Source organism: Uliginosibacterium flavum, assembly GCF_040566545.1.
GTDB classification, from domain to species: Bacteria; Pseudomonadota; Gammaproteobacteria; order Burkholderiales; family Rhodocyclaceae; genus Uliginosibacterium; species Uliginosibacterium flavum.
The window spans coordinates 1-56539 of sequence record NZ_JBEWZI010000012.1 but is presented as its reverse complement, the minus strand read 5'-3'; the positions used below and the strand labels follow the sequence as shown (position 1 = coordinate 56539).

Annotated in this window: 55 protein-coding genes; 40 read left to right on the top strand and 15 right to left on the bottom strand. The window is 60.9% G+C overall.

Annotation, left to right across the window (positions count from 1 at the left end; translation table 11 throughout):
- Positions 1 to 94: 94 nt before the first annotated feature.
- Positions 95 to 289 carry an oxidoreductase-like domain-containing protein gene (locus tag ABXR19_RS12250; protein WP_354601427.1) on the bottom strand — a complete coding sequence of 65 codons (195 nt, stop codon included), beginning with the start codon at positions 287 to 289 and terminating at the stop codon, positions 95 to 97.
- Between the two features lie 77 nt (positions 290 to 366).
- On the opposite strand from ABXR19_RS12250, the gene ABXR19_RS12245 reads away from it, so the two are divergent.
- The 5 genes from ABXR19_RS12245 to purU all read left to right on the top strand — a co-directional run bounded on the left by ABXR19_RS12245 (position 367) and on the right by purU (position 3250).
- Positions 367 to 849, top strand: coding sequence for a hypothetical protein (locus tag ABXR19_RS12245; protein ID WP_354601426.1), 483 nt, complete (start codon positions 367 to 369; stop codon positions 847 to 849).
- A gap of 51 nt (positions 850 to 900) precedes the next feature.
- Positions 901 to 1521, top strand: coding sequence for a bifunctional phosphoserine phosphatase/homoserine phosphotransferase ThrH (thrH, locus tag ABXR19_RS12240; RefSeq protein WP_354601425.1), 621 nt, complete (start codon positions 901 to 903; stop codon positions 1519 to 1521).
- A gap of 84 nt (positions 1522 to 1605) precedes the next feature.
- Positions 1606 to 1968 carry a 5-carboxymethyl-2-hydroxymuconate Delta-isomerase gene (locus tag ABXR19_RS12235; protein ID WP_354601424.1) on the top strand — a complete coding sequence of 121 codons (363 nt, stop codon included), beginning with the start codon at positions 1606 to 1608 and terminating at the stop codon, positions 1966 to 1968.
- Positions 1969 to 2004: 36 nt separating this feature from the next.
- Entirely contained in the window at positions 2005 to 2370 is a 366-nt protein-coding gene (locus ABXR19_RS12230) for a 5-carboxymethyl-2-hydroxymuconate Delta-isomerase (RefSeq protein WP_354601423.1), read from the top strand.
- 19 nt (positions 2371 to 2389) lie between these two features.
- Positions 2390 to 3250 (top strand): formyltetrahydrofolate deformylase, encoded by an 861-nt coding sequence (gene purU, locus ABXR19_RS12225; protein WP_354601422.1) that lies wholly within the window; start codon positions 2390 to 2392, stop codon positions 3248 to 3250.
- Between the two features lie 375 nt (positions 3251 to 3625).
- Here the strand turns inward: purU and ABXR19_RS12220 are convergent, their stop codons facing one another.
- A complete protein-coding gene (locus tag ABXR19_RS12220) occupies positions 3626 to 3853 on the bottom strand; it encodes a hypothetical protein (RefSeq protein WP_354601421.1) in 228 nt (75 codons plus the stop codon).
- A 336-nt stretch (positions 3854 to 4189) separates the two neighbouring features.
- Between ABXR19_RS12220 and ABXR19_RS12215 the strand changes: the two genes are divergently transcribed.
- The 4 genes from ABXR19_RS12215 to ABXR19_RS12200 all read left to right on the top strand — a co-directional run bounded on the left by ABXR19_RS12215 (position 4190) and on the right by ABXR19_RS12200 (position 6372).
- Entirely contained in the window at positions 4190 to 4648 is a 459-nt protein-coding gene (locus ABXR19_RS12215; protein ID WP_354601420.1) for a PaaI family thioesterase, read from the top strand.
- A 181-nt stretch (positions 4649 to 4829) separates the two neighbouring features.
- The gene (locus tag ABXR19_RS12210; RefSeq protein ID WP_354601419.1) at positions 4830 to 5609 is read left to right on the top strand and encodes an HNH endonuclease; all 780 of its coding nucleotides are present in this window, start codon (positions 4830 to 4832) and stop codon (positions 5607 to 5609) included.
- The gene (locus tag ABXR19_RS12205; RefSeq protein WP_354601418.1) at positions 5606 to 5977 is read left to right on the top strand and encodes a hypothetical protein; all 372 of its coding nucleotides are present in this window, start codon (positions 5606 to 5608) and stop codon (positions 5975 to 5977) included. Before ABXR19_RS12210 ends, ABXR19_RS12205 begins: the two co-directional genes overlap by 4 nt.
- Positions 5941 to 6372, top strand: coding sequence for a hypothetical protein (locus tag ABXR19_RS12200; RefSeq protein WP_354601417.1), 432 nt, complete (start codon positions 5941 to 5943; stop codon positions 6370 to 6372). The genes ABXR19_RS12205 and ABXR19_RS12200 overlap by 37 nt, the downstream gene beginning before the upstream one ends.
- Here the strand turns inward: ABXR19_RS12200 and ABXR19_RS12195 are convergent.
- Positions 6347 to 7201, bottom strand: coding sequence for a protein NO VEIN domain-containing protein (locus ABXR19_RS12195; protein ID WP_354601416.1), 855 nt, complete (start codon positions 7199 to 7201; stop codon positions 6347 to 6349). The two genes, ABXR19_RS12200 and ABXR19_RS12195, sit on opposite strands and share 26 nt — an antisense overlap.
- 388 nt (positions 7202 to 7589) lie before the next feature.
- Positions 7590 to 8723 (bottom strand): Fic family protein, encoded by a 1134-nt coding sequence (locus ABXR19_RS12190; RefSeq protein WP_354601415.1) that lies wholly within the window; start codon positions 8721 to 8723, stop codon positions 7590 to 7592.
- Positions 8724 to 9453: 730 nt separating this feature from the next.
- Between ABXR19_RS12190 and ABXR19_RS12185 the strand changes: the two genes are divergently transcribed.
- Positions 9454 to 10506 carry a hypothetical protein gene (locus tag ABXR19_RS12185; RefSeq protein ID WP_354601414.1) on the top strand — a complete coding sequence of 351 codons (1053 nt, stop codon included), beginning with the start codon at positions 9454 to 9456 and terminating at the stop codon, positions 10504 to 10506.
- 215 nt (positions 10507 to 10721) lie between these two features.
- Here the strand turns inward: ABXR19_RS12185 and ABXR19_RS12180 are convergent, their stop codons facing one another.
- The 4 genes from ABXR19_RS12180 to ABXR19_RS12165 form a co-directional block, all read right to left on the bottom strand.
- On the bottom strand, positions 10722 to 12191 hold the full coding sequence (locus ABXR19_RS12180; RefSeq protein ID WP_354601413.1) for a surface-adhesin E family protein: 1470 nt from the start codon (positions 12189 to 12191) through the stop codon (positions 10722 to 10724).
- Between the two features lie 138 nt (positions 12192 to 12329).
- On the bottom strand, positions 12330 to 13022 hold the full coding sequence (locus tag ABXR19_RS12175; protein WP_354601412.1) for a YqhG/Tai3 family protein: 693 nt from the start codon (positions 13020 to 13022) through the stop codon (positions 12330 to 12332).
- A 294-nt stretch (positions 13023 to 13316) separates the two neighbouring features.
- Positions 13317 to 13478, bottom strand: a complete 162-nt coding sequence (locus tag ABXR19_RS12170) for a hypothetical protein (protein WP_354601411.1) — start codon at positions 13476 to 13478, stop codon at positions 13317 to 13319.
- 155 nt (positions 13479 to 13633) lie between these two features.
- Positions 13634 to 15634 carry a bacteriohemerythrin gene (locus ABXR19_RS12165; RefSeq protein WP_354601410.1) on the bottom strand — a complete coding sequence of 667 codons (2001 nt, stop codon included), beginning with the start codon at positions 15632 to 15634 and terminating at the stop codon, positions 13634 to 13636.
- A gap of 111 nt (positions 15635 to 15745) precedes the next feature.
- Between ABXR19_RS12165 and ABXR19_RS12160 the strand changes: the two genes are divergently transcribed.
- From ABXR19_RS12160 to arsC, 8 genes are all read left to right on the top strand, one after another.
- Entirely contained in the window at positions 15746 to 17089 is a 1344-nt protein-coding gene (locus tag ABXR19_RS12160) for a peptidase U32 family protein (protein WP_354601409.1), read from the top strand.
- Between the two features lie 71 nt (positions 17090 to 17160).
- Positions 17161 to 17556: a hypothetical protein gene (locus ABXR19_RS12155; RefSeq protein WP_354601408.1), complete on the top strand. Its 396-nt coding sequence runs from the start codon at positions 17161 to 17163 to the stop codon at positions 17554 to 17556.
- 220 nt (positions 17557 to 17776) lie between these two features.
- Entirely contained in the window at positions 17777 to 18352 is a 576-nt protein-coding gene (locus ABXR19_RS12150) for a PEP-CTERM sorting domain-containing protein (RefSeq protein ID WP_354601407.1), read from the top strand.
- A gap of 307 nt (positions 18353 to 18659) precedes the next feature.
- A complete protein-coding gene (locus ABXR19_RS12145; RefSeq protein ID WP_354601406.1) occupies positions 18660 to 18998 on the top strand; it encodes an ArsR/SmtB family transcription factor in 339 nt (112 codons plus the stop codon).
- Positions 18995 to 19477: an ArsI/CadI family heavy metal resistance metalloenzyme gene (locus ABXR19_RS12140; RefSeq protein WP_354601405.1), complete on the top strand. Its 483-nt coding sequence runs from the start codon at positions 18995 to 18997 to the stop codon at positions 19475 to 19477. Before ABXR19_RS12145 ends, ABXR19_RS12140 begins: the two co-directional genes overlap by 4 nt.
- Positions 19478 to 19497: 20 nt before the next feature.
- Positions 19498 to 19992, top strand: a complete 495-nt coding sequence (locus tag ABXR19_RS12135) for an arsenate reductase ArsC (protein ID WP_354601404.1) — start codon at positions 19498 to 19500, stop codon at positions 19990 to 19992.
- A gap of 79 nt (positions 19993 to 20071) precedes the next feature.
- The gene (gene arsB, locus ABXR19_RS12130) at positions 20072 to 21097 is read left to right on the top strand and encodes an ACR3 family arsenite efflux transporter (RefSeq protein WP_354601403.1); all 1026 of its coding nucleotides are present in this window, start codon (positions 20072 to 20074) and stop codon (positions 21095 to 21097) included.
- A gap of 88 nt (positions 21098 to 21185) precedes the next feature.
- Positions 21186 to 21605, top strand: coding sequence for an arsenate reductase (glutaredoxin) (gene arsC / locus ABXR19_RS12125; RefSeq protein ID WP_354601402.1), 420 nt, complete (start codon positions 21186 to 21188; stop codon positions 21603 to 21605).
- Positions 21606 to 21820: 215 nt separating this feature from the next.
- On the opposite strand, the gene ABXR19_RS12120 is transcribed toward arsC, so the two are convergent.
- From ABXR19_RS12120 to ABXR19_RS12105, 4 genes are all read right to left on the bottom strand, one after another.
- Positions 21821 to 22408 (bottom strand): LURP-one-related/scramblase family protein, encoded by a 588-nt coding sequence (locus tag ABXR19_RS12120; RefSeq protein WP_354601401.1) that lies wholly within the window; start codon positions 22406 to 22408, stop codon positions 21821 to 21823.
- Between the two features lie 89 nt (positions 22409 to 22497).
- Positions 22498 to 23340: an S-formylglutathione hydrolase gene (gene fghA / locus ABXR19_RS12115; protein ID WP_354601400.1), complete on the bottom strand. Its 843-nt coding sequence runs from the start codon at positions 23338 to 23340 to the stop codon at positions 22498 to 22500.
- 5 nt (positions 23341 to 23345) lie between these two features.
- The gene (locus ABXR19_RS12110) at positions 23346 to 24464 is read right to left on the bottom strand and encodes an S-(hydroxymethyl)glutathione dehydrogenase/class III alcohol dehydrogenase (RefSeq protein ID WP_354601399.1); all 1119 of its coding nucleotides are present in this window, start codon (positions 24462 to 24464) and stop codon (positions 23346 to 23348) included.
- Between the two features lie 165 nt (positions 24465 to 24629).
- Complete coding sequence (locus ABXR19_RS12105; RefSeq protein ID WP_354601398.1) at positions 24630 to 26519, bottom strand: hypothetical protein; 1890 nt, start codon at positions 26517 to 26519, stop codon at positions 24630 to 24632.
- Positions 26520 to 27172: 653 nt separating this feature from the next.
- On the opposite strand from ABXR19_RS12105, the gene ABXR19_RS12100 reads away from it, so the two are divergent.
- Positions 27173 to 28168, top strand: a complete 996-nt coding sequence (locus ABXR19_RS12100; protein ID WP_354601397.1) for a LacI family DNA-binding transcriptional regulator — start codon at positions 27173 to 27175, stop codon at positions 28166 to 28168.
- A 1000-nt stretch (positions 28169 to 29168) separates the two neighbouring features.
- Here the strand turns inward: ABXR19_RS12100 and ABXR19_RS12095 are convergent.
- Positions 29169 to 31094 (bottom strand): ABC transporter substrate-binding protein, encoded by a 1926-nt coding sequence (locus tag ABXR19_RS12095; RefSeq protein ID WP_354601396.1) that lies wholly within the window; start codon positions 31092 to 31094, stop codon positions 29169 to 29171.
- Positions 31095 to 31508: 414 nt separating this feature from the next.
- On the opposite strand from ABXR19_RS12095, the gene creB reads away from it, so the two are divergent.
- From creB to ABXR19_RS12050, 9 genes are all read left to right on the top strand, one after another.
- The gene (creB, locus tag ABXR19_RS12090) at positions 31509 to 32216 is read left to right on the top strand and encodes a two-component system response regulator CreB (RefSeq protein ID WP_354601395.1); all 708 of its coding nucleotides are present in this window, start codon (positions 31509 to 31511) and stop codon (positions 32214 to 32216) included.
- A 97-nt stretch (positions 32217 to 32313) separates the two neighbouring features.
- Positions 32314 to 33747 (top strand): two-component system sensor histidine kinase CreC, encoded by a 1434-nt coding sequence (gene creC / locus ABXR19_RS12085; RefSeq protein WP_354601394.1) that lies wholly within the window; start codon positions 32314 to 32316, stop codon positions 33745 to 33747.
- 264 nt (positions 33748 to 34011) lie between these two features.
- Positions 34012 to 35481, top strand: a complete 1470-nt coding sequence (locus tag ABXR19_RS12080) for a hypothetical protein (protein ID WP_354601393.1) — start codon at positions 34012 to 34014, stop codon at positions 35479 to 35481.
- Positions 35482 to 35668: 187 nt separating this feature from the next.
- Positions 35669 to 37702, top strand: a complete 2034-nt coding sequence (locus tag ABXR19_RS12075; RefSeq protein WP_354601392.1) for a VIT and vWA domain-containing protein — start codon at positions 35669 to 35671, stop codon at positions 37700 to 37702.
- Positions 37703 to 38152: 450 nt separating this feature from the next.
- Positions 38153 to 39550, top strand: coding sequence for an exosortase Q (gene xrtQ, locus ABXR19_RS12070; RefSeq protein WP_354601391.1), 1398 nt, complete (start codon positions 38153 to 38155; stop codon positions 39548 to 39550).
- The gene (locus ABXR19_RS12065; RefSeq protein WP_354601390.1) at positions 39547 to 41007 is read left to right on the top strand and encodes a biosynthetic peptidoglycan transglycosylase; all 1461 of its coding nucleotides are present in this window, start codon (positions 39547 to 39549) and stop codon (positions 41005 to 41007) included. Before xrtQ ends, ABXR19_RS12065 begins: the two co-directional genes overlap by 4 nt.
- Complete coding sequence (locus ABXR19_RS12060; protein ID WP_354601389.1) at positions 40907 to 41410, top strand: hypothetical protein; 504 nt, start codon at positions 40907 to 40909, stop codon at positions 41408 to 41410. Before ABXR19_RS12065 ends, ABXR19_RS12060 begins: the two co-directional genes overlap by 101 nt.
- Before the next feature lie 8 nt (positions 41411 to 41418).
- The gene (locus ABXR19_RS12055) at positions 41419 to 41889 is read left to right on the top strand and encodes a C40 family peptidase (RefSeq protein WP_354601388.1); all 471 of its coding nucleotides are present in this window, start codon (positions 41419 to 41421) and stop codon (positions 41887 to 41889) included.
- 435 nt (positions 41890 to 42324) lie between these two features.
- The gene (locus ABXR19_RS12050; RefSeq protein ID WP_354601387.1) at positions 42325 to 43947 is read left to right on the top strand and encodes a methyl-accepting chemotaxis protein; all 1623 of its coding nucleotides are present in this window, start codon (positions 42325 to 42327) and stop codon (positions 43945 to 43947) included.
- Between the two features lie 218 nt (positions 43948 to 44165).
- On the opposite strand, the gene ABXR19_RS12045 is transcribed toward ABXR19_RS12050, so the two are convergent.
- Positions 44166 to 45092 (bottom strand): trypsin-like serine protease, encoded by a 927-nt coding sequence (locus ABXR19_RS12045; protein WP_354601386.1) that lies wholly within the window; start codon positions 45090 to 45092, stop codon positions 44166 to 44168.
- 242 nt (positions 45093 to 45334) lie between these two features.
- A complete protein-coding gene (locus ABXR19_RS12040) occupies positions 45335 to 47119 on the bottom strand; it encodes an ATP-binding protein (protein WP_354601385.1) in 1785 nt (594 codons plus the stop codon).
- Between the two features lie 334 nt (positions 47120 to 47453).
- On the opposite strand from ABXR19_RS12040, the gene ABXR19_RS12035 reads away from it, so the two are divergent.
- The 12 genes from ABXR19_RS12035 (at position 47454) to ABXR19_RS11980 (ending at position 56176) form a co-directional block, all read left to right on the top strand.
- Positions 47454 to 48602 carry a PQQ-dependent sugar dehydrogenase gene (locus tag ABXR19_RS12035; RefSeq protein WP_354601384.1) on the top strand — a complete coding sequence of 383 codons (1149 nt, stop codon included), beginning with the start codon at positions 47454 to 47456 and terminating at the stop codon, positions 48600 to 48602.
- A gap of 172 nt (positions 48603 to 48774) precedes the next feature.
- The gene (locus ABXR19_RS12030; RefSeq protein ID WP_354601383.1) at positions 48775 to 49365 is read left to right on the top strand and encodes a TetR/AcrR family transcriptional regulator; all 591 of its coding nucleotides are present in this window, start codon (positions 48775 to 48777) and stop codon (positions 49363 to 49365) included.
- Positions 49366 to 49456: 91 nt separating this feature from the next.
- Positions 49457 to 50611 carry an iron-containing alcohol dehydrogenase gene (locus ABXR19_RS12025; RefSeq protein WP_354601382.1) on the top strand — a complete coding sequence of 385 codons (1155 nt, stop codon included), beginning with the start codon at positions 49457 to 49459 and terminating at the stop codon, positions 50609 to 50611.
- A 61-nt stretch (positions 50612 to 50672) separates the two neighbouring features.
- The gene (gene curA, locus ABXR19_RS12020) at positions 50673 to 51695 is read left to right on the top strand and encodes an NADPH-dependent curcumin/dihydrocurcumin reductase (protein WP_354601381.1); all 1023 of its coding nucleotides are present in this window, start codon (positions 50673 to 50675) and stop codon (positions 51693 to 51695) included.
- 29 nt (positions 51696 to 51724) lie between these two features.
- Positions 51725 to 52138 carry an organic hydroperoxide resistance protein gene (locus tag ABXR19_RS12015; RefSeq protein WP_354601380.1) on the top strand — a complete coding sequence of 138 codons (414 nt, stop codon included), beginning with the start codon at positions 51725 to 51727 and terminating at the stop codon, positions 52136 to 52138.
- 15 nt (positions 52139 to 52153) lie between these two features.
- Positions 52154 to 52831, top strand: coding sequence for a type 1 glutamine amidotransferase domain-containing protein (locus ABXR19_RS12010; RefSeq protein ID WP_354601379.1), 678 nt, complete (start codon positions 52154 to 52156; stop codon positions 52829 to 52831).
- A 51-nt stretch (positions 52832 to 52882) separates the two neighbouring features.
- Positions 52883 to 53521, top strand: a complete 639-nt coding sequence (locus ABXR19_RS12005) for an NAD(P)H-dependent oxidoreductase (RefSeq protein ID WP_354601378.1) — start codon at positions 52883 to 52885, stop codon at positions 53519 to 53521.
- Between the two features lie 170 nt (positions 53522 to 53691).
- Entirely contained in the window at positions 53692 to 53991 is a 300-nt protein-coding gene (locus ABXR19_RS12000) for a putative quinol monooxygenase (RefSeq protein WP_354601377.1), read from the top strand.
- 24 nt (positions 53992 to 54015) lie between these two features.
- Positions 54016 to 54375 carry a DUF1304 domain-containing protein gene (locus ABXR19_RS11995; protein WP_354601376.1) on the top strand — a complete coding sequence of 120 codons (360 nt, stop codon included), beginning with the start codon at positions 54016 to 54018 and terminating at the stop codon, positions 54373 to 54375.
- A 147-nt stretch (positions 54376 to 54522) separates the two neighbouring features.
- Positions 54523 to 54975, top strand: coding sequence for an Hsp20 family protein (locus ABXR19_RS11990; protein ID WP_354601375.1), 453 nt, complete (start codon positions 54523 to 54525; stop codon positions 54973 to 54975).
- A gap of 529 nt (positions 54976 to 55504) precedes the next feature.
- Entirely contained in the window at positions 55505 to 55654 is a 150-nt protein-coding gene (locus ABXR19_RS11985; protein WP_354601374.1) for a lmo0937 family membrane protein, read from the top strand.
- 312 nt (positions 55655 to 55966) lie between these two features.
- Positions 55967 to 56176, top strand: a complete 210-nt coding sequence (locus tag ABXR19_RS11980; protein WP_354601373.1) for a hypothetical protein — start codon at positions 55967 to 55969, stop codon at positions 56174 to 56176.
- Positions 56177 to 56539: the final 363 nt, after the last annotated feature.

Here is a 56539-nt window from a genome sequence, read left to right as displayed (position 1 = left end):
CATGCTCGCCCCGACTTGCGACTTGCGACTTGCGACTTGCGACTTGCGACTTGCGACTTGCGATAAGCGAACGCGCGGCTATCCGGGCTGGTCCTTATCCTTCCTGTTCCAGCTGACGCGTCTGCCAGGCCAGCAGATCCCGTTCGTAGCGCCGGCAGGCGTGCTGATAGATCGTCCACACGCAGGACTCGCCACACTCGTTGCCGCAGCAGGCGAACGCGTCGGGTTCGTCAGGCGCACGGGGCGCCGGATCACTCAGGTGCCGATCAGGACGATTGATTTCGCTCATATATCCGATTTTACCCGTCACGGCCCACATGCAAAACTGGTAGATTCCCAGCCTTCTTCGCCAAACACGACTCCATCATGTCCACCTTGCTCCGCCGTGCCTGCTGCCTGCTGGTCTTGCTCGCCCCGACACTGTTGCCGCTGCCCGCCAGCGCCGGCCCGCAAGACGTTCCGGAACTGTTGCCGCTGCAGGCGGTTGATTTTCCGCCGGAATGCGGCTGCATCTATGGCACGAAAAAGGGCGTTCCGCTGATCTTCTGGTCCTGGGAGAACGACAAACAAAACGCCGTGATCCGCGAAGCCAGTGGCGCCAAGAAGCTGACCCTGCGCAGCGAAAAATACTTCCCCGCCCAGCACGAGCCAGCCCGCGCGGGCGACCGCATGACCTTGCAACTCTCCAACTCCGACTGGAGCGTGCAGACGGTCAGCGAAGTCACCGCCAGCTGTTCGCCCAAGGCCAAAACCTGCAAGGGCACGACTTACCGCAGCCGCATGATCCTGCAATGGCAGGGGCGCCATCGGACCGAGCTGCAGGGCTGGGGCCATTGCGGCTGCAGCTGAGGCCGAAGCTGTACAATGCCGGCTTTTCGTCTTTAGCCCAGAAAGTTCATCGTGCAGATCGTTTGTCTCGACATGGAAGGCGTGCTGGTCCCGGAAATCTGGATCGCTTTCGCCGAACGCACCGGCATCCCGGAATTGCGCCGCACCACGCGCGATGAGCCCGATTACGACAAGCTGATGCAGTATCGGCTGAACATCCTGCGCGAACACAAGCTGGGCCTGCCGGACATTCAGGAAGTCATCGGCGCGATGGGCCCGATGGAAGGCTGCAAGGATTTCCTCGACGCCTTGCGTCTGGATTATCAGGTCGTGATCCTGTCGGACACCTTCTACGAATTTGCCAAGCCGCTGATGGCACAGATGGGCCAGCCCACCCTGTTCTGTCACAGCCTTGAGGCCGACGCATCCGGCATGTTGGTGAATTACCACCTGCGCATGCCCGATCAGAAGCGCCATGCCGTGGAAGCCTTCAAGGCCTTGAACTTCAAGGTCATCGCTGCGGGCGACAGCTACAACGACACGGCCATGCTCGGCGCGGCCCATGCCGGCATCCTGATGCACCCGCCGGAAAATGTCGTGCGCGAATTCCCGCAATATCCAGTAGTGCGTGATTACGCTGCCCTGCGCGGCGAGATCGACAAGGCTTCGGCGCGTATTGGCGAGGCGGCTTGATATTGGCTTTTCTCTCCCCCAGCCCCTCTCCCCTGAAGGGCGAGGGGAGCATACTGCGTCGCGCGGCGACGATTGATTGAAAATATGCCCCACCTCGTTCTGGAATACACCGCCAACCTGCTGCCCGATTTTGAACCGGCACAGGCCCTGCACCGCATGAATACCGTCCTGCTGGCCTCGGGCGAATTCGAGCCGGATCACATCAAGAGCCGTGCCGTGCGCCTGGATGATTTCCTCGTCGGCGATGCCGCGCCGGGCGGCTTCATGCATGCCCGCCTGCACCTGCTGGCGGGCCGTGACGCCAGCACCAAACAGGATCTGACTGAAGGCCTCGTCGCCGCCCTGCGTTCCTGCGTGATGAGCAGTCCGGTGCATCCGGTGCAGATCACTGCCGAGGCGCTGGACATGGATCGCAACGCCTATTCCAAGGCCATTATCCGTATCTGAAGCGGAGCGTATTGCCGACTTTCAGGGAGTTCTGCCATGCCGCATCTGACCATCGAATACACCGAAAATCTGCGTGATTATTTCGATCCAGCCGCCGCCGTACAGCATATCAACACGGCGGTATTGGCTGACGGCGAGTTTGAGCCGGAGCAGGTCAAAACGCGTGCGCTGAGTCTGCCCTTCTATCGCGTGGGCCATGCCGACAGCGGCGAAGCCTTTGTGCATGTGCGTATCCATGTGGTGCATGGACGCTCGCTCGAAGTCCGCCAGCAGCTGGGCAAACTGGCGCTCGCTGCCGTACAGAAAGCGCTGCTGCCTGCGCCCGGACTCACCGTCCAGCTGACGGCCGAGGTCAATGAAATGCAGGCCGAGACCTACCAGAAAATCGTTATTTCTTCATGATCAGATCCGAATCCTAGCCATGCACAGCCAACGCTTCTACACGCTCACTGCCTCCTGTCCCGACCGCGCCGGCATCGTCGCCAAAGTCACCGGGTTCATCGCCGAGCACGGCGGCTGGATTTTCGAATCCAACATGCACACCGAACACGAGGCACTGCGTTATTTCCTGCGTATCGAGATCCGTGCGGATTCCCTGCCCTACCAGCTCGACGATTTGCGCGCCCGCTTCGCGCCGATTGCGCAGGAGCTCAACATGGACTGGAAGATCAACGACAGCGCCGTGAAAAAACGCGTGGTGCTGATGGTCAGCAAGCAGGAACATTGCCTCTACGACTTGTTGGCGCGCTGGCAGTCGAAGGAACTCGACATCGAGATCCCCTGCGTCATCTCCAACCACGACACTTTCCGTGGCTTTGTCGAGTGGCACGGCATCCCCTTCCACCACGTACCCGTCACACCGGACAACAAAGCTGCAGCCTATGCCGAAGTGCAACGCATCTTCGACGAAGTGCGCGGCGACACCATGGTGTTGGCGCGCTACATGCAGATCATCCCGCCCGAGCTGTGTGCCGCCTACCCGGGCCGCATCATCAACATCCATCACAGCTTCCTGCCCAGCTTCGTTGGCGCCAAGCCCTACCATCAGGCTTACCAGCGCGGCGTCAAGCTGATCGGCGCCACCTGCCACTATGTCACCGCCGAACTCGACCAAGGCCCGATCATCGATCAGGACGTGATCCGCGTCGATCACTCGGATTCGGTCGAAGACATGGTGCGTTACGGCAAGGACATCGAGAAGGCTGTGCTCGCCCGCGGCCTGCGCTATCACCTCGAAGACCGGGTGCTCGTGCATGGCAACAAGACCGTCGTGTTCCGCTGAAACAAGGCATGGTAGGCGCAAGCTGTTGATTCGGCCTGATTCGGGCTGAGACGTAGGTGCGACTTCAGTCGCACGGCACGCCGCCTGGATTTGATGCCTGGCCGGCAGCGCATTGAAGCGCCGCACCCAGTGGTAATGCCGTTTATTCAGGCGTTTGCCATCAAAATCCCGTCGTTCCCGCGAAGGCGGGAACCTAGCGGCGTTCGCGAAGTCGCTGGATTCCCGCCTTCGCGGGAACGACGTGGGAGAGGTTAGTGATCCTTAAGTGAACTGGATTAGCTCCCAGCGGACATCTTCAGGCTCCCATCCTGCGCAGGCAATACCAGCAAGCTTTTACAGACACCCCGTCCGCACAGCCATGTCCTGCGCGGCTCTTCAGCCTATCGAAATATCCCCGTTACCTTTCGGGGGTGATTTCACCCGCGCAGCGCCATGCTCCACGCTGCCCGGCGGATGCTTCTTCTCGCCGTAACGCAGGCCTTCGGGATGGCTCTCCGTGGCAAACGCATCGTCCTGCCCCACATCGCCCAGCAAAGCCGGCGGCGTCGGCGCGAAGCGAGCCTCTTCGATCAGGTCTTCATTCTTGTCATCGGGCTTGTTCATCTTGCTTCTCCTCATAAGCACTCTGGAAGGCCTACTCCAACTCCAGATAGAAACGATACTTTGTTGACTTCGCCTTGCCGTGCAATAGCACTGTCTGCGGCTCGTCTTCGCGTCTCGTCTCTATCTGGAATTGGAGTTACTCTGCCTTGGCCGGGCGCGGCCGACCGTACGCCAGCACACGCCCCCAACCTACCTTTTTCATAGCACGGATCCGTCGCAGCGGCGCTGACTTCGCCGCCCGAACAAACCATCGCCGCACACCCGATCAGGCAAGCCCACAAGCCGGAAAGGGTTTCGCACTTACACTGCAGACATCCCTTGCCCGCCGGAGCCAGCATGCCCGCCGACCACCCCGAACGCATCCTCATCCACCACCTGCTCCTTGCGCCGGATCTCGCCCCGCTTGCCGTCACCACCAACCCGCTCGCGCTCGCCTTCCGCATGCACATCGAAGCCTGCCGGCCCGATCACCTCCGCGCCCGTTTTCACATCGGCCCCGAATTCACCCAGGGCAACAGCGTCGTGCAAGGCGGCATCCTCGCCGCCATGCTTGATTTCGGCATGGTCTTCGCCGCCTTCACCCGAACCGACACCGGCCACACCCTGGCCAGCATCACCCAGACCACCAACTTCCTGCGCCCCGCACTGGCCGGCGATTTCATTGTTGAAGCCGAAGTCGAACGCGCCGGCCGCCTGCTCATCCACACCCGCGCCACCCTCAGCGCCGCCGACGGCAAACCCGTGGCCACCGCCAGCTCCCCCATCGCCCTGATCCCACTGCCGCACGGAAATTGAGTCGGCTGGAGAGGCGCTTGCAGTAAGGCTCTGCAGGCAGATAGGCAGGAGACGTCAGTCCGGTGCGGGTCTTCGGGCAGGCCAGTTTGCGCCTCACAAAGACATGCCGAACGCTTGCGCTTGGTACACTGCAGCCATCACGATTCCGGATCGCGCTGAAGATCTCGGCGCACACAAGACAATGGCTACCGAACGTTGGACAAACGATCAGCTCAAGCTGGCGTTTCACTTGTATTGCCAGCTGCCCTTCGGCAAGTTGCACAAGGGCAATCCCGACATTATTCGTTTGGCTCAAGCCATCGAACGTACGCCCTCAGCCGTCGCGATGAAGCTTGTGAATTTCGCCAGCCTTGATCCAGCAATCACCAGCACGGGCCGCAAAGGTTTGGATGGCGCATCGAAGCTTGATCGCGAAATATGGTCTGAATTTCACGCCGATTGGGAGGGGCTGGCTGTCGAGTGTGAAATCCTCCGACGCGGCATTGACCTCGGCCCAACGGCCGACGAAGCGGATGAGTTTCTGCTGCCCGAAGATTTCACGGGCGAAACCCGCCAAGTCGTGACTGAACAACGCATCAAGCAAAGCTTCTTCCGACGCGCAGTCCTGAGCGGTTATCACGGGCGCTGCTGTATGTCCGGCGTTGCGGAGTCGCGCCTTTTGATCGCCAGCCACATCGTGCCGTGGAGCAAGGACAAGCAAAACCGCCTGAATCCCAGCAACGGTCTGTGTTTGTCAGCCATTCACGACCGCGCTTTTGACAAGGGATTGATTACCCTCAGCGATGATTTCAAGGTCATTGTTTCGGATGAATTGAAGCGGCGCGACGAGGCTTTCGTGCAAACAGTCTTTCTGCCCTTGGAAGGTCACTGCATCGAATTGCCGGAACGCTTTGTGCCGGATGCCGCGTTTATCGCTCGGCACCGTGCCGAAGAATTTGTTGATAACCGGAAAGCTGCGTGATGACACACTGTGTGTTCGAGTATCTCTACCGCGACGCCGGCAACTTCAAAGCACGGGGTGAGTTGCTGCTGGAAGGCCGCTTGGAAGACGCCGACCTTAGCTTGCTACATAGCCGATTTGAGAACGGCGAACACTTCATCGCCGAGCAAATCGGCGTGCCGACGCTCTACGAAGCTTTGTGGCAGCAATGCGAGAGCGGCCCATCGGAAGAGATGGATCATGTTTGGCATGAATTCAGTGAGGTTCGTGCGGCAACTGCCGAGGACTTTACGAGACTCAAGCTGTGGGGGTTGGCGAAAGACCTGCGGACAAACATCGTGAATGTTGATGCGTGGAAGCTTCAGTTGTCAAGGAATTGGGAGCTCTAATGCACGCGGCAATAGAGACTCTGCTTCTCCACGAAGATGCGTTCTACGCATACTTCAAACCCTATCGCCATCCAGCTGCGCAGCACGAAGTGTTTGGCGGCATAGGGCTGGAGACTTTCGGTAAAGACCTTGAGCTTGCGCGTAGTCTCGATTCGGATTTTGTGTGGACGGTAGTTGATGGCGGGGACGGTGATCTCTGGATTACGCCCGGCATTCGTTTCGTCAATCGCATTTGTCATCTCGTGACCGAGAAATCACATGCAGGCCTTGAAGTTGATTTCCGCTGCCCACGCAGAATGAGTTCGCTGACACCTCTGGGGCTGAAGCGTCAGCTCAACAAATTGGGACGGGTGCAGGCAGCAAGATCTGCTATTGAAATCGGCAAAGATAGCTAACAGGATCAAGCGTGCAGTACTGTTCAATTCGACCCTGAAGTGAAAACAACTTTGGTGTCTTCCTGAAATCGAACAAGCGGTACAGGTGAAACTGATCAGGCATTTCGCGCGCAAACGCGACTTCGTTGCGCGAAGCGAAGAAGGGCGTTTCCTTTGCAAAAGCCGTTGTTTTGACTTCAACAAAACGTTCTTTTCCTGTCACATCAAAAGACAAAATGTCGTAACCCAAACCATCTCCTTGGCTCACAGAGACATGCTCGATGCGCTCTGCCAAGCTCTTTTGGCCAGCGGCACGAAGGCGAAATTCCTCGTATTCCAACGCTAGCAACTCACCCGCTTTGCCAAGAGCAGAATTCCTAGCTTCTAGTGCGACGTAGTCCCGTTTTGCCGCAGATCTTATCGGCACGATATAGGGCTTTCTTGTTTCTTCAGCTGAATGTGAAAGCGCTGGAGCATCAACGATCAGACGCAAAAAATCTACCGCGCTCGGAACAACCGCTGGCTGTTCGGCCGCAGCGAGAGACACCTGATCAAATTCGGAATGGAGGTCTATCCAGCTCTCAACAAACTTGGCAAGTGCTTGCTGATAGTTCCCTCGTGGTTTGTAACCGGAAATCCAGATGGCCCCCAGATCACGCAAGACAGCACTGATATTTTGGTGCTTGAGTTCAACGGCCGCATCGCTGCGGCCGTCAAGCAGTTGTAATAGCGCGCGCCGATGGGCTGTTTTGTTGTACTTCTGACCTGAAAGCTCTAGCGTCAGCATTCGCATGTAGTCCGCCACCGTCGCCTCAACCTCTACATCGCTCCAGTTCTCGCCCTTTGCCACGCCAATTCCCTTTTCATAGATATTTCTGCATCGTAAAGGGAATGCCGTACCAGAGGAACCGCAGATTTTGTTTTAGCCGTAAAAGCCGTGTAAGACGAGTCATTGACCCGCACGAACAATCCTTGAGCATGGGGATCAGTGGGGTCGCGAGGCAAGCCACCACGATCCGTCGCTTGCCAATGGTGGGTTGTCGCTGCGCTCCGAACCCACCCTACGAAACCCGAAAACGCGCACGCAGCCTTGCTCTTCGAAGCACCTGCCTGCACAGGCTTGCTGGCCATGGCTTGTGGCGATGGCAGGCTGGTGAAGCCCGCCCGGTGAGGCTCTACAGGCAAGCGATCCGAAATATGTCTTTTCGCCGCAGGGCGAAAACGGGTTGATATCGGCTTTACGAAAAGCGCACTTCATAGCCCGCACTGCGCCCTCGCCCTTCCACTGCTTGCAGTAGCCCTTTCTCCACCAGATCCGTTAGTTCGCGGAAGGCAGTGGCGCGGCTGCAGCGGGTGAGACTGACGTATTTGCGGGTGGTGATGCCGCCTTCGAATCCTTCCACGCCGGCATCCAGCAGACGGTTGAGCAGCTTGCGCTGGCGTTCGTTGATGTGCGTCTGGGCGTGGCGCTGCCAGAAGCGGGCTTTGGCTAGGGTGTGGGCGATGGTTTGCTCGCTGGCATTGGCGGCGAGCCGGATCTGCTCCAGAAACCAGATAAGCCAGTCAGTCACGTCCAGCCCGCCGCGCTGGCTGCGTTCCAGCAGGGTGTAGTAGGCCTCGCGTTCGCGCAGTAGCTGGGCGCTGAGGCTGAACAGGCGCATGGGCTGGCGTTCGTCCTGTGCGATGGCCATGTCGGTGAGGGCGCGGGTGAGGCGGCCGTTGCCGTCTTCGAAGGGGTGCAGGGTGACGAACCAGAGATGGGCGATGCCGGCACGGACAAGGCCATCCAGGTAAGGCTCGGCGCCAAACCACGCGAGGAAGTCGGCAAGCTGGGCGTCGAGCGCACTGCGCGGTGGCGCGGTGAAATGCACACGCTCGCGCCCGGCGCCACCCGACACGACCTGCATGGGCGCGTCGCCCCGCAGCGCGCCGGTGCGGATGCGTTGCAGGCCGGAGTAGCCATCGGGGAACAAGCCGGCCTGCCAGCCGCAGAGGCGCTCCAGCGTGAGTGGGGCATCGTAGTGCCGGGTGGCGTCCAGCAGCAGCTGAGTGAGCCCTTCGACATGGCGATCCGGTGCGGGCAGACCGGCGTGGGGCAGGCCAAGCTGACGCGCCACGGAGGAGCGCACGGCATCCGGGTTGAGGCGCTCGCCTTCAATGGCGCTGGTCGTAAGGCCGTCTTCAACGAGGATGCTGGCAATGGCTTCGCTGGAAAAGCTGCCATCGAGCAGTCCGGCCATGCCTTGCACGCGGCCTTGAGCCTGCCGTGCAGCCGTCAGCGCGGGGGCGATGGCGTCTTCACGCCAGGTGAGTGCGGGCCAGCCGGCTTGCTGCCAGATCCAGTCGATGGAGCTGTCGTGAGGCGTTTGCATGGTTTAATCGCTTCATGGTTTGAAGCGATTATGGGTGCGAATCGCTTCAGGTTCAAGCGAACTCGTCCGATGCAATATTTTAGTAGGGCGCCGCAGGGAACAATGAAGGAAGTGAATTGACACCCTACGCAAGCCACCCCGAAAACCCGCACGCAGCCTTGCTCTGCGGCACACCTGCCTGCACAGGCTTGCTGGACGTGGCTTGGGCGATGGATGGCTGGTGAGGCCCATCCGGTGCGGCTCTACAGGCACGTCGCTGAAACGCTCAAGCCTTTTAAGCTGTTCAATCTGAACGAATCGAAGGATTCGACCAGACTGGATGAGGTTCTCCGCACTTGAAAGGCGAGCGCCATGCAAACCTTTACGGCCAATGACGCCAGGACGCGTTGCGGTGCCTTCATCAATCTTGCACGTAGCGCACTCACCCGGATGGTGGCGCCGCAAGGGCGAAAAACCCTGTGCCCGCCTGGTTTCCGCCGACAATCGGAGTGGACAATTGAGGTTTGCAGCTTAAAGCCAGACCTCCTGCGGTCGTTGATAGAAATGTACTGATCAGTGCGGCGCTGTCAGCACGTTTCTCGCAGGCCTTTTCAGACATGGGCTGCTGGCGGGTGGGCGGGTGGGCGATGCTGTTACCTGCCGAGGCCTTGGCGGGGGCAAGGCAAATTCGTAAGTTCAGTGTTTGCTGCCTTGTAATCAGGTGTCAGTGTTTTCCATCAGGAGCAATGGCGTGAAATTCTGGAGCAGGGCTGATGACAGCGGAAGCAAGCTCAGTTGCCTGACTGCGCTCATTCCTCGTGCTGCCATCGGCGCCACGCGCTGCGTTGTGCGCCTTGCGGCGCAGCCTGATCCGGTGGCGCAAGGCTCAAGCCATTTGATTGCAAGCCTTGCGCGTGCAGGGTCGGGTTGTGCCATCAATTCATCAGTATGTTTCGCGCTGCTTGCTGCCTTGTGTTTCTCTTCAAACGCATTTTCAGCCCACTTTGAGCTTGTTTATCCGCGCAGCAGTACAAGTGTTGCGACGGATTCACGAGATGTGTTTCCGCACAAATTGCTGAAGCTGGCGCTTGCCAAGGCGGGGCATACGGTGACGTTTTCTCCGTCCAGAGACGTGATGGAAGCCGCGCGTGTGAATGTGGAGCTGAGAGAAAACCGCAATATAAACATCGTTTACACAGGGATGGATCCAGATCTGGAATCGAGCTTGCGCCCGATCCGCATCCCGATATTTCGGGGCTTGCTCGGCCATCGAATTTTCATCATCAACAAAAATCGCCAAGCAGCGTTCAGTCGCGTGAAGACGCTTGATGATTTGCGCAAGCTTGTGGCCGGGCAGGGTATCGGATGGCAGGACGTGGATATTCTGAAAGCAGCAAACCTGCCTGTGGTGACGAGTAAATACGACCTCTTGTTCAAAATGGTCGAAGCCGGGCGCGTCGATTATTTCCCGCGCGGGGCGAACGAACCGTTTGGGGAGCTTGCTGCCCGTGCGGGTAAGGAAGCGAATCTGGTGGTAGAAAAAAGTCTGGTGCTGGTCTATCCGTTTGATCTGTTTTTCTATACCTGCAAAGAGAACGAGGCGCTCGCCAGTGCGATCGAAACGGGGCTCAAAGCCGCCTATGCGGATGGCTCATATCTCGAGCTTTTCAATAAGGACGCGGGGATTCAAAAAGCGTTGATCGAAGCCAATCTGAAGGGCAGAGCGCCGATTTATATCGACAACCCCCTGTTGTCGAATGAAAGCCGCAATATCCGTCGTGAATACTGGATGCAACAATTCTGAGCCTGTGTTTTGACGACGTGGTTTTGTGCAGTTGGGGATGGCCGCGGGGAGTGTGTTTTAGCGTGTCCATCCCACCCAGGACCTGCCTGTAGAGCCGCTCCCGCTAAGCCTTTTCAGCACCCCTGCCCGAAGACGCTTAGCGGGTGTGCCTCTACAAGCACGCCCACTCGCACTCAGTCCTCATTGCTCAGTCCTCTGCCGCAGACGGGTGCGGCTCAGCGCGATTCCTTGATCACGCGTCCGCTGGCCTTCTGCACCGGGCGGGCGTTCTGCTGGTAGAAGCGGCTGAATACGTTGATCTGCTCGGCCGAGATTTGCACCGGCTGTTTGAAAACCAGCCATAGCACGCCTTCGGTGCAGGGCGGGGTGGTCAGTGAACCCATGTAGGCGAAGTAGTCGCGGCGCGCAGGCAGCAGATCGGCAATCTGGATCGAGGCTTTCGGGGTGTACTCCTCGCCTTGCTCCAGTGGCAGGTTGTTCCACAGGGTCTGGATTACCGGATTGGTGCTGCCGTTCTCCAGCAGCACCGACACGACGGCTAGTTTGCCGTCCATATCCTTGTGTACCAGATGTACCACCATGTCGAATGAGCGGCCTTCGATGCGCTCCTCTGAAGGGCGGTGGAAGTGAAACTGCACCAGCTCGAAGCTGCGCCCCATCACCATCAGGCGCGAGCCCTGACCGTAGTTGACCTGGATTGTGTGGCCGTTATCGACGATGCGGAAATACGAGGGCTTGTAGTCGAACTCGATCGCCTCCTGCTCCACCTTGATGCCGTCGCGGATGTCGATGGGCGACTGGCGCGTGCCAATACCGCAGGCGGAATTTTCAGGCGCCAGCGTGCTCCAGAATTCCGGCCCGGTTTCCCCTTCGTAGCTCCAGTGCGCGTGCGGATTGTGGGCCGGTGGATGGGGTGTCACGGCGGCAGGCTTGGCCATGGCGAGGGCTTTGGGCGCACGGGGCACGACCGGACGCGGGCTGTAGGCCGGCGGAGGCAAATTGCGATAGCTGCTGATCGGCGGCGTGCTTTCGTGCGGGGCGGCCGCTGCGGTGGTCGGAGCGCTGGGGGCGGCAGAATGGGCGGGCTCTGGCGGTGTTCTGGCGATGGGCTTCTTAGGCGCCTCTTCGGCCGGACTGGCGTGTGCCGGGGCGGCGTCCTTGACGAGCTTGATATCCGCGCGGCGCAGCGGCTCCAGCGTGCTGCCGGGTCGGCTCTGCGCGGATTTTGTGGCTTCGGCGGCGCGGCGCCCGGCCTCGCGGGCGATGTCGCGCAAATTGACGGCCTTGGGCGCAGGTGGTTGCGGGCAGACGGTGTTGAAGAAACGCTCATCCACCGTTCCGGGGCGCACGGGGCTGGCGGCCACGGCGTCGATAGCTTCTTCGCGCAGCGGGCGATCATCGGCCGACAGATAAACGCGTTTGACGATGGTGAAGGAGCGGTTACGGCAGTCGTAGCGATTGAGTGCGCGCACGCTCTTGTAGCCGGACTTCTCTGCCTGTGCATCCGAGAGCACGATGCGGCCCCAGGCCACTTTGCTGCCGCCATCCGAATCCATCACGCTGGCGCGGTCGATCTCTACCGTGCGCAGGCGGTCATTGGCCACGGAAACCCAGTCAGCGGCCTGCGCAGGCAGCGTCAGACCCAGCTGCAGGCAGGGAAACAAGCAGAGAAACAGTTTGCGCATGACAACACCCGAAGATTCATGTGATCCATCGGGATTAGCGGCTGGATTGGCAGGATTCTTGAGGGTTCGCGCTGGCGAGGCGACGTTTGTCGGCAAGCTGGCGCGCCCCGGCCTGTCCGCCCGGGCGCGTGCCAGCAATCAGCGGCGCACGGGCGCTTTGCTGCCGGTTTTGCTTTTGCTCGTGGTTTTGCTCTTGCTTGTGGCTTTACTCTTGGATTTGCTGGTGGATTTACCCTTGGCTTTCTTGGGTGCCACTTTGTCCATGGTGCAGGAATCCAGTTCGCGCACACTCCAGCCGGTGACTGGCTCGGCATTCTCCAGTCCTGCGCGCAGACTTTCAAAGAGCTCGCCCTTGTTGCCGAAAGCGAAGCCGCCCTTGTATTCCACATCGGTGATCCGCCAACGCGTGCGCACCATTTTCAGATGCACCAAGTCCTCCCAACCCTTGCTGTCCGGCGCGTCAGCGCTGTCCACATAGAAATGCACCGGCAAGGTTGCGCCGCTTTTGGTTTGTTGCAGTTTGCCCAGCGTGAAGCGCGTGGGCGTTTCGAAGCTGCTGGAATACAGGTCACCTTCTATGAAAGGTGGCTTGTCGTCAGGCCGGGCCTGGGAAAATTTATCGTTGTAACGCAGCGCCGCACCAAGCAGGCAGACCAATTCCGGCCCGAGATAGTCCGAGAATTCGGCCAGCTCGCGGCCACTTGGCGCGCCCGTGCTGGGGCTGGCCAGACGGGCGGTATAGAAACCTTGCACCACGTCTGCCGGCCCGCGCTGGGCGAAGGCGGACGAACAGCCAAGGGTGAGTAAAGCAATAGAGATCAGAGCACGCATAAAGGCTTCCCGGTCAGAGGGTGGCGAAGTGTAGCGTGTGACTGCGCCGGGCGGGTTTGCGTTCCCTCTACAAATCGCGTGCGTTTCTCCTGACCCGCTAAAGATTTTTAGCGTGCGGAGCTGCCAGGGTCATCATCACTTGCGACTTGCGACTTGCGACTTGCGACTTGCGACTTGCGACTTGCGACTTGCGCTTCAGATCGTCACATGCAACAAGCCCCTGCCAGCGATATGCCGGCAGAGGCTTGAGGGTATTCCGGCGCGCCGGCGCGGGGCCGTGCGTTTGTCAGACAATCAGGTGGGCGCTTGTTCCGCCTCGGGCGGCGCAGCTGCGTCGCTGTCCCGGTCGTCATCGGGCGCGTCTGTGTCGGATTTGCGCTTGAGCTTCTCTTCTTTTTTCTGCTTTTTGGCGAGTTCGCGCTGACGCTTTTCGAAGGAGTAATTTGGTTTGGCCAAGGTATGTTCTGCCTCTGTCTTGTTATGGATGGGCTATACGGTAAGCGATTTCGGAAAAATTAGCTGTTTTGATGCATTGGCTGAAGAGCCGCACCGGGCTTGCCTGAGCGGTATGCATGACTGAAGAGCAAGGCGGGGAGCGGGTCTGCGGGGTGTTATTTCACGGCCGCTTCGTGAATGCAATCGCGGCCGGCGTCCTTGGCGGCGTACAGGGCGTGGTCGACGTTGCGCAGCAGCAGTTCGGCCGAATCACCATGCAGCTCGGCCTGCACCAGTCCGGCCGAGAAGGTGACGGCGGGCAGGGTGAGGTGGGGCAGCGGGATCGGGGTTTCGCGCATTTTTTTGGCGATCAGTTCGATGCGCTCGCGTGCTTCCGTCAGGTTTGCCCCGAGCATCACCACCACGAATTCTTCGCCCCCGAAACGGCAGGCCAGATCCGAGGAGCGCAGGTATTGCTTGAGTATATTGGCCAGATGCACCAGTACGGCGTCGCCAGCTTCGTGGCCCCAGGTGTCGTTGACGCGTTTGAAGTGATCCAGATCGAGCATGACGAGTGACAGTGGACGGTGTTCGCGTTGGGCGCGGACGATTTCGCGTGGCAGGGTTTCGTCCAGATAGCGGCGGTTGAGCAGGCCGGTCAGCGGATCGCGGATGGCTTGTTCGTGCAGGGCTTCGCGCAGGCGCACGTTGGAGAGCGCAAGCTTCAGGCTTTCGGCCACCATCGCCGACAGGTGGGTGATGCGGCCCCATTCGCGCTCGCTTACATCGGCTGGCGCGCTGACGGTGAGCAGGCCCAGATTTTCGCCCAGTACCTGCAGCGGATAGCAGAGGTAGGGGTTGCTCGGCAGTGCGTCAAAGTGCTTGCATACCGGGCCATCGGTCAGGCGCAGCAGGGTGTGGCGCTGGTTGCGACGCATGCCCCAGCAGGCGCTGGCGGCGAACTGGGCGCTCATGCCGCTGGCGTCACCCCAGCGCACTACGGTTTTCAGTTCATCGGCACCAATGGCCTGCACTGCCAGCGCGCCACCGCTGCCCAGATTCAGGCGGGACAGCGTGTGTTCGACGACTTCGAAGGCTTCGCTGGTGGTCAGGCAGCTCTGCAGGCCTTCGTTGAGTTCGTTGAGGCGGGTCAGATCGGCGGCGTGGCGTTCCACCGAGGCGAGCGACAGCTTGAGCTGGGCGTTGGTGTCCTGGAGTTGTTCGCGCGCCAGTTTTTCGTCGGTGACGTCGCGCACGATGCCGACGATGCGGTCTGACTCACCGAGTCGCCCGCGCAGGCATTCGCCCGTCATGGCCAGCCAGTGCACGCTGCCGTCCGCCCAGACGATGCGGTGCTGGCGTGCGAAATTGTTGCTGCCCTGGCGCACCGTTTCCAGTGCCTCGAGGAAATCGCTGCGATCATCCGGATGCACGCAGGCCATGAATCCGTCGAAGGGGTGCGAGAAATCGCGCAGACGAAAACCAAAAAGGGGATCAACTTCGGCCGACCAGCGCAGATCGCGGCTGTCCAGATCCAGATCCCAATTGCCGATGCGTGCGCCGCGCTGGGCCAAGGCATAGCGTGCCTCGCTGATGCGCAGGCGCTGATTGGCCTCCTGCAGCTGGGTGGTGCGCCGGGTCAGGTTGTCGGTGATGTCATTGAGCGCATCGAGTACGATCACCAAGGATTCTGATTGTTGCGCCAGCGCTTGCTCCTCGGCCCGTTGCAGGGGTTCGCCGCGCTGCAGGGCGATGATTTCGTGGGCCATGCGCATGTCGGTGCCGAGCACGTGAAACAGCAGCCACTTGGTCAGGAAGGGCAGCAGCCGCCCGACTGCCACCCCGGCATTCGATTCGGCACTCTCGGCCAGCTTGCGTACAATCCGGATCTGTTCGGTGAGCGATTCGTGAGCATGCACGTGTTCGCTAATGAATTCGGTGTTCAACGCGTACTGTGCCATCAGGTCTTCTTCAGTCTTGAAGTGATAGCCCGCGTAATCCTGCAGTTCATCGAGCAGGCGCAGCAATTTGGGTTGGTTCGTGCCCTCCACGGCGATCAGCGCCAGGGCGTTGATCATCTGCACCAGTTTCGCGTGCTGCAAGTCGACCTCGCGCAGGCCTGTTTCGAAACGGCTGGACCAGACAAACACATCCTTCAATTCGGTTTGATCGTTCACGCGCAGATCCTTACAAAACATTAGTCCTTACAGGGGATATTAGGCTGCCGTCGCGCCAGATTCCACCCGAACAAACACAGAATTCCACAGTATTTCAAAGGTTTACCGAACATGCTCCACACCCCTGAACTCCTCGCCCCTGCCGGCAGCCTGGCCATGCTCGATACCGCGCTGGCCTTTGGCGCCACCGCCATCTATGCCGGCCAGCCGCGTTACAGCCTGCGCGTGCGCAATAATGATTTCGGTGATCTGGCCGTGCTCAAGACCGGCATCGACCGCGTACATGCGGCCGGTGCGCAGTTCTACCTCGTCTCCAACATCTTCCCGCACGGCGCCAAGATCAAGACTTACGTGCGCGACATGGCGCCGGTGATCGCGCTGAAGCCGGATGCCCTGATCATGTCCGATCCGGGACTCATGATGATGGTGCGCGAGGAATGGCCGGATCAGCCGATTCACCTGTCGGTGCAGGCCAATACCGTGAATGCGGCGGCGGTGAAATTCTGGGCACGCAATGGCGTGAGTCGCGTGATCCTGTCGCGCGAACTCTCGCTCGACGAAATCGCCGATATCCGCCAGGCCTGCCCGGACACCGAGTTGGAAGTTTTTGTGCATGGCGCGCTGTGCATTGCGTATTCGGGCCGCTGCCTGCTCTCTGGCTACTTCAATCACCGCGATCCGAATCAGGGCAGCTGCACCAACTCGTGCCGCTGGGATTACCGTGTGCGCGAAGGCAAGGCTGACGCCAGTGGCGACGTGTATCTGATCGAAGAAAAGGGCAAGCGCGAAGGCGAATTCAATATCATCGAAGAAGACGAGCACGGCACCTACATCCTCAATTCCAAGGATCTGCGCGGTATCGAACACGTACAGAAACTGATCGAAATCGGCGTCGATTCGTTGAAGATCGAAGGCCGCACCAAGAGCCCGTATTACGTCGCCCGCACCGCTCAGGCCTACCGCGCGGCGATTGATCTGGCGGTGGCCGGCCAGCCGCTTGATCCAGCGCTGATCGACTCGCTCGACGGCCTCGCCAATCGCGGCTATACGACGGGTTTCTTCGAGCGCCACCATGAGGCCAGCACGCAGAATTACGTGCGTGGCAATTCCGAATCCGCGCGCAGCCTGTACGTGGGTGACGTGCTGCGTTTCGATGCCGAACGTGGCGGTGTCGAAGTTGACGTGAAGAATCGCTTCGCCGTCGGCGAACGTCTGGAGCTGGTGCAGCCCGGCGGTAATCGCAGCATCACCCTGAGCCACATGCTCAAGGCCGATGGCAGCGAAACCGCCATCGCGCCCGGCAACGGCCACCGCGTCTGGCTGCCCCTCGGCCCGGAAGCCGTTGGCGCCTTCCTGACACGCTTCATGGCGCAGGATGAAAAGACACCACGCGAAAGCGCTGGCGGCTGCGGATCGGGTGGCTGTGAAAGCGGGGGTTGCGAGAGCAATGCGTAAGCGGCTTGCAGCACGTCAACCGTCGCGGCAAACAGACGTTGTTCGCATATTCAGTCTTCCGGGTCTTTCTGATGAAACGTCTCCTGTCCGTGTGTTTCGCCCTTGCCGGTTTGCTGATCAGCACGGGCAGCCTGGCGGCTGACTGGTCGGATGTCTGGATGGAATCAGAGGCCGAGGAGCTGGTGGCGAAAGGCCAGCTTTTCAAAATCCTGCTGACGCCGGAAGAATTCGGCGGAACAGAGTCCGCCTACAACACGATCTACGTGCCTGCTGGTGTTGCGCGGCAAAAGCAGGAAATCACCAACATGCTGGTGACGGCTTCGATGAGCGGCAATGTGGAAATGGTCCGTTACGAAACCGAACGCCGCGGCAGCAGCATCGTTCCCGCCAAGATCACGATCCGTGCCTGGAGCAGCCATCGGAACCACAAGGGCTTCGACTACGTGCGTACGATCAAGGTCTGGTAGTCAGAGGCTCTTGCTCAAGGGAATGTGTTGCGCTTGTCCGCTTTGCGTGTTCGGCCCGGTGCAGCTCGCGCCCGATCACTAGCCCTGATAAATGTACGAAGTTGTGACGCACTGCACGCGTAGTTTGTTGCATGCCATTTACAATTGCGCCGCAACATGCAAGTTCAATACTCATAAACGCGTGAATCCCACACGCGAAAAACCGAATGGAGAGATTCCCATGGCACTTTTTTCCCGCCTGTTCCTGATCGCATCAGCGGCAACACTGCTGATTGCGGGCCCGGCCCAAGCCGAGCAGCTGACCTACACCCTGACTGGCCCGACGTTCACCAGCGTTTCCGGCGCATTCAGCACGACCGACCGGATCACCGGCCTGGTATCTTTTGACTCCAGCTTGCTGGATGCGTCTGGTACGGGCTCAATCCTCACCTCAAGCAGTGCAGTGAATGCTGGTATCACCTGGCAGTTTCAGGATGGCCACAATGCTTTCAACAACGTGATCACCACTTCGGGTTTCACGATCGCGATGAGCTTCAGTAATGGCGCGGCCAGCGGCTGGAATATTGACCCGACCCACGGCTACACGAACAACGCTGATATCTGGCTGGACAGCAGCCAGAACAGTTACGAAAGCTGGTTTGGCGGTAACGTTGCGAGAGCGTCCGGATCGCCGGTTGTTTCCGCCAGTAACTGGCAGATGAGTGTTGCGGCCGTACCGGAGCCTTCCACTTACGCCATGCTGTTGGCCGGCCTCGGCCTGCTGGGCGTGACTGCCCGCCGTCGTCAGCAAGCCTGAGCGTCGTCCGGCACCAGGAAAACCCGCTGCGGCGGGTTTTTTTACGTCCTTCCACCAAGGACGGGCCGGCTTTCAGGGGGATAAGCATGGCTCCTCACGCATCGAGTCGCTGCCCGGTTAATGACAAAGACCGCCCCTGTATGACCGCGAGAGCCGCATCTGCCGGACTTCTGCAGGCAGGGTGCTCGTAGATCCTCGCCAGTCATCGCGGTACGAGGCTCATGCCTGAAGAGGGAATCTGTGAGCGGCTCTCCAGCCATCAACTTTCAGCTTCCAAATTCGCAATCATTTCCATATACTTGGAAACATGGAATCAAATCAAGCCGTCACGCAGCTCGCCGCCCTCGCCCAGGAAAACCGTCTGGCCGTGTTTCGTCTGCTCGTCCAGCAGGGCGCGGCCGGCATGGCGGTCGGCAAGATCGCCGAAGCCCTCGATTTGGCCAACGCTACCCTGTCCTTTCACCTCAAAACGCTGACCCAAGCCGGGCTGATCGAGGCGCGGCAGGACGGACGCTTCATCCACTACTCGGCGAATTTCATCGCCATGAACAGCCTGCTCGGCTTCCTCAGTGAAAACTGCTGTGCCGGTGAGCCGTGTTTGCCCCTTGTTGTTGCCCCCTGCTGCCCCACGGAGAAAAAATCATGAAACGTTTCCACGTTCACGTCGCCGTCGAAGATCTGGCTCATAGCCTGCAGTTCTACAGTGCGATGTTTGGCGCCGAGCCTAGCGTCGTCAAAAGTGACTACGCAAAATGGATGCTCGAAGACCCGCGCATTAATTTCGCCATCTCGCAGCGTGGCGCCGCCGTCGGCGTCGATCATCTGGGCATTCAGGTCGATAACGCCGAGGAGCTCGTGGCCCTGCAGGCGCAATTCAAGGCGGCGGATGCGGCAGCGGTCAGCGAACCGGGCATGGCTTGCTGTTACAGCGAATCCGACAAGCACTGGGCGCGCGATCCATCCGGTATCGCCTGGGAGGGCTATCACACGCTTGCAACAATTCCGACATTCAATCGCGGTGAAGCGCTGGCCGAATCCAGTGCCTGCTGCACCCCGGCGCTGCAGCCGGTGGCCATGAAAATCACCCCGAAAAACAGCTGCGCCCCCGGCAGTGGCTGCTGCTGAAACCTGAAAGGAATTCTGAAATGAGCGAAAAGGTATTCAACGTATTGTTTCTGTGTACCGGTAATTCGGCGCGCAGCGTGATGAGTGAAGGCTTGCTGAGCGTGCTCGGCAAGGGGCGTTTCCGCACGTTCTCGGCGGGCAGCAAGCCGAACGGCCGCGTCAATCCGCATGCCATCGCCCTGCTCAATGAAATCGGCTACGACACCAGCGGCCTGCGTTCCAAGAGCTGGACCGAATTCGAAGGCCCGGACGCGCCGCAGATGGACATCATTATTACTGTGTGTGGCAACGCGGCCGGTGAAGTCTGCCCGATGTGGCCCGGCCATCCCGCCACGGCGCACTGGGGCTACGAAGACCCGCACGGCACGACGGAGGCCGAAGAACGCGCCTCATTCGTGAAAATCTTCGCGCAGATCAAGCGTCGCGTGGAATTTCTGGTGAGTCTGCCGGACAGCAAGCTGGAACACCTGGCACTCAAGACCAGCCTGGACGAAATTGGCGCCAGGCCGGCGTAACACAAACGCGGCCATCCGCGCTGTGGGAGCGACGTCCACGTCGCTCCCACAACTTGCCCACCTTCGGAAATGAAATGACATGAACCTCTTCGAACGCTATCTGACCGTCTGGGTCTTCCTGTGCATCATCGTCGGCGTGCTGCTCGGACAGGCTTTCCCCTCCGCCGTGCAAGCCGTCGGCGCGCTGGAAGTCGCCAAGGTGAACCTGCCGGTTGGCTTCTTGATCTGGGTGATGATCATCCCGATGCTGCTCAAGGTGGATTTCGGCGCGCTGCATCAGGTGCGTCAGCATGCCAAGGGGATCGGCGTGACGCTGTTCGTGAACTGGCTGGTCAAGCCCTTCTCGATGGCCTTCCTCGGCTGGCTGTTCATCCGCACCCTGTTTGCCCAGTGGCTGCCGGCCGAGCAGCTCGACAGCTACATCGCCGGCCTGATCCTGCTCGCCGCCGCGCCCTGTACCGCGATGGTTTTCGTGTGGAGCCGCCTCACCAATGGCGATCCGCTGTTCACCCTGAGTCAGGTTGCGCTCAATGATTCCATCATGGTTGTGGCCTTCGCCCCGCTGGTTGCGCTGCTGCTGGGCGTGGCGAGCATCAGCGTGCCCTGGGACACACTGTTTACCTCGGTCGTGCTGTACATCGTGATTCCGGTGATTCTCGCCCAGCTTGCCCGCCGTGCCTTGCTGGCCAAAGGCCAGGCCGCTTTCGATGCGGTCATGGAGAAAATCGGCCCCTGGTCGATCAGCGCGCTGCTGCTTACTCTGGTGCTGTTGTTTGCTTTTCAGGGCAAGGCCATCATCGATCAGCCGCTGGTCATTGCCCTGCTTGCCGTGCCAATCCTGATCCAGGTCTTCTTCAATTCGGCGCTGGCTTATTGGCTCAACCGCCAGCTTGGCGAGAAGCACAACGTGGCGTGCCCTTCCGCTCTGATCGGTGCATCGAATTTTTTCGAGCTGGCCGTCGCGGCGGCGATCAGCCTCTACGGTTTCGAATCCGGCGCGGCACTGGCCACCGTGGTCGGTGTGCTGATCGAAGTGCCGGTGATGCTGCTGGTAGTGCGCGTCGTGAATGCCAGCAAGGGCTGGTACGAACAAGGCCAAGCCTGATATTTACTCGGAACTCGGAACTCGGAACTCGGAACTCGGAACTCGGAACTCGGAACTCGGAACTCGGAACTCGGAACTCGGAACTGCTATGACAACCATCTACCACAATCCCGCCTGCGGCACTTCGCGCAACACCCTCGCCATGATCCGCAATGCCGGCATCGAACCCACGGTGATTGAATATCTCACCAGCCCGCCGGATCGCGCCACACTCGTCAAACTGATCGCCGACGCAGGCCTGACGGTACGTGCGGCGCTGCGTGATAAATGCGAACCGTATGAACAACTAGGCCTCGCGGAAGACCGCTTCAGCGACGAGGAGCTGCTCGATTTCATGGGCCAGTACCCGATCCTGATCAACCGCCCCTTTGTGGTGACGGAGCTGGGTACGCGCCTGTGTCGGCCCTCTGAAGTCGTGCTGGATATTCTGAGCGCCGCACAGAAGGCGGCTTTCAGCAAGGAAGATGGTGAAGCGGTGGTGGACGCGCAGGGGCGACGGCTGGTTTGATCCGGGCAGGCTGAAGAGCCGCCACCCGCCTGGATCTTACGGCGGATTGCCCGGAGAGCAAGGCGCAGAGCGGCTCTCCGGGCAGGTCTTTACAGGAGTGGCTTCAGCCGCGAATACATGCATCCGCAACCATGATCGCCCCGACTTGCGACTTGCGACTTGCGTTCCGGATCAAGTCCGGAATGACGATGCGACTTGCGACGCGTAGCGTGCGATTACTCTTTCAGCACCATGTCGATGCACATCACCGCCGCCAGAATCAGCTGGCGTACCGGGTCTTGGCTCGGTACGACCGGGTCGATGATCAGCATGTAATTGTCGGCCGAGGTGAACAGTTCCTTGCCGATGCCGGCCCATTTCTTGGTGACCTGGGCGATCTGCTTGTCGTTCTTTTCAAAGCGGAAATCCCAGCTGCTCCACGAGCCCTTGAGCCAGCACAGACTGTTGCCGCTGGCGTCTAGCACTTCGAACTTGCCACCGAGCGACAGCAGCTTCTGCTGGAAGGAGCCGATTTTCTGGCCTTTGGCATCAAGCACTTCAACGGTCGAGCGGAAAATCGAGATGCCGCGCTTGATGTGCAGCACTGGCTGGTTGCTGGTGTCGGTGATCTCGATATGGAAGGGTGTGTAGCGTTTGTAATCGGTGAAACGCAGCATCTTGGTGAAGAAGCCGAGGTTCGGTTCGCGGCACAGCAGGATGGTCTGGTTGCTGTCGGGATCAAAGATGTCGAAATTGTTGGCGGCCTTGAACATGCCGACATGTTCTTTGACGAAGAAGGTGTTGCGCTCAAGAATCGGGTGCATGACTCATCCTGCTTGGGTAGGTGATTGGAGGGCGGATTATAGGCGGAGGCACAGGTTTCGCGGCAGCAGCGCCGTGACCATTCGGCGCCTCAAGCCAGCAAGGCCCGGGCGTGGTGCTGCAAATGCTCGTCAATGAAGCTGGCGATGAAGTAGTAGCTGTGATCGTAGCCAGCTTGTTCGCGCAGTGTCAGCGGATAGTCAACGGCGGAGGCTGCACGCTGCAGTTGATCAGGCATCAGCTGGGTGTGGAGGAAGCTGTCCGCGCCGCCCTGATCGACCAGAATCGGCAATTGCTCGCGGTTTGTGGCGAGCAACACGCAGGCATCCCACTCCGCCCATTGGCCGCGATCCGGGCCGAGATAGCGACTGAATGCCTTCTCGCCCCAGGGGCAGGCCTGCGGATGACAGATCGGCGCGAAAGCCGAGACGGATTGATAGCGGCCGGGATTGCGCAGCGCACACACCAGCGCGCCATGGCCGCCCATCGAATGGCCGGAGATGCCGCGTTTTTGCGTCACCGGCAGATGGGCTTCGATCAGCGCCGGCAGCTCGGCCACCACGTAATCGTGCATGCGGTAATGCGTCGCCCAGGGCGTCTCGCTGGCGTTGAGGTAGAAGCCCGCGCCCAGGCCGAAATCCCAGGCGCCGTCCGGATCACCCGGCACCCCCTCGCCGCGCGGGCTGGTGTCCGGGCAGACGATGGCGATTCCCAGTTCGGCCGCCATGCGCTGTGCGCCGGCTTTCTGCATGAAGTTTTCGTCCGTGCAGGTGAGGCCGGACAGCCAGTACAGCACAGGCACCGGCGTGCCCGCCAGTGCCTGTGGTGGCAGGTACACCGCAAAGTTCATCTGGCAGGCGAGCACGCTGGAGGTATGGCTGTAGCGGCGGTGCGCGCCACCGAAGCTGCGGTTTTCAGAGAGCAGGGTCAGCATGGCGTTCAGCGATCGTAGTGAATGACGCTGCGGATGCTCTTGCCCTCGTGCATCAACTCGAAGGCCTTGTTGATGTCATTCAGACCCATGGTGTGGGTGATGAAGGTGTCGAGCGGGATTTCGCCCTTCTGGAATCGATCCACATAGCCCGGCAGCTCGCTGCGTCCGCGCACGCCGCCAAACGCCGAGCCGCGCCACACGCGCCCGGTGACCAGCTGGAAGGGCCGCGTCGAGATCTCCTGCCCCGCGCCAGCCACGCCGATGATGATGGATTCGCCCCAGCCCTTGTGACAGCACTCCAGCGCCGAGCGCATGACGTTAACATTGCCGATGCATTCGAAGGAGTAATCCACGCCGCCATCGGTAAGATCGACGATGACCTGCTGGATCGGCTTGTCGAAATCCTTGGGGTTGATGCACTCCGTGGCGCCGAGCTGCCTGGCGATTTCGAACTTGGCCGGATTCATGTCGATGCCGATGATGCGCGAGGCCTTGGCCATCACGGCGCCGATCACTGCCGACAGGCCGATGCCGCCTAGTCCGAAAATCGCTACCGTGCTGCCCGGCGTCACCTTGGCGGTATTTAGCACGGCGCCCATGCCGGTGGTCACACCACAGCCGAGCAGGCAGACCTTTTCCAGCGGCGCTTCCTTGCTGATTTTGGCCACGGCAATCTCGGGCACGACGGTGTATTCCGAGAAGGTCGAGGTGCCCATGTAATGGAAGATCGGCTTGCCATTTTTCGAGAAGCGCGACGTGCCGTCCGGCATCAGGCCCTTGCCCTGCGTGCTGCGGATGGCCTGGCACAGATTGGTCTTGCCGGAGAGGCAGTATTTGCACTTGCCGCATTCCGGTGTGTACAGCGGAATCACATGATCGCCGACGGCTACCGAGTGCACGCCGGCGCCAATCGCCTCGACAATCGCGCCGCCTTCATGGCCCAGAATTGCCGGAAAAATCCCTTCCGGATCGTCGCCCGACAAGGTGTAGGCATCGGTATGGCAAACGCCCGTGGCGACGACGCGCAACAGGACTTCACCGGCTTGCGGCGGGGCGACATCCACTTCCGTAATTTCGAGTGGCTGGCCGGCGGCCCAGGCGACGGCTGCGCGTGATTTGATCATGTTATGTCCTGTGTGCTGGGGGATGGGTAGGCTCATTTTACTTGAGGTCCTGTCCGCACAGCCGCAGGGAACGCCGCTGTCACGACATACCTGCCACAGAGCCACGCTGGGAGCGGCTCTGCAGGCAGGTGCCGGAAAATTTCAGCCCATCAGGACGGTCACAAATCAGCGATAGTGCAGGGTCCAGCTGAGCGTGAAGGGCTTGTCGAGCGTCAGGCCCTTGCCCGAGCAGCGCACGCGGCTATGCAACTGGCCCATTGGCGCTCGGTACAGCGGATCGCTGCTGACTGAATCGACGCGGCAATCGGGCAAACCGCTGACGCTGAACTCCGCCGCCGCACCATCGCCAAAACTCACCGTGCTGCCTTGCTGCGTGGCCTGCTGGCTGAAGCTGGCGAATTCCAGTTCGATACTCACGCCCGTCAATGATTGGGCCGGCGTGTAGCGATCCGTGCGCGTGATCACGCCGGAATCCAGCGTGTAGGTGGTCTCCACAGACAGACGCGCGTCCTTCACCGGTGAGCGTTCGCCGAGGCGGTCCAGCTCGCGCTGCCAGTAACTCACCTGCAGCGCGCTGCCCTTTTTCTCCGTGCGGATCTGGCGCTGGAAGGCCGTCGGAATCAGCACGCTGCCGTCAGCCGGGGTGAAGCGCGGCAGCAGTTGCGGCCAGCCGGCATCTGCTGCGCCCTGAATCAGACCATTCGAAAACGGGATCGGGAAGTAGGGATTGTTGGCGTGCTGCACCGCGCCGCCATTGATGATCGGCAGGCTCACCACGCGCAGACCATCGCGGAAGGTGATCAGCGCGCGATCGTGTTCACCTTTGGCAAACCAGGTGGTGGTGAAGCGCGGCAGGCGTGCCAGCCGTTCGGCATAATCCGCAGCCGGTGCGCGGCCTTTGAAGCCCAGCTCGTTCCATTGGTTATTGGTATAGATCAGCTGGTGCAGCAGGCTCAGATTCTCGCCGAGGATGCGGTGCTTGCCGCGATAGGTATCGGTGCGCCGGCCTTTGTCCCACAGGTTCACCGAATGCGTCTGCGCATCGAACCAGAATTCGGCGTATTTAGCCGTGGCACGCACCGCGAAGGCATAGGCCAACTCCTGTTCATCGGGCGTCAGCACGCCCAGCTTGGCGGCGGCGGCCAGCACTTCGAGGAAGGCCGTGTCGCCATAGGCGCCAATCGAGCGGCCGAATTCGAAACCATCACCGGCCGGGTTCAGACGCACCAGCGTCACATCCACCGCGCGGCGCAGCCAGGCCTTGAGTTGCGGCGTGGGCTGCAGGCCGGTCTCGATGAAGCGCTGGCAGATCTCGCCGATCAGCAAGATGCTGTAGCGATCGAAGCGCCCTTCGCCATCGGTCTCGTCCGAGAAGCCGAATTCGCCCGAATAGGTCTGGTAATGCTGCACGGTTTTCTGCAGCAGGATTTCGCTGCCGCTGGCGTCTTCCCAGCCGAGCAGATGGCGCAGGCGCGCGATGGAAAACGCCACGCCGTAGTAATTGGTCGGCAGCTTGATCAGCGAGTAATCCGTCACATTGACGAAGCCGCGCCAGTCCAGCTTCACCTTCAGGCGCGCCAGCGTGGCCGGTGACACGGCCTGTTCCAGCAGGCCGGCGGCGCGCAGCTTGTTCAGCGCCGACACATAGTAATAAATGCCCCAGCTCTCGTTGTCCTCGTCCAGGGTCAGGTCCGCGATCTGGCGGAAGCCCTCCAGATAATGCTGAAACTTCGGATCGCTGCGCGGCGTGTTGAGCAGCAGATAACTCATGCCGATGGCAATCTTGCCGGGCAGGAACTTGTCCTTGCCGTTGAAGGCCGGCGTGCCGTCGAGCACCAGCGCCTTCTTCTCGGCCAGCAGGCGCTCGCAGAAATAATCCAGCTGCGGCAGCAGGCCCTGGGTGACGATCTGGTCCAGATCCACACCGGCCAGCCGCGGCTGGACGATGCCCAGCGGAATGGCGGCGGTGGCGGCAGGATTGGAATGAGGGGCGGCGGCGAGCAAGTGGCTCAGCGACATGATCAGGATTCCTCCAGCAAGACGGTGCAGCTTCAAGGGATGTCTCCTTGGCCGTAGATGGTTGTTGAGGTTATACGTTTAACTCAAGTGAAGCTTATGCGCCTGGCGGACGTGCGTCAAGGCCTGATTCGGGGGCGGGTGTTGATCGTTCCCACGCTCCGCGTGGGAATGCGGGGTGTGGCGCTCTGCGCCGGATCTTGCGGTCTCGTGCGCAGCGGAAACCAGACGCAGGAGCGTCCAGCAATCGCTCTCACGCGGAGCGTGGGAGCGATCATTGATTTTCGTAGCCTGGATGCAGCGCAGCGGAATCCGGGAGGATCGCCCCTTGTGCGCCGAAAAAGCCCCCGGATTCCGCATGCGCTGCATGCCGCAACATTCATGGGCTCGCCGCAGCAATCGCCTGAAGAGCTGCCCCTGCCGGACTTCTTCAGGCAGGCATGCTGCAGAGCAAGGCGCAGAGCGGCTGTACAGGCCGTCTCTTGCAAGTGATCATTCCCACGCTCCGCGTGGGAATGCGAGGCGTGGCGCTCTGCGCCGGATCTTGCCACCTGAAGTGCAGCAAAAACCGGACGCAAGAGCGTCCAGCAGACGCGCCCACGCGGAGCGTGGGAGCGATCAGGGTGCTTCTGGTTTGACGCCCGCCCCGCCCGCGGGCTAAGGTAAGCCTGTTACCTTTGTTAACTGACGCCATGTCCAGCAAACGCCCGTCCACCATTCGCGATGTCGCCGCCGCTGCCGGTGTGTCCACAGCCACCGTGTCGAAGTTCATCAACGGCCTGCAGCATTTCACGCCGGAGGTCGAACAGCGCCTTACCGAGGCCATCGCCCGTCTGGGTTACCGCGCCAACCAGCAGGCGCGCAGCATGGTCACCGGGCGCACCCGCACCTTCGGCCTGGCCGTGCAGGACGTGCGCAATCCGCACTTCGCCAACATCATCAAAGGCGCCAACCGCGTCGCGCTGGAACACGATTACAACCTGCTGGTCGTCGATGTGCAGGAACGTGCCGCCCACGAACGCCACCTGCTCGAAGCCCTGTCAGGCCGCGTCGATGGCCTCATCGTCAGCTCGCGCCTACCGGACGAATCCCTGCTCTGGCTCAGCGAACTGGGCAAGCCGGTGGTCTTCTTCGGCCGCCGCGATGCGCCGGGCATTCGCTGTGTGCGCAGCGACGGCCAGCGCGCCGCCTACATGCTCGGCCGCCATCTGGTCGAAACCGGGCGCAAGCGCATCACCTATCTCGGCTTTCCCGTCGCCCGTTGGGATGCCGAACGCCTCGCCGGGCTGAGCGAAGCGCTGGCCGAATCCGGCCTCACGCCGAAAACCCATTCCGTCAGCCTGCCCACCATGGAAGGCGGCCAGTGCGAAGCCTCGCGCCTGCTGCTCACCACCCTGCGCCCGGACGCTGTGGTCTGCTACAACGACCTGATCGCCATCGGCCTGATGCATGAAGCCCAGTCGCTGGGCATCAAGGTGCCCAATGACGTGGCGATAGCCGGCTTCGACGATATTCCGGTGGCCGCCTTCATGCAGCCCGCGCTGACCACCGTGAACATGCGCAGCGAAGAGCAAGGCGAAGCCGCCATGCAACTGCTGCTCGAAGCCGTCAGCGGATCACAGGATGCCAGCGACGTGTTGCTGGAGCCGAGGCTGGTGCCGCGCGCGTCGACGGCGCGGGTGGGGTGAGGCGGGTTTGGTGGTGGGATTTTGTAGGGTGGGTTCGGAGCGCAGCGACAACCCACCATTGGCAATCGACGGATCGTGGTGGGTTGCTTCGCGAACCCACCCTTGCTCGAAGCAGACTGTTGTGAGTTTCGGGATGGCCGGCTGTGAGGCTCTTGTAGGGTGGGCACGGTGTGCCCACGCGGCGTATGATTCAATGCCATTGGCAATCGCGTGGGCTCGCCGAGCCCAACCTAGTTGGCTAAATTAACGGTTGAGCCGAAATGTATCGAATCTTCTGCGCTGTATTTTTGGTTCTTCTGGTTGGTTGCCAAGGCGTCCAACAGTCAAAAGAAAAGACTGAACTCTTAGGCGTATGGGTTTCAGACAAGATACTTACGCTCCAAGAGTTCAATCCAGCAAAAGCAACTATCTCCCCATTATCTTTCGGAGAGATGGCGTACGTTTTCAAGGAAGACAAAACCACTTTTACTCCAGTTGGCACGGAGAGTACTCGGTCTCTCTGGTACGAGTGGCGTGTTCTTGAATCCAACCAAGAGTACGCAGTGATTGAAATCTCGGAGTCAAATCAAGCCCCTACCGCAGTCAGGTTTGTAAAACGGTATGGCTGTCTGGGTGTACGCCCTGAAGGTCAGGATTTCACCGAGTATTTTTGTAGAAAGTAGCCGAACGGGTTTGTGGGTCCTGGATGCAACCCAGATGCACCAAGCCACCACGTGCGGTGCAATAGCCCGGTAGGGTGCGCATCGCGCACGCGGAACCCACGCTCATGCACGCACGGCGCCCTTCAAGCAGTTCGTGCGGAGCAAGGAAGTTTGCGAATGGTGCGCAATGCGCACCCTACAAATGAACGTCCGCAAGGGTCTTCTGAGCCACTCGCCCGAAACCCTCACCCAACGGACTTTCCCGGCTACCCTGCCCGCAGAAGCTCACCCCGCGCGCTTCTTCAGCACGCGTAAAAAAGCCCTGGCCCTGATAACAGGGCCGGGGCTTTTTTACGCGACTACTTCGTGAAGAACCACTGCTGCGGCAAGGCCGGGGCGGGGTTGGGGTAGGTCCAGCTGATCAGCATCTGCTCGTATACGTTCTGCAGTCGGGCGCTGCGGATGGCGGTGTCATTGGGTGAGCGGATCACGCCGATTACTTCGAACTCGTCGGCGGCGATGTCGAGGATCTGTTTGAACAGAGCGTCGGCCTCAGCCGGGCTGGCGGCGGTTTGCCATTGTTCAAAGAGCTGCATGCGTTTCTTCATGCTGGCGGGCGGCTCTTCACCCTGCTTGCCGTTGGAGAGGAACCAGCGTGCCCAGGGCAGGCTCATGCGGGATTCCTGCGGATGCACGGCCACCACTGCGCGCGGGTTCATGGTGATGTCCATGCCGCCGGGCACGATGTCGACGCTGATGTCGTATTCGTTGGTGTTGGCGCGGTCGTAGAACAGCGAGCGTTCCGAACTCTGCAGCACCAGTTCGAGGCCGGCCTTGGCCCATTGTTTGCGCAGCAGTTCCAGCGTTTCCATCTGGTTGGTCTGGGCTATCGAGACGATGGCGCCGATGGAGACCCGCCCGCCTTCAGGGTAGAGGCGGAAGCCGTCGGCATCACGTTTGGCGAGGCCGACGCGATCCAGCAGTTCGTTCGCCTGTTTGAGTTCGTAGTTGAGGAACTGACTGCCGAGTTTTTCGTTGTACCACTTCGATTGTTTCAGCGGCCCGATCTGCCAGGGCATGCCTTGGCCGAGGTAGACGATGTCATTGACTTCCTTGCGATCGGTAGCCAGCGACAGGGCAATGCGGAAATCCTTGTTGCGCATGAGCTTGCGCAGCTTGTCGTTCTTGGTCGACTGGTTCAACCACAGCCCGACGGAGTTCGCGCCGGTGCCGGGCAAGGCCATCATCTTGTACTTGCCCTTGGCGGCGTTCTCGGTGAGGACCGGGCGGTTCTGGATGCCGAAGATGTGGCGATGCTGATAATCAAGCTGGCCGTTGATGGCGGCGAGGATGATGGTTTCGGCTTCGGAAATGATCTGGAACTGCACGCGATCCAGGTAAGGCAGCTGTTGGCCGGCCGTGTCGACCTGCCAGAAATACGGGTTGCGCTCCAGCACGACGCGGGTGGCGCTGCCGCTGTAAGGCTCTTTCACGACCCAGGCATCCAGCGTGGGTTTCTCGGGATTGCCCCAGCGCGAGGGGATTTCGATATCGCCGCATTTGATGCGCATGAGAGTCGGCCAGTCCTTGGCTTTTTCCTTTGCCAGCAGCTCATCCAGTTTCGGGTTGTATTTCGGATGGAACTGACCGCAGTAGGCTTTGGAATACATCACCGGATGCTGGCCGAGCGGCGTGGCGAGTTGGTCGAGGAAGCCGAGGTTTGGCCCGCTGAATTTGAAGCGCACGGAAAAATCATCCAGCTTGCTGACGCTGGCCGGCTTGTCATTGGCCACATACTGGCCGGGGCTGGCGCTGAAAAACTGCTTGTTGAACATCAGATCGTTCATGGCAAACAGCACATCATCCGCCGTGAAGGGCGAACCGTCCGACCAGCGCATGCCCTTGCGCAGTTTGAAGGTGTATTCGCTGCCATCGGGGCTGAGCGTCCAGCTTTCAGCCACATTCGGCAGGACGCCGTTGAAATCCATGCGCCAGCGCACCAAGCCATTGCCGCTGATGACGCGGGTGATGCTGTTCTGGTCATTGTTGGCGCGCATCGCAACGCGCAGCATGCCGCCGTAAGTGCCGGTTTTGGCGACCGGCGCGATGACTTCGGGCTTCTCCGGCAGGCGCTGATCCACGGGCGCGAGCGTCTTGGCCTGCTGGGCTTTTTCCAGCGCAGGCGCCTGGGTGAAAGCCAGCGCGGCGGGCGCAGCGATGCAGGTCCACAAGGCCAGCGCGGAGCGGAGGCTGCGGGTGGCGCCAGGACGGGTCAGAAAATTCATGTTGTGTCTCCTCGAAGGCGGCAGCGGAGGCAGGAAAGCGTCCGGATTGGCGTGGCCGATAACTACAAGGTAAAACGTTTAACCTGACGTGTCAAGGCGCTTCGTGAAGCCGGGTTTTAACGCAGAACGTGAAACAAAACCGTGAAACATTCTGATGTCACGATGATTCGCAGGGCGCATGCAGGGGCGCAGCAAGCAGTGCCCCTGCACACACTCCGAAAGCGTTGTCGGAGGAGGTCCGCGCACGGGTCATCCGCGAAGCCGTGGTGGTGTGAGTAAAACGGACGCCTTGCGGATCCCGGATTATCTCGGACTGGTTCAAGCTCAAGTCCGGACTTGCCCTGCGGCTCAACAAGGACGGTCGCGCCCGTGCCGTTGTAATATCAGCCACCGCCCATCTTCCCATCGCCCATCGTGAGCCAGCCCCGCATCCTCATCGTCGAAGACGAACCCGGCATTGCCGATACGATCCGCTATGTGCTGGCCAGCGAGGGTTTCGAGCCGGTGCTGTGCGGCACGGGCGCGGCGGCGCTGGCTGAACTGGCAACTGGCAACATCGCGCTGGCGGTGCTTGACGTCGGCCTGCCGGACATCAACGGTTTCGAGCTGTTCCGCAAGATTCAGGCGCTGGGCGAGCTGCCGGTGATCTTCCTGACCGCACGCAGCGAGGAGATCGACCGCGTGGTCGGGCTGGAGCTGGGCGCCGACGATTACATCGCCAAGCCCTTCTCGCCGCGCGAACTGGCGGCACGCGTGCGCGGAGTGCTGCGACGGGTCGGCAAAGTGCGTACCACTCAGAGTGAGCCAGCTACGCCGGAAGCGACGCCGCTGGAGATCGACGAGGAGCGCCGGCGCATCCGTTACTACGGCCAGGCGCTGGATCTGTCGCGCTACGAATTCGGTCTGCTGCGCACGCTGGCGAGCCGCCCCGGCCGGGTCTTTTCGCGTGACGAGCTGCTCGGGCTGATCTGGCATGATGCCGAAAGCATCGACCGCACGGTCGACACCCACGTCAAGACCCTGCGCGCCAAGCTGGGCGCGGTGACGCCGGATTTCGACGCCATCGTCACCCATCGTGGCATCGGCTACGCGCTGGCCGAGCAGTTGCCGGCGAAGCGCTGAGCGAACATGGCATCCGCCTGTTCTTGCCCTCTCCCCCAGCCCCTCTCCCCCAAGGGGCGAGGGGAGCATCGAGAGTCGCCGTGCGACTGAATCACTGATGAGTACCCGCAACCGCGTCTTCATCGGCATCCTGCTGATCTACATCTGCAGCGTGGCCTATGTGCTGAACCGGATCATCGAGGATCTGGACCCGCGCTATCGCGAATCGGCCGAGGAATCGCAGGTGGAAACGGCGCATCTGCTGGCCAGCATCATCGAACAGGATCTGGGCGCGGAAGAGCGGCAGCTGGCCATCCTGCACGGCACTTTCCAGAGCCTGTATGCCAAGCGCTTCAACGCGCAGATCTATTCGATGAACAAAACGCGCGTGGAGATGCGCGTGCACGTGACGGACAAAGCCGGGCGCGTGATCTTCGATTCGCTGGGCCGATCCGAAGGCCAGGATTACTCGCAGTGGCGCGACGTGTTTCTGGCGCTGGCCGGCCAGTACGGTGCGCGCACCACCCGCGATGTGCTGGACGATCCGCGCACCACGGTAATGTACGTCAGCGCGCCGATCCGCCGGGGCGACGAGATCATCGGCACGGTGTCGGTGGGCAAGCCGGTGCAGAGCTTTGGCCAGTTCGTCGAGAATGCGCGCCACCAGATCATCGTCGCCGGCATCGGCGCGGTGCTGGCCTTCGTGTTGCTGGCGCTGATCGTGTCGGTGTGGCTGGTGCGGCCCTTCGGCTTCATCGCCGACTATGTCCATTACGTGAAAACCCAACGCCCGCTGAGCCTGCGCAAACTGCTGCGGCGTGGGCTGGGCGTGCTGGGTGCGGCCTGGAACGAGATGCGCGACGCGCTGGCCGGGCGGCATTACGTGTCGGAATACGTGCAGGCGCTGACCCACGAAATCAAGAGCCCGCTCTCCGCGATTCGCGGCGCCGCCGAGCTGCTGCAGGAGCCGATGGCCGAGGCCGAGCGCGCGCACTTCCTCGCCAACATCACGCGCGAATCCGGGCGCATCCAGGCGCTGGTGGATCGCCTGCTGGAACTGTCCTCACTGGAAGCGCGGCGCAGCCTGAACGAAGTGGCGCGCGTCGATCTCAGCCAGCTCATCGCAGACGCCGTGCAGGCCGCCCAGCCCGCTGCGCAGCGGCGTGGCGTGCAGTTCGCGCTGACAGTGCCGCCCGGACTGAACGTCGAAGGCGATGCCTTCCTGCTGCAGCGCGCCGTGTCCAACCTGATCGACAACGCCATCGACTTCTCGCCCGAAGGCGGCGTCATCGATATCGAGCTGGGCGTGCAGCGCCGCAAGCTCGCCCTGCGCATCCGCGATCATGGCGACGGCATTCCCGATTACGCGCTGGATCGCGTCTTCGAGAAGTTCTACTCGCTGGCCCGCCCGCACTCCGGGCGCAAGAGCAGTGGCCTCGGGCTGGCCTTCGTGCGCGAAATCGCCGAACTGCACCACGGCCGCGTGAGTCTGGGCAATGCTGTGGGCGGCGGTGCGGAGGCAAGGCTGGAGTTACCGCGCGGGGCGGATTGAGGTTTTGCTGTCGCTGTTCAATCCAGACAACTGGATTACGGCGCTGTTGTTATGATACTGGCTTGCGTGGCTTCGTGATCAGGAGCTGTCGGCCAAGTGCGGACTGCCGCATTTTTCATAAACTGGTCATTCATATGGCCGCTTCAAGTCAAGGCCAGTCACATGGGTTACGCATAAAACTCGGCCATAGCGGCCGACTGTTTCATCTGACATATTAGATAGCGTCAAAAAATTTATATTCAAAATATTGATCGAGTTAATAAAGTGATTGAAAAAATAAAATTTCTCAGAAATATCATTTCAGTCCTATTGGTATGTTGTGCCACATCATCATGCACATCGAATACTGGTGGATTAGCATTTCTCTGGTCTGTTACCCACCCGGTTGACACGATTGAAGGGCTATCCAAACTTCCCGCGGAGAAGCGAAGACAAGAGGCGTATGGCCGTGCCATAACAAAATGCGAGGCAGAAGAAAAACTTTTGCCACAGTCGTTAGAAATTGATTCTTTTATTGATGAAGGCGCCGCCCTAAGGGGTGACTTGATCTACGAACTGCTGCTGAAACGCAATTTGAAGGCCATTTACGTTCAGCCGCAGCCGACTGACGATGGCAAAGCACTACGCTACGCTTATCCCGACGGCGACCATATCGGACGCTTCACTTACCCGGCTGCGATCGCCCCAAAATCAGCGAGCGCTAAGTACATCAAACTGGAGCTTCATAACGGGGAGGAAGGCAATTGCCTGCCCGCTGACTGGACTCCCCTATACATACAAGATCGCTACAAAAAACCACCCGCACTCCCGAAGACATGCCTCGCATATTCATTTACGGACAATCCGCAGACTCAATATTCCCTCAGGTACAACAAAAGCCAGAAGATAGCTGGCGAACAGTTTGGTACATGGTCCATCGTAGATCTTCTAGCGAACCAACCTATTGCCTCGTTGACGACGGTCGATCTCCCGCCAAGCGTAAACTCTGGTGGACCATCGGATTGTCGCTCACCTTATACCGTGCTCGCGTGGCGCATTAAGCCTGATCCCAGCAGAAGAAACCTCTTCGCAGTCAAACAATCCATCGTTGTAGCGTCACCATCATTCCTCGAGTTGATCGACCAGAAAGAAAGCTTGCCCTTGGTTCAGACACGGACAACCAAAACTCCATTCGTAAAAGGAGAATGGGAGGCAGGTAGCAGCAATACGGCACTCCATGCGAGGTGGCAGGAGGCTGTCGATGAAGGGATACGTTCTGGGGTGGGACACTATGATGGACAAGACGCTGGACATTGGTTTTCGTCTGACTATCGAATTTACGAAGGCGCTCACGGCAGCGGACGTATCCTAGATTGGGGACAACGGAATTTGATCGGACTTCAGCTTGTTGAAACCGGAACCCAAATTCGGACTGGAATCAATTGGGATGTTTCGGCAAGCGAGGGAGGCTTCCTTGTTTTTACCCGAGAATGGAAAAAAGGCGAGAATCCGCTTGTTGCCCGGTACAACATTAACGGCTCGCTAGATTGGGCCATTCAGATACCCGGAGCGCCCGTAATCAACGGTTGTGGCTTCGGTCCCAGACAGGCGCTCTCAACCGATACCGAGATATTGCTAAAGCAACCTAGCTGTAACAATAAAGAAGGCACAGTTTGGCGGCTACCGAAGGAGGATATTTCCTTTTACAAGACTCAGATCGTCAAAGTGCTCAACCCCGGCACGAGTGCTCGCTAAAGAGGGAACCGCGATTCACAGCTGACCGCGCGGGTTACGGCTTCGCCTGACCCGCCCTACAAGTCCCCTGCATCCCCGCCCCACTTCACACAGCCTTCACAAAAATCCTCCGCACTTCAAACTCACGCCACACCTGAAGTGAATCCTCTCGCCATGTGCAATCCGCACTGCGCAAGGAGGATTCATCATGTTGCAGACCATCAAGACAAGCGCCCGTCGCCTGCGGGTGCGGCTCGCCAGAGGGCTGGCGTTCGCGGCCCTGCTATTGCCAGCCATTCATCCGGTGTATGCGGCTCAGGCGCCCGCCGACAAGAGCGAAAGCCCCTATTTCGCGGTCAATAGCAGCGATCCTTCGGTTGATCGCCTGCCGCTGAAATCGACCAAGGTGGATGTACGCATCCTTGGCGTGATCGCCGATGTCACCGTCACCCAGCAATACCGCAACGAGGGCACGGCGGCGCTGGAGGCGCGCTATGTTTTCCCCGGCTCGACCCGCGCGGCGGTGTATGGCATGAACGTACGCCTCGGGGATCGGCTGCTGACGGCGAAGATCAAGGAGAAGCAGCAGGCCAAGGTGGAGTACGAGAAGGCCAAGAGCGAAGGCAAGACCGCTGCGCTGCTGGAGCAGGAGCGCGAGAACGTGTTCCAGATGAATGTTGCCAACATCATGCCCGGCGACGATGTGCGCGTGGAGCTGCATTACACCGAACTGATGGTGCCGACCGAGGGCCGCTACCAGTTCGTGTTCCCGACCGTGGTCGGCCCGCGTTACAACGGCAAGGCCGGCAGCGAGAGCAGCAAGGCGGAGAAGTGGATCTCCTCGCCCTTCCTGCATCAGGGCGAGCTATCAGGCACCCGTTTCGACATGAACCTGAAGCTGGTGACGCCGACCGGCGTGCAGGACATCGAATCCCCAACGCATAAAATTGAACTGCGCAAGGAGAATGAGCAGGAGACGCGTGTCGAGCTGACCAACACCGGCCGCAACGAAAACAATCGCGACTTCATCCTGAATTACCGCCTGGCCGGCGAGCGCATCGCCAGCGGCCTGATGCTGTCACGCGGCGAGTCGGAAAACTTCTTCCTCGCCATGGTGGAGCCGCCCAAGGCGGTGGCGAACGCGATGATCGTGCCGCGTGAATACATCTTCGTGGTCGACGTGTCCGGCTCGATGCACGGCTTCCCGCTGGATACGACCAAGGCGCTGATGGACAAGCTGCTCGGCAGCCTGCGCGCCAGCGACACCTTCAACCTGATGACCTTCTCCGGCGGTAATGTGTTGCTCGCGCCGAAATCCTTGCCGGCCACGCGCGCCAACATTGATCTGGCCTTGCGCACCCTCGGCAAGGAACAGGGCGGTGGCGGCACCGAACTGCTGCCGGCGTTGCGCCGCGCGCTGAGTCTGGAAGCCGATCAGGAACGCTCGCGCAGTTTCGTGGTGGTGACGGATGGCTATGTCTCGGTCGAGCGTGAAGCCTTCGAGCTGATCCGCAAGAATCTGGATCGCGCCAACCTGTTCTCGTTCGGCATCGGCTCCTCGATCAATCGTCAGTTGATGGAAGGCATGGCCCGCGCCGGTCAGGGCGAGCCCTTCATCATCCTCAATCAGGAATCCGCAGCCGTTGAGGCCGAGCGTTTCCGCAAGATGATCGATTCGCCCGTGCTCACCCACATCAAGGCGCACTTCGAAGGCCTCGATGCGTATGACATCGAACCGCTGAGCGTGCCCGACGTGTTCGCGGCGCGGCCGGTGATCGTCTTCGGCAAGTGGCGTGGCGCCGCCAAAGGCAAGCTGGTGCTGGATGGCCAGAGCGCCAGCGGCCCGTATCACGCGGAACTGGAAGTGAAGCCCGAACTTGCCAGCAAGGACAACACCGCCCTGCGCTATCTGTGGGCGCGTCATCGCATCGCCGCGCTGTCGGATCAGGAAAGCCTGGAAGGCGGCGGCAGCTATCGCGATGCGATCCTCAAGCTGGGCCTCGACTACAACTTGCTGACGCAATACACCTCCTTCATCGCGGTGGATCAGGTCGTGCGCAATCCCAAGCCGGGCGAAGCCGCCAGCGTCGATCAGCCTTCACCGCTACCCGAAGGCGTCAGCGATCTGGCCGTGGGTGTGGAAGTGCCAAGTACGCCGGAGCCAGAGACCTGGGCAATGCTGCTGATCGCGGCGCTGGGGATGGGGTGGTTGTGGAAAAGGCAGCGGGTGGCGGCTAACTGACCGAGCGCAGGCAAATGTCGCCCGAACATTCCCTCCCCTCTTAGGGGGAGGGCGAGGGTGGGGGTAAAAGCGTTAAGCCGAGGACAGTCCTCGTTGAACGTGACAACCCCCATCCCAGCCTTCCCCCTGAGAGGGGGAAGGAGCCGCTCGGGCGCGGACTCCCAGGCTACGAACCCAAAGCAATTCCTGTTCAAAAACTGATGGGCGAAGAAGTAAGGCAGTTCCGTTAGATGAGCATCACCAACAAACCCGTCGTTCCCGCGAAGGCGGGAATCCAGTGGCTTCAACCTCCCTTGCAACAAGACGCTGGGTTCCCGCTCGGGCAAAGACCGGCCTGTCCTGAGCTTGTCGAAGGGCGGGAACGACGAGAGTTTAAGCCGCACGCTTGTTAAGTAGCCCTCGCCCACACCGGTGAGGGCGTTCAAAACCATCACCCTGGAGAACCGCATCATGTCTGTCTCTTCAGCCACCCATCCCACACAAGCAAGCTGGGCGCGGCTCTTCAGCACCCCACCCGGCTGGCTCTGGCTCTTGCTACCGCTGGCAGCGCTGTGGCCGGTGTGGGCCTGGAGCGCGGCGCGCCTGACGGATGGTTCGGACGACCCGCTGGGCATCCTCGCGCTGTTGGCGCTGCTGCTGGCGGTGTGGCGGGATCGGGCGCAACTGGCCCAACACCCGCGCCCGCACTGGTTTGCCGTCAGTCTCGGCTTGAGTGCGCTGGCGGCGCTGAGCCTCGGCCTGCCGCCGCTGCTACGCGGCGTGATCGGGGTGGCGGCGGTGCTGGCCGCTTTGCTGGCCTTGCGCGCGCCGCGTCAACCGCTGCTGGCCTGGTTCGGACTGGGTTTGCTGGCGCTGCCGCTGATTTCCTCGCTGCAGTTTTTCGCGGGCTATCCGCTGCGCGTGCTCACCGCCGAGCTCTCGGCCCTGATTCTGCGCATGGGTGGTTTGCAGGTGCTGCGCGAAGGTTCTGCGCTGCAGGTGGCCGGGCATCTGGTGATGGTCGATGCGCCTTGCTCTGGGATTCAGATGGCATGGGTCGCGTATTTCACCGCCTGCGCCACCGCGGCCTGGCTACGCTTGCCGGATAGTCAATTCCTGCGCCGCCTGCCGCTGCTGGGCGCCATCGTGATCGGCGGCAATGTGCTGCGCAACACCGTGCTGATCATCAAGGAATCCGGCCTGCTGCCGCTGCCCGCGTGGACGCACGAAGGCATCGGCCTGCTGGTCTTCGCTGGCGTGTGTGCGCTGGTGCTGCGCCTGATCGCCCGTGGCGCAAAGCCTGCGGCCACGCCCCAGGTTCCGGCGGTGGCAACAGCGACTTCATGGCGCGGACTGCTGCCGGTCGCGCTGTTCGGCTTCGCCTTCCTTGCCGTTCTGCCCCTGCTCAAGCCGGCGAGGGCGGACGCGGTGCCGACCACCACGCACATCGAATGGCCTCAAAGCTTCGACGGCCACGCCTTGCGTCCGCTGGCGCTGTCCGCCGTGGAGGAGCGCTTCAGCGCCGGATTCCCCGGCGCGATTGCGCGCTTCAGCGACGGCAAGCGTCTGATCACCCTGCGCCATGTCACGGCGGCCACACGCAAGCTGCATCCGGCTGCGGACTGCTATCGCGGTCTCGGTTACGCGATCAGCCACATCACGCTCAGCGCGCGCAGCGACAGTGCGCGGCCGCAGGCCTTGCAGCGCTGCTTCACGGCCAGCAAGGGCGGGCGCGATCTGCTGGTGTGCGAATACACCGAAGACGCCGCGGGGCGCAGCTATACCGACGCCTCGGCCTGGTACTGGGCGGCCACGACCGGCGATTCGACCGGCCCGTGGCGGGCGGTGACGGTGGCGAGAATGCAATGAAGACACGCCGCGTCCTCCGCGCCCTGCTGCTCGGCGCCTGCGTCTGCATCCTGATCGGCATCGGCCTGATCGTCTGGCTGGCGCTGCGCCCGGTGCCGGCCTGGAGCCTGCCCGTGCGCCTCGCCGGCATCAGCTTCAATGTGCCGGTCGCCGATCTGCTGCGCGCCGCCACTCATCCTTACGGCATGCGCCTGCTGGCCGACCACAGCCTGCCGACGCGGCACGGCCAACTGGCTTTCACGGAACAGGACGGTAGGCTGCAGATCCGCTGTGGGCCTTGCTCTGCGGGCAGCCTGTCTGCAGATGCAAGCGCTGCGCGCCTCTCCAGCCTGCAGCTGACAATCCAGCGCGACGGCCCGGCCGTGTGGGGCACGGTGACGAGCAGTGACATCACGATCAGCTGGCGCGGCCTGCTCAGCGATCGCCGCCTGCTGCTCACGGGCGAGCTGCCCGACACGCCGGCTGCGACGCTCTACGCACTGTTCGGCGAGGCCATCCCGGAACTGCAGCATGCGCAGATCGAAGGCAGTATCGGTGCGCGCTTTACCCTGTCCTTGCCGGATCGGCGCTGGCAGATCCAACCCAACATTCGCCTGAGCAGCGTCAGCGGTCTGGGCACGGCAAGCCTGCGCGGCGTTCTGCCGCAACCGCGCTGCGCCCGGCCCGCGCCGGAAGGTTTCGGCCGCCATATCGCCGCCGCCGTGATCGCCGCCGAAGACCAGCGCTTCTGGTCGCACCCCGGTTACGATCCTGTTGAACTCGCCGCCGCGCTGAGTCCAAATGCCCGTCAACAAGCCAGTCTGCGCGGCGCCAGCACGCTCGACGAGCAAGTCGCCCGCATGCTCTACACCGGCGCGCAGCGCAGCGCAGCACGCAAGCTGCGCGAACTGCTGTATGCCGTAGAGATGGAGCGCACCTTGGGCAAAGCGCAGATCCTGCAACTCTATCTTGCCCTCGCGCCCTGGGGCGAAGGCCTCTGCGGTGCCGAAGCCGCCGCGCAGCACTACTTCAGCAAGCCCGCGCAGGCACTGAATGCCGCAGAGGCCGCCTGGCTCGCCAGCCTGCTGCGCAATCCGGCGCAGGTCGGGCGCGATCCTGCCGAGCTCAATCGCCACGCCTTGTGGGTATTGAACGGAATGCAGGGGCTGGGCCGCGCAGAGCGGCGCAATGCGCGGCTGGCGTTGACGACGGACCGAATGATCCTGCGCAAGCGCAACTCCGCACCCGGCCCACAATTGGCCGAACGTCTTCTGCCGCTGGCAGAAGACAGCGTGATTGGGCAAACTCCGCTGGCTGTTATATCCCGCGCCAAACGGCGTGACTCCGCTCCGGCGGTCATTGCTACTGGATCCCACAATGAAAATCCATTTTGCTGTGCTGAGCATGGCACTCGCGTCGGCGCAGGCACTGGCCGGCGCGCCGACGGCCCCCTGCGCGATCACGAACATTCCCGTTGATCCAGCGCCGCCAGGGCAATTCGCCAGCTATGCCGGCCACGGCCACGCGATTGACATCCTGCTGCAAAGCGCTCGCCCGGATCGGGAAGTGGATGTCTTCCCCGAGCCGCCCTTGATCCTGCGGCGCAAGGACACCCAGAAGAGCTGCGAGATTGATGGCGGCATCTGGACGCGCAAGGATTTCTATCTCGACGCCAGCGAACGCACGCTGATCACGGTGGAATTCAGCGGCTCTAGCGACAGCCTGAATTTCTACGATACGGCATCCTGCAAACGTCTGGCCAGCCTGGATATCTCGGGCTACGCATGGGCCATCGGCAAAAATGCCCTGACCCTGACCGCCAAACAGGGCAAGGCCAAAACGCGCAGCAGACGCGTCAATTCATTCTGTATCCCCAACTGAGGACGAACATGCCGAGTCTTGATCAATGCATCATCGATAGCTGCAAAACGAGCTGGGAGGAAGAGTTCCTCAAGGGCACCAAGAATCGCGACAACTGTTCCGGCTTCGTCAAAGCCGTGGCCAAGAAGCTGGGCGTGCCGCTGCCGGATACTGCCAATGCGGATGGCATCGTGGATCATCTCGGCAAGAACTGGACGAAACTGGCTTCGGGCAGCGAGGCGCGGCTGAAGGCGCAAACCGGCAGCTTCGTGATCGCGGCTTTGAAGGGCAAGGACCATGCGCCCGCGCGCAATAACGGTCACGTTGCGATCGTCGTCGATGGCGATCTGTACCGCCAGAAATATCCAATGCTGTGGGGCGGCAGCATCGGCTCGGCGCAAAGCCAGGGCACAAAATCGGTGGGCGAAGTGTGGAACACCCGCGACCGGGATAGCGTGGCGTATTACGTGTATGCCACGTTTGCCTGCCCGGCCAAATAAGCTGTCAGAAGCTGGACCGACGCAAGACTCTGCCTCTCTGGTTACGTAAGTGTCCGCTGCAGAAAACTCTGCACGAGACGTGGTTCTTCGGACAAGGCCGCTTACGCTCTGCAGGAGCGATGTTCACGTCGCAGTCCTCTCGATTCGGCCACGAAACGTCAAACCAGCGTTATTTCCAGAACAGCAGGCCCGCGTGGGGGCTTGGGATACTGAAGAGCCGCAGCGGACGGATGTTTACGGGCAGGGTGGCCGGAGATGGCGGCTTGCTGCAGGTTTCCAGCAAGCCGCCCGCGAACAATCAAAAGCTGTCGCCAGGAAATGGATTGCGGGCGGTGGATTTAGAGGATTGTGTAAAAATTTGTCAGACAACAATCAAGTCTTCCTAAGGGCCGCCGTTGGTGTAAGGGTTATCCCTAGTTTGGCCGAATGAAAACCATGAAAACAACAATCGCCTTCCGATTGATCCTGATCGTCGTCTTTTCAGCTATCACCGCACTGGCCGTCGGCCTGGTGGGCCTGCTGGCCACCAACTCCCTGTCCGACTCGTTGCACAAAGTTCAGTCGGTCACCGTGCCTCAGGTCGATGCGCTGCACCGGATCATTGGCCAGTCACTGCGCGTGCGCGTGCATGTCTATAACCACGCGCGCGCCCAGAGCGCCGAGGATATGGACAAGATCGAGAAAGCCATGACCAAGAGCATGGTCGTGCTGTGGGAAGAGGTGGATAAATACGAAAAGCTCGCCACCACCGCCAAGGATCGCGAACTGCTTGAGGCCGACAAGGCCGCCATCAAGGATTTCGAGGCCACGCTGGCACCGGCCATTGCCCAGAATCGTCAGAACATTCCTGACGATCCCGAGGCGAACAAACTGATCGGCGCCGTGGTGAAGAGTTCCGCCGTTGTCGGCAAGCTTCTTGACGCGCACTACAAGCAACTGGCCGAAGATATCGCGACTGAACAAATTGAAGCCGATGCCGCAGCGAAGCGTCACCGGAACATTTCCTGGACGGTCGTTCTCCTCGGCACCGCCCTGATCGCCGTCTTCGGCCTGCTTCTGGTGCGCACTATCCGCAATATGCTTTCGGGCGTGCAGGGCGCGATAACCCGCATCGAAGGTGAGCGCGATTTCCGCATTCGCGTGCCGGAAGACGGCAAGGACGAGCTGAGCCAGATGGGTGCCAGCCTGAACCGCCTGATCGGATCAATGCAGAGCAACCTGCAACACCTCGGTGAAAACGCTCAGGACGTTGCCGGCAAGTCGCGCCACATGGCCAACACTGCGCAGCAGGTATCGATGTCCTCCGGCCAGCAGAGTGAATCAGCCTCCGCCATGGCCGCCGCCATTGAAGAGTTGACGGTGAGTATCGGCCACATCGGTGATCGCGCTTCCGAAGCCAACCAGCTCTCGCACGAATCCGGCAAGCACGCGCAGGAAGGCGGGAAGATTATCAGCCTGACCGTGCAGGACATTCACGAAATTGCCAGTACCGTGAATGAAACCAGCTCGCGCATCCAGATTGTCGAGGCGGAGAGCGACAAGATTTCCTCGGTCGTTTCCGTGATCCGTGAAGTCGCCGACCAGACCAACCTGCTCGCCCTGAATGCCGCCATCGAAGCCGCCCGTGCCGGCGAACAGGGCCGTGGCTTTGCCGTCGTCGCCGATGAAGTGCGCAAGCTTGCCGAACGTACCGCCAATTCCACTCGCGAAATCACGATCATGATCGAAGGCGTGCGCAACGGCGCCAAGGATGCCGTCAACAGCATGGCGATTGCCGTCGATCGCGTCAGCGTCGGCGTCACTCGCGCCGAGGGCGCCAGTCAGGCCATCGCGCGCATCAGCGAAACCAGCAGCCAGGCCGTGAGCATGGTGCGCGAAATCACCGACGCCATCCGCGAGCAGAGTGCCGCCAGTCACAGCATCGCCCAGCAGGTCGAGCGCATTGCGCAAATGGCCGAAGTCGGCAACGCTGGCGCAGCCGGCAGCGCCAGCGCGGCGCAGGAACTCGATACCTTGGCCGCCTCGATGCAGCAGATCGTCCAGACCTACAAGCTCTGATCAGTTCGGCACAAAGCCAGGGCACAAAATCGTTGGGTGAAGTCTGGAACACCCGCATGGCGTATTACCTGTATGCCACGTTTGCCTGCCCGGCCCGCTGAGCGGCCTGACGATCAAATCCGGCCTACGCCAGACTCTGCCTGAAGAGCCGCATCCAGCCTGGCTCTGCAGCAGGGGTGCCTGAAGAAGTCCGCCGGGTGCGGCTCTTCAGGCAGGCTTTACGAACTCCGGCGCCGTACGCACAGGCCCAGCAGGCCAAGGCCGGCGAGGAGCATGGCGTAGCTTTGCGGCTCCGGCACGGCGCTCACCGTGTTGATCCAGCTGCTGTAGGCGGCCACCGAGGTGGCGCCGCCAATCGAGCCGAATGTGGTGTTGCTGGTCGAATACGGGGTGCCGTCGCTGTTCTTGACCGTGCCGTTGAAACTGGCAATTCCGATAAGCTGCCACTGACCATTGACCTGCACGAACATCGGGCTGCCGGAATCGCCACCGGCATATTGGGCTTCGACGTTGGCGCCCAGTGTGCCGCCGCCCATCACGTTGGTGGCGTTGGTGCTGCCATCAAAATCGAACAGCAGAATCTCGGTTTTCGTCGTGCCATCGTCGTCGGCCACCAGATAATCAATCTTGTTCTGGCCCACACGTTTGACGCTGGCACTGCCGCCATAACCGACCAGCGTCATGGTGGTGTTCGTGGTGACCGAGGAACCGGAATAGAGGCTGTAGCCCGTCGCACTGGAAGGCGCGGCGGAGCTGAGCTTGATCAGCGCCAGATCGTCATGCCAGAAACCATCGCTGCCCACCTTGGTGCCGGTGTAGCCGGAATACACCGTGACGGATTCGGCGCTGATGCTCTGACTGAGGCTGCTGCCAGCGTTGAAATTGACGGTGAGACCACCTGGATTCGACACGCCACTGGCCGCCACGTGCGCAGCGGTCAGAATGTAGCCGTTGTCGAGCAGCACGCCGGAGTAAACGCCGCCGCCAATCGAGATCGAGACGACGCCGGACCAGAATGAACCTGCAGTATTGGCATCAACGCCGATGCCACCAACGATGGCCTGACCGGATTGCGAAAACAGCGCGGCCAGCAGGCCGAAAAAAAGCGTGAAGCGGCGTTGAGCGCAGCCTGCCAGTGATTTCATGGGGTTTCCCTGGGTGCGCTGGATGCCATCCAAGGCCGGCATCACAGTCGATGCGCTACAGGCTACTGGGGAGGCCGAAATGGCGCAAGCGCGCCACCGTGACAGCCGCTGCCGCCATTCGGCCCATTAAGTCCCTGTTTGCCGCAGATCCGCATGGGCGCTTGATCTGCCGATCCAGCAGGCATTCCGGACAGGAGATGCAAAAACAGGTCAAGACCCGCCGATTTGCGTAAATGCCATGATCAAGCACTGACGGACTTGCCGGACGGCAAGCTGACGATAAACCGGCTGCCCGCGCCCGGCTGGCTGTCGACACTCAATTTGCCACCCAGGGTCTGCTCAACCAGAGTTTGCACGATGTGCAAACCCAGGCCGGTGCCACCACTACCGGCGCGGGTGGTGAAGAAGGGCTCGAAGATGCGTGCCTGAACGGCTTCGCTCATGCCTTTGCCATCATCACTGACGCTCAGGCGAATGCCCTCTGCGGACGCTGCTGCTTCGAGGCGGATCACGCCTTCGCAAGTTTCGTCAAAGGCATGCAGACGTGCATTGTTGACCAGATTGCTGATCACCTGTCCCAGCGGGCCGGGCAGGGTTTCCAGCCACAAACCGGGCTCGGCCTGCAACTGCAGACGAATCCGGGTGCCGACAAACTGTGGCGAGAGGCTGTGGGCGAGCTGCTCCAGCCAAGGAGCCAACTCGATCAGGCGCGGCTGCGAAGTCGCCTGATCCATCGCTGTCTGTTTGAAATCGTCAAGCAGGTTCGCCGCACGATTCAGGTTGCCAAAGACCAGATCGCCAGCGTCCGTCGCCGTTGCCACGAAGTCATCCAGCTGGCTCTTGCGCAGGGCGCCTGCGTTGAGTTCCTTACGCAGTGTCGCCGCCCGATCCATCAGCGTTGTGATCGTGACCTTGGCGTTACCGATCGGCCCGCCGATATCGTGGGCAAACACCGCAACCGACCGACCCAGCAGCGCCAGCTTCTCTGCCTGCAACAATTGGCTCTCAGTCACACTCAGTTCTTCGAGCGCCTTCCGACGCTCGTCGATAGCCAGTTCCACCTGCCCGATCTGAGCCCAGGCGAACCAGAACAGCAGGCCCAGTGCTCCCAGCCCACCGAACATGAAACCTGCCATCATCCAAGCGCGCTGACGCCAGTCGTGGAATACATCACTCTCCAGTTGCGACACCATCGCCAGTGTCGGGTACTGGCTGCCGGTCACATAGCCTATCCGGCGCAGCTTCCCGTCATACGGACTGGTGCGCACATCATTGCCACGGCCCGTACTGAGCATTGAACGCAGGCTCAGCTCATGACGAACATCGGTATTTTCAAAACCCTCCATTGCGGGATAGCGGAACAAGGGCTTGCCATCGGTGCGCAGCAAGGTGATTGTCTGTCCCGGCACCAGGCGCAGCGGCTTGAAGTATTCCTCGAAATACCGTGCCCTCAGCGTAATTGCCAACACGCCCTGAAACGCGCCCTGATGGTCCTGCAGGCGCTGCGACAGCACAAAGATTTTCAGCCCGGTGGAGTGCGACACATACAGCGGGCTCAACCAGGTGGCGGCGGAGGATTGTGCGCGATGATGCTTGAAGTATTCGAGATCCGAAAGATCACGCCGCTCGATCGGCAAGGTCAGTGAATTGGCAAAGAGATGCCCGCTGGCGTCGACGAAGACCAGCGAATTGGGCAGCACCTCGGTACCCGAAGCCGAAACAATGGACAGGTTGCGCTGAAACAGCTCGTGCAGGGCGGCCTCGCTGAAGGCCTGGTTATCCGCACTGCGCTCGATATCCCGGCGGGTCATCTCCAGCACCACATTCGAGGCCTGTAAAGTCGCCGTCACATACTCCGAGAAGGCCAGCGCATCAGCCAGCAGGCGTGCCGATGCTTCTTGTGCGCTGCGCGTGTGATCGAACCACAGAAAACCACTGGCAAGCACGGCCAGAAGCGACGCGAGCGCGAGCACACTGGCGACCAGCCAGCAGCGGAGTCGACGAAAACGGGAACGCAACTGTTTCATGAATGTCGAATCGCAAGGCTCGAACTGCCCCGCCCTTTGCTTGAACCTTAGGTAAAGACCAGGCCTTGTGCTACGGAACAACCCAATTTTCGCGCACGCCGAAAGTTTGAGCCTGTCACTACCGCACGCAGCGGTGTCGATAGTGCCTGTCTCCGCGCCAGGCCTTGCGCTGCAGGCAGACGCTCTGGACGCATCGCCCCTTCAGGACTCACTTGCCGTGGGCCGGATCGGCGTCCATGCTGCAATCACCCACCCAAGAGAGGCAAAGACGATGAAAACCATTTCAAAATCATGGGCATATCCTGACGCATTGCGTCTCCTGCCGGCGCTTCCCTTGTCGTTTTTGCTGGTCGCCTGCGGTGGCGGCGGCTCGTCCTCAGCGGCAAGCGCGGCGCCGGTTAGCAGTGCGCCAGCCTCGGTGCAATGCAAAGCTGTTGCCGCCACGTCCACAGTGGGCACGCCGACGCTGACCCAGTTTGCCGGTGGCCTGGTCAATCCCTGGGCCTTCGTGTTCCTGCCTGATGGCCGCCTGCTCGTCACCGAACGCCCCGGGCGCCTGCGCATCATTGCCACCGATGGCACGCTGTCGGCCGCCATCAGCGGCGTGCCCGCGGTCTACGCGCAAGGTCAGGGCGGCTTGCTGGATGTCGTGCTGGATCCGGATTTCGCCAGCAATTCGCGTATCTATTTCAGTTATTCCGAAAGTGGCACGGGCGGCGCCGGTACAGCCGTGGCCCGCGCCACGCTGAATACCCTCAGCCTGAGCCTGAGCAGCGTGAGCGTGATCTATCGGCAGACGCCGAAAGTCAGCGGCGACGGCCACTTCGGCTCGCGTCTGGTGTTCGGCAACGACGGCAAGCTCTACATCGCCCTCGGCGAACGCCAGAAATTCACCCCTGCGCAAGACCCGCTGCAAACCCTCGGCAAGATCGTGCGCATCAATAACGACGGTACCGTGCCCGCCGACAATCCCTTCGTCGGCAACAGCGCCTACCTGCCCGAGATCTGGACTCTGGGCCATCGCAACCCGCAAGGCATGACCCGTCACCCCGGCACCGGCCAGCTATGGACCGCCGAGCACGGCGCCATGGGCGGCGATGAAATCAACACGCCCGAACGCGGCAAGAACTACGGCTGGCCGGTGATCAGTTACGGCCTGAATTACGACGGCACGAAGATCGGCGAAGGCACGAGCAAGGCCGGCATGGAACAGCCGCGCTGCTATTGGGATCCGTCCATCGCGCCCGGCAACGTGGCCTTCTACACCGGCGGCAAGGTCGCCGCCTGGAATGGCAACCTGTTCGTTGCCGCGCTGAAAGACACTGCGCTGATGCGCCTGACCCTGAACGGCACGCAGATCACCGGCCAGGAACGTTTCAGCATCGGCAAACGCGTGCGCGATGTGCGTGTCGGCCCGGATGGCTGGCTGTATCTGGCCACCGACGAAAGCGCCGGGCAGATCCTGAAACTGACGATTCAGTAGCCGATACGCTGGCGCGGAGAGCCAATCCGCAAGCCTGCCTGTACACCCGCCCTCAGCCTGCCTCTCCAGACACCCTGCCGGCACAGGCAAGCGGGGTGCGGGTCTACGGGCAGGCTTTGCATAGCTAAAAAACACTAGACGACTGGTCTAATTGTGTTTTAGGATGCAGCCCATGAACTCCGAACGCCCCGATACCCGTCAGCACATCCTCACCTGTGGCCAGCAACTGATTGCCGCCAAAGGCTTCGTCGGCGTGGGTCTGGCCGAGATCCTCGCCAGCGCCAGCGTGCCCAAGGGCTCCTTCTATCACTACTTCGCGTCGAAAGAAGCCTTCGGCGCAGCCTTGCTCGACAACTATTTCGCCGACTATCTGAGCCGTGTCGATGCGCTGCTTGGCCGCAGTGATCTGAGCGGCGCGCAACGCCTGCTGACCTACTTCCAGCGCTGGATCGAAACCCAGTGCGGCGAGGATTCGGCGCAGAAATGCCTGATCGTGAAGCTCGGCGCCGAGATTTCGGACCTGTCGGAAAGCATGCGCAGCTCCATGCTGGCCGGCACCGAAAGCATCCTGCGCCAACTGGCCGATTGCATCGCGGCCGGCCAGGCCGATGGCTCGATCGGCAGCACCCAGGATCCCGCTGAAGCCGCCCAATGGCTGTATCAGGCCTGGCTGGGCGCGTCGCTGCTGACCAAGCTGCGGCGCGACTGCAGTTCACTGGATGCCGCCCTCAGCGGTACGCGAGCACACCTCAAACTGAATTGAACACTCGACACGCGCGGCCGGCGCATCAGCCCGCCGTGCATTTTTTTGACCCAGAACTAGACGACCGGTCTAATTTTATAAAGGCAAAGCCATGCAAAATTTCGATTTCTACAATCCGACGCGTATCGTCTTCGGCCAAGGCCGCATCGCCGAACTCGCCACGCTGGTACCCGCTACAGCGCGCGTGCTGATCCTCTTCGGCGGCGAGAGTGCGCGCAAGACCGGCACGCTGGCCGAGGTGCGCACCGCGCTGGGCGCACGCGAAGTTTTCGAATTCGGCGGCATCGAACCCAACCCGAGTTACGAAACGCTGATGCGCGCCGTTGAACAAGTGAAGCGCGACAGGATCGACTTCCTGCTGGCCGTGGGTGGTGGTTCGGTCATCGACGGCACCAAGTTCGTCGCGGCCGCCGCGCTGTTTGAAGGCGACGCGACGGCGATCCTCTTCAACTTCGGCCGCAACATCACGCAGGCCATGCCCTTCGGCACGGTGCTGACCCTGCCGGCCACCGGCTCCGAGATGAATGACGGTGGCGTGGTCACGATCAAGGCGCAGGGTGCCAAGCTGCCCTTCCTGAATCACGCGCTGTTCCCGGTGTTTTCGGTGCTCGATCCGACCAAGACTTACACCTTGCCGCAACGCCAGTTGGCCAACGGCGTGGTCGACGCTTTCGTACACGTGATGGAGCAATACCTGACCTACAGCGTCGACGCTCACGTGCAGGACCGCTTTGCCGAAGGCCTCCTGCTGACGCTGATCGAACATGGCCCGACGGCGATCGCCAGCACCGACTACAAGGCCCGCGCCAACCTGATGTGGGTCGCCACTCTGGCACTGAATGGCCTGATCGGCGCCGGCGTGCCGCAAGACTGGGCCAGCCACATGATCGGCCACGAGCTGACCGCCAAATACGACATTGACCACGCCCGCACCTTGGCCGTGGTGTTGCCGGCGATGCTGCAGGTGCGCCGCGAAGGCAAGCGCGGCAAGCTGCTGCAGTATGCCGAACGCGTCTGGCAAATCACCACGGGCAGCGAAGACGAACGCATCGACGCGGCCATCGCCAAGACGCGCGCTTTCTTCGAAAGCCTGGAACTGCCGACCCATCTCAGCGCGTATGACATCGGCGCCGAGGCCATCCCGGCGATTCTCGCCCAGCTCAAGGCGCACGGCATGCTGGCCATCGGCGAGCGCAAGGATGTGACGCTGGATGTCAGCGAACAGGTCCTTGAAGCCTGTCTGTAGGCCAACCCACAGAGGCCGTCACGCGATTGCCCTACATTCAAGAGTTCCCAAGGAGTAAGCCATGACAACGCAAACAAACCGCCGCATCGTGCTGGCCTCGCGGCCGGTCGGCGAGCCGACAGCTGCCAACTTTCGCCTCGAAACCGCGCCGATCCCGGTTCCCTCTGCAGGCCAGGTGCTGCTGCGCACGCTCTACCTGTCGCTCGACCCCTACATGCGCGGGCGCATGAGCGACGCCAAGTCTTACGCCGAACCGGTAGCGATTGGCGCGGTGATGGTGGGCGCCACGGTGTGCCGCGTCGTCAGCTCGCAACATCCGGATTTCGCCGAGGGCGAACTGGTGCTGGCCCAGAGCGGCTGGCAGGATTACGCGCTGTCCGACGGTGCGGGTCTGTTCAGGCTCGGCCAGCTGGACCAGCCCTCGCTGGCGCTGGGCGTGCTGGGCATGCCCGGCTTCACCGGCTACACGGGCCTGATGGATATCGGTCAGCCCAAGGCCGGCGAAACCGTGGTGGTCGCTGCCGCCAGTGGCGCGGTCGGTTCGGTGGTCGGGCAGGTCGCCAAACTGCAGGGCTGCCGTGTCGTGGGAATCGCTGGCGGTGCGGAAAAATGCCGTTACGTGGTGGAGGTGCTGGGCTTTGATGCGTGTATCGATCACCACGCGGCCGATATGCCCGCGCAACTCGCTGCTGCTTGCCCAACCGGCATTGACGTGTATTTCGAGAATGTCGGCGGTGCGGTCTTCGACGCCGTGCTGCCACTGCTCAACACCAAGGCTCGCATCCCGCTGTGCGGCCTGATCTCGCAATACAACGCGACCGAACTGCCGGATGGCAAGGATCGCCTGTCGCTGCTGATGACCCAGATTCTGAAACTGCGCATCCGCATGCAGGGCTTCATCATCTTCAACGACTACGGCCCGCGCTATCCGGAGTTCTTCCAGACCATGAGCGGCTTGCTGGCCGAAAGCAAGATCAAGTTCCGCGAAGACCGCGTGCAGGGTCTGGAAGCCGCACCGGCCGCTTTCATCGGCCTGCTCAAAGGCAAGAATTTCGGCAAGCTGGTCGTCCAGCTGGCTGACTGATTACCCCCAAAACCCCGAAGGAAAACACCATGAAGATCTTCTACAAGACCCGCGCCACCTCCGTCGGCGGCCGCAGTGGCCACGCCGCCCTTGATGACGGCACGCTCGCCTTCGACCTCGCCGCCCCCGGCAGCGGCAAGACCGGTGCCAACCCCGAGCAGCTCTTCGCCATCGGCTACGCTGCCTGCTTCGACAATGCCCTCAAGCACGTCGCCGAAAAGCAGAAACTCGCCCTCAGCGCCAGCAAGACCAGCGCCGAAGTCGGCATCGGTCAGAACACCACGGGTGGCTTCGCGCTCGACGTGGATCTTTACGTGGAAATCCAGGGCCTGAACGAAACCGAGGCCACACAGCTGGTCGAGGCCACGCATCAGGTCTGCCCGTATTCCAATGCCCTGCGCGGCAACGTCGACGTCCGTCTGCACATCACCACCATCGCCTGAACCTGGAGAAGCCCCATGAAAATCCTGATGATCCTGACCTCGCACGACAAACTTGGTGACACCGGCCTGAAGACCGGCTTCTGGCTCGAAGAATTTGCCGCGCCGTATTATGTTTTCAAGGCTGCCGGCGCGCAGATCACCGTCGCCTCACCCCTCGGCGGCCAGCCACCGCTGGACCCAAAGAGCGACGAGCCGGATTTCCAGACCGCCGCCACCGCCCGTTTCAAGGCCGATGCCGAAAGCATCGCTGTGCTGGCCAACACGGTGAAGCTGTCATCCGTGAAAGCGGCCGATTTTGACGCCGTGTTCTACCCCGGCGGCCACGGCCCGCTGTGGGATCTGGCCAATGACCCGCATTCCATTGCCCTGATCGAAACCATGATTGCCGCCGGCAAACCCGTCGCTGCTGTGTGCCATGCCCCCGGCGTGCTGCGCCGCACCCGCAATGCCGATGGCACGCCGCTGGTCATGGGCAAGCAGGTGACCGGCTTCACCAACACCGAGGAATCCGCCGTACAGCTCAGCGGCATCGTGCCTTTCCTCGTTGAAGACATGCTCAAGGCCAATGGCGGCAACTACTCCAAAGGGCCGGACTGGGCGCCCTACGCGCTGGTTGATGGTTTACTGATCACCGGCCAGAACCCGGCTTCGTCAGAGCTGGCTGCAGAAAAGCTGCTGGCGGCCCTAGCCTGAACACCCACCCATCACACCTCACACTCACCCAATACAGAAAGCGAGCCATTCATGTCTGATCTCCTGAGCAAGCTGCGCTGGCGCTATGCCACCAAGAAATTCGATTCGGCCAAGGCCGTGCCGCAGGAAAAGGTCGAGCGCATCCTCGAAGCCATCCGCCTCACCGCAACCTCCAGCGGCCTGCAGCCCTATGAAGTGATTGTCGTCAACAACCCGGAACTGCGCGCACAGATCCAGCCGCACGCCTGGAATCAGGCGCAGATCACCGAAGCCTCGCACTTGCTGGTTTTCGCTGCGTGGGACAACTACACTGCGGAGCGCATCAACATGATGTTCGACCTGGTCAATGAAGAGCGCGGCGTGCGCAACGAAGGCTGGGAAAACTATCGCCAGCAATTGCTGAATACCTATGTGCCACGCGATGCCGAAACCAACTATCAGCACGCTGCGCGCCAGGCCTACATCGGCCTCGGCACGGCACTGATCGCCGCAGCGGAAGAAGAAGTGGACGCCACCCCGATGGAAGGTTTTGATCCGGCCAAGGTGGATGAAATTCTCAAGTTGCACGAGCGTGGTCTGCGCTCGGTCGTGATCCTGCCGCTCGGCTATCGCGCCGCCGAAGGCGACTGGCTGGTGAGCCTGAAGAAAGTCCGCCGCAGCCGCGAGGACTTCGTCATCGAGATGAAGTAAGCCCCGGCCCGAAGGCTCGCGCCCCGGCGTAGTGCTGACTCAGTTCACTTGAGCAGCAGCAGGCGCTCTGCCATCGTTCCCGCCTTCGCGGGAACGATGGCATTTTCATGTTGAATGTATTGCTGGCATAGTGCCGATTTTCTTACCCTCGAACCAATGGAGCCAATCCTGTGAGCATTTTCGTGTTTGCCAATGTCTGCCCGAAGCCCGAGCATCTGGAAGCCGCCGAACAGATCCTGCGTGCCGCCGTCGCGCCATCACGTCTGGAGACCGGCTGCCTTCGCTACGACCTGTTCAGGACGGTACAGGGTGAAACCTCCTTCCAGTTCTACGAGATCTATGTCGATCAGGCCGCGCTGGTCGCCCATGCCCAGTCCGCCCACTTCCTGAGCCTGAAAGACCAGATCACGCCACTGCTTGCTCAGCCACTGACGATCAGCATCACCAGCGCCGTAGACGTAGCGGCCTGATCACTCTCTTTGCAGGAGACCAGCATGCAAATCGCCGCCAGCCTCGCCACCCTCCTGATTGCCCTGCTCCAGAGCTGGATCCTGGTTCTGGAAATGTTTTTGTGGACCCGCCCGCTCGGCAAGAAAACCTTTCGCCTCAGTGACGAGTTCGCCGCAGCCTCGCGCATGCTCGCGGCCAATCAGGGGCTCTACAACGGCTTCCTCGCCGCAGGTCTTTTCTGGGGTCTGTGGCTGGGGCCGGAAGGCCTGGCGATCCGGCTCTTCTTCCTCGGCTGCGTACTGATTGCCGGTTTGTACGGCGCCGTCACGGTTGGCAGAAAAATCCTCTTCGTTCAGGGCATCCCCGCTGCGTTGGCGATGATTATGGTGTGGCTGGCAAGCTGAGCGGCAAAACAAAAAACGATCACAAATGGGGATCAAGTGCAGTGATTTCAAGGGCTTGAAAAGCCGTTACAGCGAACCTAGATAGGCAGGGCAGGTGCTCCACGGAGGCCTGCCCTTTTCTTTCTATCGCTTACGAGGATATGAACCATGCGTACTTATGACTTCTCCCCGCTGTATCGCTCCGCCATCGGTTTCGACCGTCTCACCCAGCTTGCCGAAGCCGCGCAGCGCGCCGAACCGCCGAGCTACCCGCCCTACAACATCGAACTCGTGTCGGAAGACAAATACCGCATCAGCATGGCCGTAGCCGGCTTTGCGCGCGACGAGCTGGATGTGGAAACCGAGAAGAACACCCTCAAGATCAGCGGCCGCAAAGCCTCCGATCCGACCCAGCACACCTGGCTGCACCGTGGCATCGCCGCCCGCGATTTCGAGCAACGCTTCCAGCTCGACGATCACGTCAAGGTGGTCGCCGCCAGCTTCGAAAATGGCCTGCTCAACATCGAACTGGAACGCGAAGTGCCCGAGGCCCTCAAGCCGCGCAAGATCCTCATCGACGGCGGTGAATCCCTGCCATTGATTCGGGGTGCAGCCGCTTAAGCCTCACGCCCCAGCATGCAAAAAGCCCCCGGCTGTGGAAACGGTGCGGGGGCTTTTTATCGCCCCTGTGCGGACGCGCAGCGGCGGGATCTGCAAATCCTTCCGCCTGACGGCCGTGTGTTGAACCTGAAGGCCGCGCGGATGAACGCCTTATGCGGCAGAAGGCGAGCTTTGCGGTCAGTCAGCCTTTGGCAAAGGCGCAGTTCTTCAGGGCGTCGTAGGGTGGGCTCGGTGAGCCCACGCGTTTTGTCGATGGTATCTGATCGTATGCTGCGTGGGCACACCGTGCCCACCCTGCACAATGGCCGCTTTCGGCGCTTACCGCTCACGAACACACCGCCAAGAGACCGGACGCATACTGGTCGACCACGCATACCCGCCCCCGCATCCAATGTTGCCCAGCACACAGACGGCATGGCGGCTGAAGTTCATGCTGAGCTCAAGGTCAGGGCACATGCCGCTTGCCGGGTGGTGGTTTGATGCGTTTGCGCGTCGCCGCTTCAGTTTGAACAAAGATAAGGGGATAACCATGCTTTATTCGATTGCTGTTGTACTGATCATCTTGTGGCTCTTGGGCCTTGTGACGTCCTACACGCTGGGCGGCTTCATCCACATCGTTCTGGTTGTCGCGTTGATCATGGTTGTGGTCAATTTCATCGGTGGGCGACGCGGGTCTTGACGTCCGGGTTGCGGCAAGGCACTGCCTGAAAATCCGCGCCCAGCCTTGCTGTGGAAATAACCTGCTCTGCGAGCCAAGCCCCACGTGGCTTTGCGGGCAGGCCACCAAAAGAGGCGGGGTGCGGTGGAGCCACTTTGAGTTCCGCCCTATGCCATGCATCGCTGAACGTGTTTACCTTCACACCTGCTTAGCACATCAATCCCGCCACCGTCTGTGCGCCAGCACACAGATCGTGTCTGTCCCGGCCTGTAGGCTGGCTGACGTATTTCCGCCTTCTTGCGGTTAATGATTTGATCTGGTCAGGAGACTTTTATGAAATGGGCCGGAATGTTCATGGTGGGTTTTGTGATTCTGCTCGGTGGCCTGCTGGCTGCACTGTGGAAACTCGGCGTGCTGGCCAACATCGGCGCCGGCTGGACGGTGATCGGCGTAGTGATCCTGGTCGGCTTCGGGATCATGATTTCGGTGTCCAAAAGCGATAACAGGAATCGCGTCGAAATCAGCCGCAGGGACTCACTTTAATCCAGACAGCTTTGGCGGCCTCACCAATGCCTGCCTGAAGACCCGCCCCCCGCCTTTCGCTGCAACCAGCATGCCCTGCGAGGCAAGTTCCGCGCGGCTAAATGGGCAAGCATTCTGTACAAAGCCGCCAGATGCGGCTTTTCAGGAAGTCTCAGTGTCAATACCATTAAGTTAAGCCCAAAAACCCGTTCGTCCTGAGCGTAGCGCAGCGAAGTCGAAGGGCTTGGGCCCAGTCGCTCATGCTTCGACTTCATCCGCTTCGCTTCTTACGCTCAGCACGAACGGCTTAAGGCTACGCTGAACAAGTCTCCGTCATAGGGTTGAGTTCGGTAAAATTCGGCCCATGATGAAACAACAGACCTT

Excerpts from the sequence above, each read along its gene's own strand:
- ABXR19_RS12155 (WP_354601408.1), top strand. The coding sequence starts at position 17,161 with ATGAAACGTCTCCTGTCCGTGTGTTTCGCCCTTGCCGGTTTGCTGATC.
- ABXR19_RS12095 (WP_354601396.1), bottom strand. The coding sequence starts at position 31,094 with ATGAATTTTCTGACCCGTCCTGGCGCCACCCGCAGCCTCCGCTCCGCG.
- ABXR19_RS12110 (WP_354601399.1), bottom strand. The coding sequence starts at position 24,464 with ATGATCAAATCACGCGCAGCCGTCGCCTGGGCCGCCGGCCAGCCACTC.
- ABXR19_RS12210 (WP_354601419.1), top strand. The coding sequence starts at position 4,830 with ATGGCTACCGAACGTTGGACAAACGATCAGCTCAAGCTGGCGTTTCAC.
- ABXR19_RS12140 (WP_354601405.1), top strand. The coding sequence starts at position 18,995 with ATGAAACGTTTCCACGTTCACGTCGCCGTCGAAGATCTGGCTCATAGC.
- ABXR19_RS12245 (WP_354601426.1), top strand. The coding sequence starts at position 367 with ATGTCCACCTTGCTCCGCCGTGCCTGCTGCCTGCTGGTCTTGCTCGCC.
- creC (WP_354601394.1), top strand. The coding sequence starts at position 32,314 with ATGAGTACCCGCAACCGCGTCTTCATCGGCATCCTGCTGATCTACATC.
- ABXR19_RS12175 (WP_354601412.1), bottom strand. The coding sequence starts at position 13,022 with ATGCGTGCTCTGATCTCTATTGCTTTACTCACCCTTGGCTGTTCGTCC.
- ABXR19_RS12005 (WP_354601378.1), top strand. The coding sequence starts at position 52,883 with ATGTCTGATCTCCTGAGCAAGCTGCGCTGGCGCTATGCCACCAAGAAA.
- ABXR19_RS12150 (WP_354601407.1), top strand. The coding sequence starts at position 17,777 with ATGGCACTTTTTTCCCGCCTGTTCCTGATCGCATCAGCGGCAACACTG.
- ABXR19_RS12215 (WP_354601420.1), top strand. The coding sequence starts at position 4,190 with ATGCCCGCCGACCACCCCGAACGCATCCTCATCCACCACCTGCTCCTT.
- purU (WP_354601422.1), top strand. The coding sequence starts at position 2,390 with ATGCACAGCCAACGCTTCTACACGCTCACTGCCTCCTGTCCCGACCGC.
- arsC (WP_354601402.1), top strand. The coding sequence starts at position 21,186 with ATGACAACCATCTACCACAATCCCGCCTGCGGCACTTCGCGCAACACC.
- ABXR19_RS12230 (WP_354601423.1), top strand. The coding sequence starts at position 2,005 with ATGCCGCATCTGACCATCGAATACACCGAAAATCTGCGTGATTATTTC.
- ABXR19_RS12180 (WP_354601413.1), bottom strand. The coding sequence starts at position 12,191 with ATGCGCAAACTGTTTCTCTGCTTGTTTCCCTGCCTGCAGCTGGGTCTG.
- fghA (WP_354601400.1), bottom strand. The coding sequence starts at position 23,340 with ATGCTGACCCTGCTCTCTGAAAACCGCAGCTTCGGTGGCGCGCACCGC.
- ABXR19_RS12120 (WP_354601401.1), bottom strand. The coding sequence starts at position 22,408 with ATGCACCCGATTCTTGAGCGCAACACCTTCTTCGTCAAAGAACATGTC.
- ABXR19_RS12250 (WP_354601427.1), bottom strand. The coding sequence starts at position 289 with ATGAGCGAAATCAATCGTCCTGATCGGCACCTGAGTGATCCGGCGCCC.
- ABXR19_RS12025 (WP_354601382.1), top strand. The coding sequence starts at position 49,457 with ATGCAAAATTTCGATTTCTACAATCCGACGCGTATCGTCTTCGGCCAA.
- ABXR19_RS12145 (WP_354601406.1), top strand. The coding sequence starts at position 18,660 with ATGGAATCAAATCAAGCCGTCACGCAGCTCGCCGCCCTCGCCCAGGAA.
- ABXR19_RS12190 (WP_354601415.1), bottom strand. The coding sequence starts at position 8,723 with ATGCAAACGCCTCACGACAGCTCCATCGACTGGATCTGGCAGCAAGCC.
- ABXR19_RS12160 (WP_354601409.1), top strand. The coding sequence starts at position 15,746 with ATGCTCCACACCCCTGAACTCCTCGCCCCTGCCGGCAGCCTGGCCATG.
- ABXR19_RS12030 (WP_354601383.1), top strand. The coding sequence starts at position 48,775 with ATGAACTCCGAACGCCCCGATACCCGTCAGCACATCCTCACCTGTGGC.
- ABXR19_RS12220 (WP_354601421.1), bottom strand. The coding sequence starts at position 3,853 with ATGAACAAGCCCGATGACAAGAATGAAGACCTGATCGAAGAGGCTCGC.
- xrtQ (WP_354601391.1), top strand. The coding sequence starts at position 38,153 with ATGTCTGTCTCTTCAGCCACCCATCCCACACAAGCAAGCTGGGCGCGG.
- ABXR19_RS11995 (WP_354601376.1), top strand. The coding sequence starts at position 54,016 with ATGCAAATCGCCGCCAGCCTCGCCACCCTCCTGATTGCCCTGCTCCAG.
- ABXR19_RS12010 (WP_354601379.1), top strand. The coding sequence starts at position 52,154 with ATGAAAATCCTGATGATCCTGACCTCGCACGACAAACTTGGTGACACC.
- ABXR19_RS12015 (WP_354601380.1), top strand. The coding sequence starts at position 51,725 with ATGAAGATCTTCTACAAGACCCGCGCCACCTCCGTCGGCGGCCGCAGT.
- ABXR19_RS12235 (WP_354601424.1), top strand. The coding sequence starts at position 1,606 with ATGCCCCACCTCGTTCTGGAATACACCGCCAACCTGCTGCCCGATTTT.
- arsB (WP_354601403.1), top strand. The coding sequence starts at position 20,072 with ATGAACCTCTTCGAACGCTATCTGACCGTCTGGGTCTTCCTGTGCATC.
- ABXR19_RS12060 (WP_354601389.1), top strand. The coding sequence starts at position 40,907 with ATGAAAATCCATTTTGCTGTGCTGAGCATGGCACTCGCGTCGGCGCAG.
- ABXR19_RS11990 (WP_354601375.1), top strand. The coding sequence starts at position 54,523 with ATGCGTACTTATGACTTCTCCCCGCTGTATCGCTCCGCCATCGGTTTC.
- ABXR19_RS12040 (WP_354601385.1), bottom strand. The coding sequence starts at position 47,119 with ATGAAACAGTTGCGTTCCCGTTTTCGTCGACTCCGCTGCTGGCTGGTC.
- ABXR19_RS12055 (WP_354601388.1), top strand. The coding sequence starts at position 41,419 with ATGCCGAGTCTTGATCAATGCATCATCGATAGCTGCAAAACGAGCTGG.
- ABXR19_RS12075 (WP_354601392.1), top strand. The coding sequence starts at position 35,669 with ATGTTGCAGACCATCAAGACAAGCGCCCGTCGCCTGCGGGTGCGGCTC.
- ABXR19_RS11980 (WP_354601373.1), top strand. The coding sequence starts at position 55,967 with ATGAAATGGGCCGGAATGTTCATGGTGGGTTTTGTGATTCTGCTCGGT.
- ABXR19_RS12135 (WP_354601404.1), top strand. The coding sequence starts at position 19,498 with ATGAGCGAAAAGGTATTCAACGTATTGTTTCTGTGTACCGGTAATTCG.
- ABXR19_RS12045 (WP_354601386.1), bottom strand. The coding sequence starts at position 45,092 with ATGAAATCACTGGCAGGCTGCGCTCAACGCCGCTTCACGCTTTTTTTC.
- curA (WP_354601381.1), top strand. The coding sequence starts at position 50,673 with ATGACAACGCAAACAAACCGCCGCATCGTGCTGGCCTCGCGGCCGGTC.
- ABXR19_RS12100 (WP_354601397.1), top strand. The coding sequence starts at position 27,173 with ATGTCCAGCAAACGCCCGTCCACCATTCGCGATGTCGCCGCCGCTGCC.
- ABXR19_RS12065 (WP_354601390.1), top strand. The coding sequence starts at position 39,547 with ATGAAGACACGCCGCGTCCTCCGCGCCCTGCTGCTCGGCGCCTGCGTC.
- ABXR19_RS11985 (WP_354601374.1), top strand. The coding sequence starts at position 55,505 with ATGCTTTATTCGATTGCTGTTGTACTGATCATCTTGTGGCTCTTGGGC.
- ABXR19_RS12050 (WP_354601387.1), top strand. The coding sequence starts at position 42,325 with ATGAAAACAACAATCGCCTTCCGATTGATCCTGATCGTCGTCTTTTCA.